General features: G+C 65.7%; 58 protein-coding genes and 2 tRNA genes (2 of these 60 cut by a window edge). 40 read left to right on the top strand and 20 right to left on the bottom strand.

The features are described from left to right. Window positions 1–1,226: the 5' portion of a serine hydrolase domain-containing protein gene (locus L8K25_RS12180; protein WP_242139232.1), read on the bottom strand. Its footprint begins 10 nt before the window's first position; the window shows 1,226 of its 1,236 coding nt (coding positions 1–1,226); the start codon lies at window positions 1,224–1,226; its stop codon lies beyond the left edge, outside the window. Between the two features lie 140 nt (window positions 1,227–1,366). Here L8K25_RS12180 and L8K25_RS12175 point away from each other — a divergent pair, with 140 nt between their 5' ends. The 3 genes from L8K25_RS12175 to L8K25_RS12165 all read left to right on the top strand — a co-directional run bounded on the left by L8K25_RS12175 (window position 1,367) and on the right by L8K25_RS12165 (window position 6,548). Next, complete coding sequence (locus L8K25_RS12175) at window positions 1,367–3,112, top strand: class I adenylate-forming enzyme family protein (protein ID WP_242139283.1); 1,746 nt, start codon at window positions 1,367–1,369, stop codon at window positions 3,110–3,112. A gap of 48 nt (window positions 3,113–3,160) precedes the next feature. After that, complete coding sequence (locus L8K25_RS12170; protein ID WP_242139225.1) at window positions 3,161–4,909, top strand: chloride channel protein; 1,749 nt, start codon at window positions 3,161–3,163, stop codon at window positions 4,907–4,909. 331 nt (window positions 4,910–5,240) lie between these two features. Further along, window positions 5,241–6,548: a DUF2079 domain-containing protein gene (locus L8K25_RS12165; RefSeq protein WP_242139223.1), complete on the top strand. Its 1,308-nt coding sequence runs from the start codon at window positions 5,241–5,243 to the stop codon at window positions 6,546–6,548. On the opposite strand, the gene L8K25_RS12160 is transcribed toward L8K25_RS12165, so the two are convergent. The 3 genes from L8K25_RS12160 to L8K25_RS12150 all read right to left on the bottom strand — a co-directional run bounded on the left by L8K25_RS12160 (window position 6,545) and on the right by L8K25_RS12150 (window position 9,379). Continuing rightward, entirely contained in the window at window positions 6,545–7,477 is a 933-nt protein-coding gene (locus tag L8K25_RS12160) for a glycosyltransferase family 2 protein (protein WP_242139221.1), read from the bottom strand. The genes L8K25_RS12165 and L8K25_RS12160 overlap by 4 nt on opposite strands. 181 nt (window positions 7,478–7,658) lie before the next feature. Next, complete coding sequence (locus L8K25_RS12155; protein ID WP_242139219.1) at window positions 7,659–7,853, bottom strand: hypothetical protein; 195 nt, start codon at window positions 7,851–7,853, stop codon at window positions 7,659–7,661. A gap of 134 nt (window positions 7,854–7,987) precedes the next feature. Next, a complete protein-coding gene (locus tag L8K25_RS12150; RefSeq protein ID WP_242139218.1) occupies window positions 7,988–9,379 on the bottom strand; it encodes a carbohydrate porin in 1,392 nt (463 codons plus the stop codon). 209 nt (window positions 9,380–9,588) lie between these two features. On the opposite strand from L8K25_RS12150, the gene L8K25_RS12145 reads away from it, so the two are divergent. The 3 genes from L8K25_RS12145 (at window position 9,589) to L8K25_RS12135 (ending at window position 11,092) form a co-directional block, all read left to right on the top strand. Beyond that, a complete protein-coding gene (locus L8K25_RS12145) occupies window positions 9,589–10,839 on the top strand; it encodes an AI-2E family transporter (protein WP_242139216.1) in 1,251 nt (416 codons plus the stop codon). 23 nt (window positions 10,840–10,862) lie between these two features. After that, window positions 10,863–10,939: transfer RNA gene (locus L8K25_RS12140), tRNA-Asp, on the top strand. Window positions 10,940–11,015: 76 nt separating this feature from the next. After that, window positions 11,016–11,092, top strand: a tRNA-Asp gene (locus L8K25_RS12135). A 37-nt stretch (window positions 11,093–11,129) separates the two neighbouring features. On the opposite strand, the gene L8K25_RS12130 is transcribed toward L8K25_RS12135, so the two are convergent. The 4 genes from L8K25_RS12130 to L8K25_RS12115 form a co-directional block, all read right to left on the bottom strand. Beyond that, window positions 11,130–11,342, bottom strand: coding sequence for a DUF2842 domain-containing protein (locus L8K25_RS12130; protein ID WP_242139211.1), 213 nt, complete (start codon window positions 11,340–11,342; stop codon window positions 11,130–11,132). Continuing rightward, the gene (locus tag L8K25_RS12125; protein ID WP_242139209.1) at window positions 11,339–11,911 is read right to left on the bottom strand and encodes a 5-formyltetrahydrofolate cyclo-ligase; all 573 of its coding nucleotides are present in this window, start codon (window positions 11,909–11,911) and stop codon (window positions 11,339–11,341) included. Before L8K25_RS12125 ends, L8K25_RS12130 begins: the two co-directional genes overlap by 4 nt. 448 nt (window positions 11,912–12,359) lie before the next feature. Next, window positions 12,360–12,659: a cell division protein ZapA gene (locus L8K25_RS12120; protein ID WP_242139191.1), complete on the bottom strand. Its 300-nt coding sequence runs from the start codon at window positions 12,657–12,659 to the stop codon at window positions 12,360–12,362. Continuing rightward, window positions 12,659–13,006, bottom strand: coding sequence for a hypothetical protein (locus L8K25_RS12115; protein WP_242139186.1), 348 nt, complete (start codon window positions 13,004–13,006; stop codon window positions 12,659–12,661). The genes L8K25_RS12120 and L8K25_RS12115 overlap by 1 nt, the downstream gene beginning before the upstream one ends. A 168-nt stretch (window positions 13,007–13,174) precedes the next feature. Here L8K25_RS12115 and gap point away from each other — a divergent pair, with 168 nt between their 5' ends. From gap to L8K25_RS12100, 3 genes are all read left to right on the top strand, one after another. Then, complete coding sequence (gene gap / locus L8K25_RS12110) at window positions 13,175–14,185, top strand: type I glyceraldehyde-3-phosphate dehydrogenase (RefSeq protein ID WP_242139184.1); 1,011 nt, start codon at window positions 13,175–13,177, stop codon at window positions 14,183–14,185. A 143-nt stretch (window positions 14,186–14,328) separates the two neighbouring features. Further along, a complete protein-coding gene (locus tag L8K25_RS12105) occupies window positions 14,329–14,739 on the top strand; it encodes an MOSC domain-containing protein (protein ID WP_242139282.1) in 411 nt (136 codons plus the stop codon). An 8-nt stretch (window positions 14,740–14,747) separates the two neighbouring features. Next, window positions 14,748–15,953 (top strand): phosphoglycerate kinase, encoded by a 1,206-nt coding sequence (locus L8K25_RS12100; RefSeq protein ID WP_242139172.1) that lies wholly within the window; start codon window positions 14,748–14,750, stop codon window positions 15,951–15,953. Between the two features lie 24 nt (window positions 15,954–15,977). Here L8K25_RS12100 and L8K25_RS12095 read toward each other — a convergent pair whose 3' ends face one another. Both L8K25_RS12095 and L8K25_RS12090 read right to left on the bottom strand, forming a co-directional pair. After that, a complete protein-coding gene (locus L8K25_RS12095) occupies window positions 15,978–16,445 on the bottom strand; it encodes a TlpA disulfide reductase family protein (protein WP_242139171.1) in 468 nt (155 codons plus the stop codon). Between the two features lie 91 nt (window positions 16,446–16,536). Then, a complete protein-coding gene (locus tag L8K25_RS12090; RefSeq protein ID WP_242139168.1) occupies window positions 16,537–17,733 on the bottom strand; it encodes an MFS transporter in 1,197 nt (398 codons plus the stop codon). A 137-nt stretch (window positions 17,734–17,870) separates the two neighbouring features. On the opposite strand from L8K25_RS12090, the gene L8K25_RS12085 reads away from it, so the two are divergent. From L8K25_RS12085 to L8K25_RS12065, 5 genes are read left to right on the top strand one after another with little or no spacing between them, the layout of a single operon-like run. Then, on the top strand, window positions 17,871–18,779 hold the full coding sequence (locus tag L8K25_RS12085; RefSeq protein WP_242139159.1) for a class I fructose-bisphosphate aldolase: 909 nt from the start codon (window positions 17,871–17,873) through the stop codon (window positions 18,777–18,779). A 40-nt stretch (window positions 18,780–18,819) separates the two neighbouring features. Then, on the top strand, window positions 18,820–19,269 hold the full coding sequence (locus L8K25_RS12080) for a hypothetical protein (RefSeq protein ID WP_242139158.1): 450 nt from the start codon (window positions 18,820–18,822) through the stop codon (window positions 19,267–19,269). Beyond that, window positions 19,259–19,942: a thiamine phosphate synthase gene (gene thiE, locus L8K25_RS12075; protein WP_242139151.1), complete on the top strand. Its 684-nt coding sequence runs from the start codon at window positions 19,259–19,261 to the stop codon at window positions 19,940–19,942. The genes L8K25_RS12080 and thiE overlap by 11 nt, the downstream gene beginning before the upstream one ends. Window positions 19,943–19,974: 32 nt before the next feature. Beyond that, window positions 19,975–20,166, top strand: coding sequence for a stability determinant (locus tag L8K25_RS12070; RefSeq protein ID WP_242139144.1), 192 nt, complete (start codon window positions 19,975–19,977; stop codon window positions 20,164–20,166). Beyond that, complete coding sequence (locus tag L8K25_RS12065; protein WP_242139142.1) at window positions 20,144–20,416, top strand: type II toxin-antitoxin system RelE/ParE family toxin; 273 nt, start codon at window positions 20,144–20,146, stop codon at window positions 20,414–20,416. Before L8K25_RS12070 ends, L8K25_RS12065 begins: the two co-directional genes overlap by 23 nt. 44 nt (window positions 20,417–20,460) lie before the next feature. On the opposite strand, the gene L8K25_RS12060 is transcribed toward L8K25_RS12065, so the two are convergent. After that, window positions 20,461–21,060: a DUF882 domain-containing protein gene (locus L8K25_RS12060; protein WP_242139140.1), complete on the bottom strand. Its 600-nt coding sequence runs from the start codon at window positions 21,058–21,060 to the stop codon at window positions 20,461–20,463. Window positions 21,061–21,140: 80 nt separating this feature from the next. Here L8K25_RS12060 and L8K25_RS12055 point away from each other — a divergent pair, with 80 nt between their 5' ends. From L8K25_RS12055 to L8K25_RS11945, 23 genes are all read left to right on the top strand, one after another. Beyond that, window positions 21,141–22,115 (top strand): L,D-transpeptidase family protein, encoded by a 975-nt coding sequence (locus tag L8K25_RS12055; protein ID WP_242139281.1) that lies wholly within the window; start codon window positions 21,141–21,143, stop codon window positions 22,113–22,115. A gap of 14 nt (window positions 22,116–22,129) precedes the next feature. After that, window positions 22,130–22,756 (top strand): M23 family metallopeptidase, encoded by a 627-nt coding sequence (locus tag L8K25_RS12050; RefSeq protein ID WP_242139138.1) that lies wholly within the window; start codon window positions 22,130–22,132, stop codon window positions 22,754–22,756. A 65-nt stretch (window positions 22,757–22,821) separates the two neighbouring features. Next, entirely contained in the window at window positions 22,822–23,385 is a 564-nt protein-coding gene (gene efp / locus L8K25_RS12045; protein WP_010216636.1) for an elongation factor P, read from the top strand. A gap of 147 nt (window positions 23,386–23,532) precedes the next feature. After that, the gene (locus tag L8K25_RS12040; RefSeq protein WP_242139137.1) at window positions 23,533–24,345 is read left to right on the top strand and encodes an inositol monophosphatase family protein; all 813 of its coding nucleotides are present in this window, start codon (window positions 23,533–23,535) and stop codon (window positions 24,343–24,345) included. 261 nt (window positions 24,346–24,606) lie between these two features. Then, window positions 24,607–24,981 (top strand): NADH-quinone oxidoreductase subunit A, encoded by a 375-nt coding sequence (gene ndhC / locus L8K25_RS12035; protein ID WP_010163508.1) that lies wholly within the window; start codon window positions 24,607–24,609, stop codon window positions 24,979–24,981. Then, a complete protein-coding gene (locus L8K25_RS12030) occupies window positions 24,972–25,526 on the top strand; it encodes an NADH-quinone oxidoreductase subunit B (protein WP_010216641.1) in 555 nt (184 codons plus the stop codon). The genes ndhC and L8K25_RS12030 overlap by 10 nt, the downstream gene beginning before the upstream one ends. Next, window positions 25,523–26,368 (top strand): NADH-quinone oxidoreductase subunit C, encoded by an 846-nt coding sequence (locus tag L8K25_RS12025; protein WP_242139135.1) that lies wholly within the window; start codon window positions 25,523–25,525, stop codon window positions 26,366–26,368. Before L8K25_RS12030 ends, L8K25_RS12025 begins: the two co-directional genes overlap by 4 nt. Then, window positions 26,365–27,600 (top strand): NADH-quinone oxidoreductase subunit D, encoded by a 1,236-nt coding sequence (locus L8K25_RS12020; protein ID WP_242139134.1) that lies wholly within the window; start codon window positions 26,365–26,367, stop codon window positions 27,598–27,600. The genes L8K25_RS12025 and L8K25_RS12020 overlap by 4 nt, the downstream gene beginning before the upstream one ends. Beyond that, a complete protein-coding gene (locus L8K25_RS12015) occupies window positions 27,600–28,268 on the top strand; it encodes an NAD(P)H-dependent oxidoreductase subunit E (RefSeq protein WP_242139133.1) in 669 nt (222 codons plus the stop codon). Before L8K25_RS12020 ends, L8K25_RS12015 begins: the two co-directional genes overlap by 1 nt. Next, the gene (gene nuoF / locus L8K25_RS12010; protein ID WP_010216648.1) at window positions 28,268–29,572 is read left to right on the top strand and encodes an NADH-quinone oxidoreductase subunit NuoF; all 1,305 of its coding nucleotides are present in this window, start codon (window positions 28,268–28,270) and stop codon (window positions 29,570–29,572) included. Before L8K25_RS12015 ends, nuoF begins: the two co-directional genes overlap by 1 nt. Next, window positions 29,569–29,799 (top strand): hypothetical protein, encoded by a 231-nt coding sequence (locus L8K25_RS12005; RefSeq protein ID WP_242139132.1) that lies wholly within the window; start codon window positions 29,569–29,571, stop codon window positions 29,797–29,799. Before nuoF ends, L8K25_RS12005 begins: the two co-directional genes overlap by 4 nt. Continuing rightward, entirely contained in the window at window positions 29,799–31,799 is a 2,001-nt protein-coding gene (gene nuoG / locus L8K25_RS12000) for an NADH-quinone oxidoreductase subunit NuoG (protein WP_242139131.1), read from the top strand. The genes L8K25_RS12005 and nuoG overlap by 1 nt, the downstream gene beginning before the upstream one ends. Window positions 31,800–31,938: 139 nt before the next feature. After that, window positions 31,939–33,108, top strand: coding sequence for an NADH-quinone oxidoreductase subunit NuoH (gene nuoH, locus L8K25_RS11995; protein WP_242139130.1), 1,170 nt, complete (start codon window positions 31,939–31,941; stop codon window positions 33,106–33,108). Continuing rightward, the gene (gene nuoI / locus L8K25_RS11990) at window positions 33,105–33,590 is read left to right on the top strand and encodes an NADH-quinone oxidoreductase subunit NuoI (RefSeq protein ID WP_242139129.1); all 486 of its coding nucleotides are present in this window, start codon (window positions 33,105–33,107) and stop codon (window positions 33,588–33,590) included. Before nuoH ends, nuoI begins: the two co-directional genes overlap by 4 nt. 34 nt (window positions 33,591–33,624) lie before the next feature. After that, complete coding sequence (locus L8K25_RS11985) at window positions 33,625–34,236, top strand: NADH-quinone oxidoreductase subunit J (protein ID WP_131528513.1); 612 nt, start codon at window positions 33,625–33,627, stop codon at window positions 34,234–34,236. Continuing rightward, on the top strand, window positions 34,233–34,541 hold the full coding sequence (gene nuoK / locus L8K25_RS11980; protein ID WP_010163525.1) for an NADH-quinone oxidoreductase subunit NuoK: 309 nt from the start codon (window positions 34,233–34,235) through the stop codon (window positions 34,539–34,541). The genes L8K25_RS11985 and nuoK overlap by 4 nt, the downstream gene beginning before the upstream one ends. A 5-nt stretch (window positions 34,542–34,546) precedes the next feature. Next, on the top strand, window positions 34,547–36,733 hold the full coding sequence (gene nuoL, locus L8K25_RS11975; RefSeq protein ID WP_242139128.1) for an NADH-quinone oxidoreductase subunit L: 2,187 nt from the start codon (window positions 34,547–34,549) through the stop codon (window positions 36,731–36,733). Next, entirely contained in the window at window positions 36,730–38,259 is a 1,530-nt protein-coding gene (locus L8K25_RS11970; protein WP_242139127.1) for an NADH-quinone oxidoreductase subunit M, read from the top strand. The genes nuoL and L8K25_RS11970 overlap by 4 nt, the downstream gene beginning before the upstream one ends. Then, window positions 38,256–39,710, top strand: coding sequence for an NADH-quinone oxidoreductase subunit NuoN (nuoN, locus tag L8K25_RS11965; protein ID WP_242139126.1), 1,455 nt, complete (start codon window positions 38,256–38,258; stop codon window positions 39,708–39,710). The genes L8K25_RS11970 and nuoN overlap by 4 nt, the downstream gene beginning before the upstream one ends. Window positions 39,711–39,757: 47 nt before the next feature. Then, window positions 39,758–40,564, top strand: coding sequence for a biotin--[acetyl-CoA-carboxylase] ligase (locus L8K25_RS11960; RefSeq protein ID WP_242139125.1), 807 nt, complete (start codon window positions 39,758–39,760; stop codon window positions 40,562–40,564). 17 nt (window positions 40,565–40,581) lie between these two features. Continuing rightward, on the top strand, window positions 40,582–41,364 hold the full coding sequence (locus L8K25_RS11955; protein ID WP_242139124.1) for a type III pantothenate kinase: 783 nt from the start codon (window positions 40,582–40,584) through the stop codon (window positions 41,362–41,364). Between the two features lie 193 nt (window positions 41,365–41,557). Next, a complete protein-coding gene (locus tag L8K25_RS11950) occupies window positions 41,558–43,135 on the top strand; it encodes a ribonuclease J (RefSeq protein ID WP_242139280.1) in 1,578 nt (525 codons plus the stop codon). A gap of 31 nt (window positions 43,136–43,166) precedes the next feature. Beyond that, on the top strand, window positions 43,167–43,445 hold the full coding sequence (locus L8K25_RS11945) for a DUF1467 family protein (protein WP_131528475.1): 279 nt from the start codon (window positions 43,167–43,169) through the stop codon (window positions 43,443–43,445). Window positions 43,446–43,778: 333 nt separating this feature from the next. On the opposite strand, the gene purL is transcribed toward L8K25_RS11945, so the two are convergent. The 6 genes from purL to aroQ form a co-directional block, all read right to left on the bottom strand. Next, the gene (gene purL / locus L8K25_RS11940) at window positions 43,779–46,019 is read right to left on the bottom strand and encodes a phosphoribosylformylglycinamidine synthase subunit PurL (RefSeq protein WP_242139123.1); all 2,241 of its coding nucleotides are present in this window, start codon (window positions 46,017–46,019) and stop codon (window positions 43,779–43,781) included. Window positions 46,020–46,066: 47 nt separating this feature from the next. Continuing rightward, on the bottom strand, window positions 46,067–47,305 hold the full coding sequence (locus L8K25_RS11935) for an MFS transporter (protein WP_242139122.1): 1,239 nt from the start codon (window positions 47,303–47,305) through the stop codon (window positions 46,067–46,069). A gap of 4 nt (window positions 47,306–47,309) precedes the next feature. Next, window positions 47,310–48,263: an alpha/beta hydrolase gene (locus L8K25_RS11930; protein ID WP_242139121.1), complete on the bottom strand. Its 954-nt coding sequence runs from the start codon at window positions 48,261–48,263 to the stop codon at window positions 47,310–47,312. A gap of 309 nt (window positions 48,264–48,572) precedes the next feature. Beyond that, the gene (gene accC, locus L8K25_RS11925; protein WP_242139120.1) at window positions 48,573–49,925 is read right to left on the bottom strand and encodes an acetyl-CoA carboxylase biotin carboxylase subunit; all 1,353 of its coding nucleotides are present in this window, start codon (window positions 49,923–49,925) and stop codon (window positions 48,573–48,575) included. Between the two features lie 2 nt (window positions 49,926–49,927). Next, window positions 49,928–50,407 (bottom strand): acetyl-CoA carboxylase biotin carboxyl carrier protein, encoded by a 480-nt coding sequence (accB, locus tag L8K25_RS11920; RefSeq protein WP_242139119.1) that lies wholly within the window; start codon window positions 50,405–50,407, stop codon window positions 49,928–49,930. 39 nt (window positions 50,408–50,446) lie between these two features. After that, window positions 50,447–50,881, bottom strand: coding sequence for a type II 3-dehydroquinate dehydratase (gene aroQ, locus L8K25_RS11915; protein WP_242139118.1), 435 nt, complete (start codon window positions 50,879–50,881; stop codon window positions 50,447–50,449). A gap of 134 nt (window positions 50,882–51,015) precedes the next feature. Between aroQ and thiS the strand changes: the two genes are divergently transcribed. After that, window positions 51,016–52,020 carry a sulfur carrier protein ThiS gene (gene thiS / locus L8K25_RS11905; RefSeq protein WP_347272074.1) on the top strand — a complete coding sequence of 335 codons (1,005 nt, stop codon included), beginning with the start codon at window positions 51,016–51,018 and terminating at the stop codon, window positions 52,018–52,020. A 195-nt stretch (window positions 52,021–52,215) separates the two neighbouring features. Here thiS and truA read toward each other — a convergent pair whose 3' ends face one another. Continuing rightward, the gene (gene truA, locus L8K25_RS11900) at window positions 52,216–52,956 is read right to left on the bottom strand and encodes a tRNA pseudouridine(38-40) synthase TruA (RefSeq protein WP_242139117.1); all 741 of its coding nucleotides are present in this window, start codon (window positions 52,954–52,956) and stop codon (window positions 52,216–52,218) included. Next, window positions 52,953–53,939, bottom strand: a complete 987-nt coding sequence (fmt, locus tag L8K25_RS11895; RefSeq protein WP_242139116.1) for a methionyl-tRNA formyltransferase — start codon at window positions 53,937–53,939, stop codon at window positions 52,953–52,955. Before fmt ends, truA begins: the two co-directional genes overlap by 4 nt. A 117-nt stretch (window positions 53,940–54,056) precedes the next feature. Here fmt and recR point away from each other — a divergent pair, with 117 nt between their 5' ends. Both recR and def read left to right on the top strand, forming a co-directional pair. Further along, the gene (gene recR, locus L8K25_RS11890; RefSeq protein WP_242139278.1) at window positions 54,057–54,653 is read left to right on the top strand and encodes a recombination mediator RecR; all 597 of its coding nucleotides are present in this window, start codon (window positions 54,057–54,059) and stop codon (window positions 54,651–54,653) included. Window positions 54,654–54,797: 144 nt separating this feature from the next. After that, window positions 54,798–55,328 (top strand): peptide deformylase, encoded by a 531-nt coding sequence (def, locus tag L8K25_RS11885; protein WP_242139115.1) that lies wholly within the window; start codon window positions 54,798–54,800, stop codon window positions 55,326–55,328. A 112-nt stretch (window positions 55,329–55,440) separates the two neighbouring features. Here def and L8K25_RS11880 read toward each other — a convergent pair whose 3' ends face one another. Continuing rightward, window positions 55,441–55,624 carry the end of a formate--tetrahydrofolate ligase gene (locus tag L8K25_RS11880; RefSeq protein WP_242139114.1) on the bottom strand. 1,481 nt of this gene lie beyond the right edge of the window, so only the last 184 of its 1,665 coding nucleotides appear in the window; its start codon lies off the right edge, out of view; the stop codon is at window positions 55,441–55,443.

Genomic DNA, 55,624 nt, shown 5'->3' with positions numbered 1-55,624 from the left:
GCACTGTAAATCAACGTCTTCAACTCACGACGGATCGGGTAGAGGCTGGACGGCGACACCTGCGTCATGAACACCATGTGCAATTGTTCGACCGGATCGATGAAAAAGGCGGTGGAGAACATCCCACCCCAATAATATTCGCCGACCGAGCCCGGGATCATCGAGCGCGCAACGTCGATATTGACCGCGAAGCCGAGCCCGAACCCCGTCCCCGCATTCGCCGCCTCGCTGAACAGGGACCTGGACATTCTCGACAGGTCGGACCCGCCGGGCAAATGGTTGAGCGTCATCAGGTCGATCGTCTTGCGCGCGAGGATGCGTTCGCCGTCGAGCTCGCCGCCGCCCAGCAGCATGCAGCAGAAGCGATGATAATCGAGCGCGGTCGAGACCAGCCCGCCGCCGCCCGAGACCAGCTTGGGCGCCCGGCTCCACGCGCTTGCGGCACCGCGGTCGTAAAGAATGCGGCCCTTGCCGGGGACGAAGGTGTAGCAGTCGGTGAGGCGATCGATCTTGTCTTCGGGGACGTGGAAGAAAGTGTCGTCCATCCCGAGCGGCGCGAAGATGCGGTCGCGGAAGAATTGTTCGAGCGGCATCCCCGAAACGCGCTGCACGACCGCGCCGAGCACGTCGGTCGCGACCGAGTAGTTCCACGCGTCGCCCGGCGAGAATTCGAGCGGCAGCTTGGCGAGCGCGGCGACGAAGCCGTCGAGGTCATGGTTGCCGTGCCAGCTCTCCAGCCGGAGTTCGCGGTGCGCGGCGTCGACGTTGGTGCGGTTCTGGAAGCCGTAGGTGAGGCCCGCGGTGTGGCGGAGCAGGTCGATCATCCGCATCGGCTCGTCGGTCGGCCGGGTCTGGAACGGCACGCCGCCACCGCCGCCGGCATAGACGCCGACGCCCTTAAACTCGGGGAGGACGTGATGAACCGGCGTGTCGAGCGCGACGCGGCCTTCCTCGACCAGCATCATGAACGCAACCGACGTGACCGGCTTGGTCATGCTCGCGATCCGGAACAGCGAGCGCGCATCGATCGGCGCGGCTTCGCCCTCGCGCGCCGGGCCGAGCGAGGAAAAATGCGCGATTTCGCCGCCTTGCGCGATCAGGATCTGCGCGTGCGGGAGCCTGCCGGTGTCGAGGTAACGCTCCTGCAGAAACGCATCGACCGCTGCGAGGCGGCGTGTGTCGAATCGACCGGCGGCGGACGTAGCGAACTTCATCTCGGCTTCCATACCCCCCATTCGAAACGCTTGCCACCCTATTGCCTTGAGCGGCGCGCAAATCAACACTAACCTGTGCGAAACAGGATCACGCGGCAAACCCGACCTTCAACTTCGGGTCTGCGCGCCGTCAGGAGAGAGTCGTCTTGGATATGCAACCGCTTGTCGCGCTCGACCCGGCCTGGCCCCGGATGACGCTCGCCGATGCCACCGCCGCGCTGACCGCGGCGGGTACGAAGTTCGAGATGGAGACGGTCGAGGTCGAGGGTGTCCCGACTCGCGTGTGGAAACATGCGCCGCCGTCGCTCGGCTGGCTCGCCGCGGCGTCGCGCGCGCATGGGGCGCGGGTGTTCACGGTCTATGAGGACGAGCGCGTAACCTATGATGCCAATGCGCGCGCGGTGGCGGCGCTGGCGCAGGCGTTGCTCACGCGCGGGGTGGCGAAGGGCGACCGGATCGGGCTGGCGATGCGCAATCTGCCGGAGTGGCCGGTGATCTTCTTCGCCGCCGCCAGCGTGGGGGCGATCGTCGTGCCGCTCAACGCGTGGTGGACCGCCGGGGAGCTGGCGTATGGCATCACCGACTCGGGGTGCCGGATGCTGTTCGTCGACGACGAGCGCTATCGGCGGCTGGTGGAGCATGGGGTGGCGTTCCCCGCGGTGGAGACGACGGTCGTCGCACGTGCCTCCGCGCCGCTGGCTGGGAATGCCGAGCGGCTGGAGGATCTGATCGGCACGCCGCACGATTACGCCACGCTTCCCGAGCCAATGTGGCCGGAGGTGCCAGTCGCCCCGGATGATCCCGCAACGATCTTCTACACCAGCGGCACCACCGGCGCGCCCAAGGGGGCGCTCGGGTCGCATCGAAACCTGACGACCAACATCCTGTCGGCGGCCTATTCCTCCGCGCGCGCGAGCTTGCGGCGTGGCGAGACCCCGCCCGAGCCGACGCCAAAGACGCTGCTGATGGTGATCCCGTTGTTCCACGTCACCGCCTGCTCGGCGACGATGATGGGGTCGATCGCGGCGGGGAACACGCTCGTCTTCATGCGCAAATGGGACACCGTCCGCGCGATGGAGCTGATCGAGACCGAGCGCGTCCACATGACCGGGGGCGTGCCGACGATCGCGTGGCAGATCCTCGAACATCCCGATCGCGCGCGCTACGATCTGTCTTCGCTCGAGGCGATCGCCTATGGCGGCGCGCCGTCCGCGCCCGAGCTGGTGCGGCGGATCTACACCGAATTCGGAGCGCTGCCCGGCAACGGCTGGGGAATGACCGAGACGATGGCGACCGTCACCAGCCATGCGGGGGAGGATTACCTCAACCGCCCGACCAGCGCGGGGCCGCCGGTCGCGGTCGCGGACCTGCGTATCATGGACGAAGCGGGCGAGCAGGAACTCCCCATCGGCGAAGTCGGCGAATTGTGGGCGCGCGGGGCGATGATCGTGAAGGGCTATTGGAACAAGCCCGATGCGACCGCGGAAACGTTCGTGAACGGCTGGGTCCGCACCGGCGATCTCGCGCGGGTGGACGAGGAGGGGTTCGTCTATATCGTCGACCGCGCCAAGGACATGATCATCCGCGGCGGCGAGAACATCTATTCGTCCGAGGTCGAGAACGTCCTCTACGCGCACCCCGCGGTCACCGATTGCGCGCTGATCGGCGTGCCGCACCGGACGCTCGGCGAAGAACCCGTCGCGGTCGTCCACCTCGCGGCGGGCAAGACCGCGACCGAGGCGGAGCTCAAGCAATGGGTCAAGGACCGGCTGGCGATCTTCAAGACGCCGGTGGCGATCCGCTTCGTGCCCGAGACGCTGCCGCGCAACGCCAATGGCAAGATCCTCAAGAAGGACCTGAAGGCGCTGTTCGCGGATCGGTGCGAAGCCGCGGCCTGACCCTGCGGAAGGGGTAGGCGCGCGGCGGTCGGCGCAGTATCGGGCGGCATGTCCTTGCGTCGACGTCTGTTCTTCCCCCTGGCGTGGCTGCGCCGCCAGATCCGCGCGAGCGAGTTCGCGCTGATCGTGCTCGCCGTGGTGATCGGCGCAGCGTCCGGCTTGTGTACGGTCGTCCTCGGCGCGTTGGCGCGGACCCTGCAGCACTGGATGTTCGCCCTGCCGCGCGGCCAGCGGCTCAGCGCGGTCGCGTCGCTCGGTTGGGCGCCGTTGGCGATGCTGCCGGTCGGCGGCGCGGTGCTGTCGATCTTTTCCTGGGGCGTGCGCAGCAAGCGACGGCGGATGGTCGACGCGGTCGAGGCGAACGCGCTGCACGGCGGACGCATGTCGGTGCCGGACAGCCTCGTCGTGTCGGGACAGACCGTCATCTCGAACGGCTTCGGCGCGTCGGTCGGGCTCGAGGCGGCCTATGCACAAATGGGTGGCGTGATCGCATCGGTCACCGGCGCGGCATTGCAACTGCGGCGCAGCGACCTGCGCAATCTGGTCGGGGCGGGGGCGGGGGCGTCGATCGCGGCCGCATTCGGCGCGCCGCTCACCGGCGCCTTCTACGCGTTCGAGATCGTGATCGGCGCCTACACCCCCTCGGCGATCGCCCCGATCGCGGCGGCGGCGATTGCGGCGGTGTTCGTGTCGCAGCTGTTCGGCGCCCAGCCCTACATCATCGACTCGCTTTCGGGATTGCCCGCGGAATCGCACCATTACCTGTTGTACGCCGGGCTTGGCGGGGTCTGCGCACTGTTCGGCATCGCGTTGATGCGCCTGGTCGCACTGGTCGAGCAGGGATCGCGGATGGCCCCGGTGCCGGACTGGGCACGCCCGATGCTCGGCGGGGCGTTGCTGATGCCGATCGCCTTCTGGTCGCCGCAAGTGCTGTCGGCGGGACATGGCGCGCTCCACATGGATATTGCGGTGGGGGCGTCGCTCGGCTTCGTCGCGCTGGTGTTCCTGGCCAAGGCGTCGGCGTCGATCGTCTCGCTCGGGTTCGGCTATCGCGGCGGCCTGTTTTTCGCCTCGTTGTTCCTGGGAACGCTGGTCGGGCATCTGTTCGCCGGCGTCCTGGAGATAATCGCGGGCTATCCGGTGGTCGATCCGCACAATGCCGCGATGGTGGGCATGGCCGCGCTCGCCGTGGCGGTGGTTGGCGGGCCAATGACGATGGCGATGCTCGTGCTGGAAGCGACACAGGATTTCGCGCTGACCGGCGCGGTGCTCGCGGCGGCCCTGGTGTCGTCGACGATCGTACGCGAGACGTTCGGCTACTCGTTCTCGACCTGGCGGCTCCACCTGCGCGGCGAGACGATCAAGAGCGCGCGCGACATCGGCTGGATCCGCGCGCTCACGGTCGACAAGATGATGCGGCGCGAGACCCGCGCGACCGACTGCGAGATCAGCATCGGGGAATTCCGCCAGCGTTTTCCGCTCGGGTCGGCCAGCCGTGTCGTCTTGGTAAATGCCGCGCACCATTATGCCGGGATCGTCCAGACACCGGCGGCCTATGCCGACGGGCTCGATCCAGCCGTCGGCGTGGGGTCTATCGCGATCAATGCGGATGCCGCGCTCGCGGTCGATATGGATATCGTCACCGTGATGAAGCGCTTCGACGCGAGCGGCGCGGACGAACTCGCGGTGCTCGATTCGGATCGGCACGTGGTCGGGATCCTGTCGGAGTCCTACGTGCGGCGCCGCTATGCCGAAGAGCTCGAAAAGGCGCAGAACGATTTGTTCGGGGAGCGGTGAGCGGGGCTTGGCCGGGCAAGCCTGGCGGTACGCGGATGGCGGACCCCGTGTGCCGCGAGCGAAGGAATGCGCCCTTTTGACGATGGCCCGAGCGCCGATTTCTCAGCGTTTTTCTATTGCGTTCAATCCTGTCGACGGCTTTATTCGGATTGTTGCGGCGCAACACGTTTTGTAAGCACACGACCGTCGGGGCCAGACTGAGCGATCCTCGGGAAACCGGCTGAGCGAATACGGGTTACGGGGTTTGATTTCCACGGCGGCTGCCGGCGGGAATTTTGAAAGTCGCGCGGTGTTCGGCGCGGCTCCCGGGCGAGAGCACAGGAAGCGTATCATGTCCTTGTTTGCAGGCTTACGGAAAATTCACAGCAATGTGATCGTGCTGGCGCTGTTGATTGTCGGCGCGCTCGAGCGCGCGGCATGGCTCATTTTGCGTCCCGAAGCGCGATGGGCGTCGGGCGAGGCGCTGAACGTCGCGGCATCGGTCGCGCGGGACGGGACGATCGGCGACGTCTTCGCGCGCGGGAGCGGACTGACCGCGCACTTCACCCCGATCCTGCCGTTCGTGGCCGGCTATATCTATCGGGTCTTCGGGCTCCATTCGCCGACCGCCGAGTTCCTGCTGGCGACCATGTCGATCAGCATGGTGTTGGGCTCCGGATATCTGCTGTTCCTGTGCCTCGAAAGGCTCGGTACCCCGAAGCCCTGGCGGTTGGCGGCGCTCGCGATCTTCTGCCTCATTCCCCTCTTTCCCGATCTGGAGACGACCAGTTTCCGGATCTGGGAAGGCGCGCTGGCCGCGTTGCTGGGCGCGTGGGTGCTGCTGCGTGTCCTGAACGCCGAGCTCGCGGAGGATCGCACGCTTCGCACCTGGGGCATTACCTGCGCGATTGCATCGATCCTGTTCTTCCTCAATCCTGCGCTCGGCGTCGCTGGGTTCGCCATGCTCGGGATCTGGCTGATCCGCCAATGCCCGCTGCGCGCGTGGCTTCCGTTCGTCGTCAGCGCGGTCGTGATCCTGGTGGCCGTGCTGACGCCTTGGACGGTCCGCAACTACGAGGCGTTCGGACGATTCATCCCGCTGCGGAGCAACATGGGGCTCGAACTCGCCCTCGCAAACCACCCCGCTGCGGTCAGCGGCGACAATCAGGTCGACGTGTTCCGCAATCGGCTGCGGGAAATCCATCCGCAGGAAAGCCAGGCTGCATTCGACCGAATGCAGGCGATGGGCGGGGAGCGGGTCTATGCCGATCGTCTCGGCGATGAAGCGAAGCAGTGGATCCGGGCCCATCCGGCCCAGTTCGCAACATTGTCGCTACGCCACGTCGTGCAGTTCTACTTTCCGCCGGCATGGCAGTGGGACATTTATGGCGGGCTCAACCGCGCCATCGTGGTGAAGCTGGCGCTGGTCTGGACGCTGGCGGCGCTGGGCCTCATCGCCGCGCTGGCCAGCCTCGTCCTCTGGCGCGGCCGGTATCTGTACCCGGCGATGCTCGTGCTCGTCACGGCACTGCCCTATGCGATGGTGCAGCCGGTCTTGCGGTATCACTACCTGATCCACGGCATCACGCTGTTCCTCGGCATCGAACTCATTCGACGCTGCGTCGCAGCCGTGATGCCGGGACGGCAGCGCGCGGGTTAACCGCGCGCGCCAGGTGCCGGATAGGCGAGATAGGCCAGCCGCCGTACTTCGAGGCGGCCCCGCACGACCGTATCCAGGATCAGCCCGGTAAAGCCGTTGAGCGCCGCGAGGATCACCAGGCCCGAGATCAGGATGAAGGTCGGGAAGCGCGGGACCAGCCCGGTCTCGAAATAGGTGACCGCCAGGGGCACCGCGAGGATCGCGGCGAGCAGCAGGAAGACCGCGCCGATCGCGCCGAAGAACAACACCGGCCGCTCGATCCGGTACAGCGCCAGGATCGTGCGGAGGATGCGCCAGCCGTCGCGATACGTCGACAGCTTGGAGGTGGACCCCTCCGGGCGGGCGTAATACGGCGTTTCGATCTCGGCCACCGGCATCTTGAGTTCGAGCGCATGGACGCTGATCTCGGTCTCGATCTCGAACCCGGCGGACAGGGACGGGAAGCTCTTGGTAAAGCGGCGCGAGAACACGCGATAACCGGACAGGATATCGGTGAACGACCGGCCGAACAGCTTCGCCAGCATGCCAGTAAGCAACGCGTTGCCGAAGCGATGCCCACGGCGATATGATTCCTGCACCTCGCTGATGCGCGATCCGACGATCATGTCGAGCTGTTCGTCCACCAGCCGCGCGACCAGCGCGGGCGCGGACGCTGCGTCATAGGTCGCATCGCCGTCCGCCATGACATAAATGTCGGCATCGATGTCGGCGAACATCCGGCGGACCACCGCACCCTTGCCCTGGATCCGCTCGCGACGGACGACGGCTCCGGCGGCGCGGGCAACCTCGACCGTGCGGTCGCTGCTGTTGTTGTCGTAGACATAGATGATCGCACCCGGCAGCGCGGCGCGAAATCCGGCGACGGTCTGCGCGATCGCAGCTTCTTCGTTATAGCATGGCAACAATACGGCAATCGACGGCGCGGTCATCACGAACTCCCTAAACTCGGCCTGGACGTCCCCGCGTCAGGGATTTCCGACTCGGCCGATAGCTCGTGCGACGCGCCGATGCCACCGCTGAGACGCAGTTTTGCGGCCGATGCGGCAACTATTCGGCATGGTGCGCGCGCCGCGCCATATCGGGTATGGCGCGTACGCCACGTCGTGACGGTCAGCGGTGGTCGGCGCCGTCGGGCGCGATCGCTTCCTCCAGTTCACTGGAACGGCGCTTCAACCGGATCGCCTCGTCGATCAGCTCGGCTGCATGCTCGGTATCGCGTTCCCGGACGGCGAAGGTGACACAATTCATCGCCTCGCGGTGCAAGCGGGTTGCTCGGGACGTGGAACGGTCGATTTTCTGGGGCATGGGTCTTCAAATCGGTCATCGGGAAAGTGCTGAAAAAAGCGTTCGTCGTTCAATAGGTTCCCGTAGATTTGCTGGATCGGGCCAGGATGGTCGCCCGATCCGCCAGGGCACGCCGCGGGCCCCCGTGCCGCACCTCAGATCTGTCCATGGAGCCGCAGGCCGAGCACGGCGACGGGGCCGCGATCCCGGTTGTAGGCGGGATGATCGATCGCCTGGACGTCCGCGCTCAGATGGATCGCCTTGCGGACCGCGAGATCGTAATAGAGTTCGACGATGTCTTCGCTGCCGTAACGGGCAAGACCGCCGTCGCCGACCAGAATGCCGAGGCCGCCGGCCGCGAGATACCGCTGGCGGGCCTGCGACGCGGCGTTGACGACCAGCGCCACGCCGACACGGTCGTTGACCCGCCCCCAGCGTCCCCCGGCCAGCGAAACGCCGCCCGAGACACTGCGATCGACGTCGGTGAATTCGAATGCTTCGTAGCGGCCATCGGCGAACCCCGCGCGCGCGAACACGCCGAGCATGGGCGTTATCGCCTGTTCCAGGTTGAGGCTCAACCCGGCGCGCGTCGCGAAGCGCCGGACCAGCGCGGGATCGGCGGGGAGGCCGGTCGCCATGGACAGGGCGACCGCATCGTCGAGCCGTGCCGTCAGGCCGTGATTGGCGAAGGCGGTCAGTTTGATCTTGCCCGGCTGGCCGCCGAGCTGATGGCGTTCCTCGATCTCGCCGACCAGTTCGTATTGGCGAAAGCCGGTGCCGATCCTTTCGCTGTTGGGCACGGTCGACAGATTGAGCAGCCCGGCGCGAACCGCGAACCGCCCGCGATACAGTTCGGCCGTGCCGCCCGTGGTGTAGCCCCATGCATCGGCGGCGTAATCGAACGCGCCCGCCTCGATCACCGTCCAGTTGAGAAAGTCGCCGCGCGGGTCGTGCGCGTAGCTGTTGGTGTCGAAGACATCGCCGACGCTGATCTTGCCGAACGTCAGGACGAGCCGGTCGGTGCGCCGATCCCCGCCGAGCTGGTTGAGATCGGCGGCGACATGCTCGGACGCGCCGCCGAGGCCGATCGTCTGCCGCAGGAACAGCCGCTGCAAACGGAAATAGGGAGCCTGCTTCCCGACCTTATAGGCCTCGCCGCTCGGGAAGCCGGCCGCGCCGAGCGTATTGGCGAGGCCGAACCCCTGGTCGATCTCGGGATTGATCCACAGTTCGGCGCCTTTCCACGGACGGGCGCCGGCGTAGACGGTAAAATCCGTCGTTTCGCGCGCGTCCCCGCCGGAGCGCAAGCTGTTGGAGCCGTCGGCGGCGGCACGAAAGGCGGGCTGCGCCTGCCCGACGAAGGTGAATTGCGCGTGCAGGGCAAAACGTTCGGGGGCCGCGCTGTCGTCGGGCGTCGCGGGCTTGGGCGCGACCGGCGTCGATCCGGCGGGCGCGGAGGATCCGGCCTGCGCGAGCAGGGGTGTCGCGACAATGCCGAGCGCCATCGGTGCGACACGACACAGCAGCCGCAAGCTCGGGAGGATCATGACGCACTTCCTGCTTTTCTACGGGCACCGCGAACGGTCCGGCGGCGAAACGCTACCGGCCACCGAGTCGTCACCGCCCCGTAGAGGAGGGGCCGTAGCCGGTCAAAGCCGCCCGGCGGTCTCGCGCCCCGGCGCAGAGCAATGCGGTCGTCCGGACCGGCGCGTGCAGCGCGATTGCGGAACGGGCGAATGACGCTAGGGTCGCGATCATGGCAGAACGAGACGATATCCCATCAGGCGCCTTCGGGCCAGCAGGTGCCTTCGGGCTGGCCCCTCCGGGCGGCGAGCCGGAGGACGAGGCGCGGATCGCGCTGCGGCGCGACCGGCTGCTGGCGGCCCTGACCCTCACGGCGGGCGTGGGGCTGGCATTGGCGACACCGTTCGCGCTCAAGGCGGGGGCGGAGTTCTTCCTGCCGACCACCGCCGCGCTGGTGATCGCGATTTCACTGGTGCCGGTGCTCGAATGGCTCGAGCGACGGCGGGTGCCCTCTGCGCTCGCGGCGCTGACGTGCGTGTTGCTGTTTTTGGTCGCGGCAAACGTCGCGCTGGCCGCGATCATCGTGCCGGCGACCGAATTCTTCCGCCGGCTGCCCGAGCGGATCGACCGGATCCAGATGAACATCGCGCCACTGATCGACCTGTATTCGAGCTTCGAGAAATATCTCAACCGCACGGTCCAGCACCTCGCCGCCGCCGGCCCGGTCAAGACCCCGCAGACCGCCGCCGTGGCCCCGCCGAGCTCGATCCTCGAGCTTGCCGCGTCCTCGGCCCCGTCGGTGATCATCCAGGTGTTCTTCGGCGTGCTGGTCGTGTTCTTCTTCCTGTCGGGCTGGACCCGGCTGCGGCAGCGCACCATCACCAGCCGCTCGAGCTTCGGTGGGGCGATGGCGACGGCGCGGGTGATCCAGAACGTGGTCGACGACACGTCGGCCTATCTGGGGACGATCACGATCATCAACCTGACCCTCGGCGTGGCGATCGCGGGCGTGCTGTACGTGATGGGGATGCCCTATCCGCTGATGTGGGGCGGGATCGTCGCGTTGCTCAACTACGTCCCCTATTTCGGCCCGATCGCGGCGGCGGGGCTGCTCGCGCTGGGCGGGCTGATGACGTTCCACGACGTCTGGGTCGCGCTGCTGCCCGCCTTCATCATGATCGGCTGCCATCTGGTCGAGGCGAATGCGATCACCCCGCTGATCGTCGGGCACCGGCTGACCATCAACCCGATCCTCATTCTCGTCTCGATCAGTTTCTGGTCGTGGGTGTGGGGAACGGCGGGCACGTTGCTCGCGGTGCCGTTGCTGATCATCCTGCAGACGGTCGTGCGTGCCGCGGGCAAGCCCGATATCGCCGGTTTCCTGTTCGAACACGGCACGTTGACGAAGCACGGCCAGCCAAATTTCACGGCATCGTCTTCGGATGCAGAAACGGTTGTTGACAGGGTAGGGGGTGTCGCTTAGGAGCCGCGCCTCACGCTTCTCAAGCGGGTGTAGCTCAGTTGGTTAGAGCGCCGGCCTGTCACGCCGGAGGTCGCGGGTTCGAGCCCCGTCACTCGCGCCATTCTCCCGATTTTCGGTGCGGAATGGCTCGGGAAATGTCATGATCCGGTTTCTCGGGCGCGTCGGGTCCGATCTACGCGGGTGTAGCTCAGTTGGTTAGAGCGCCGGCCTGTCACGCCGGAGGTCGCGGGTTCGAGCCCCGTCACTCGCGCCATTCCCTACCGGGAATGGCGCCATGGGCCGAGGCCCGTTCAGCCCCAGCGGCCGGTTTCCATCCACGCCAGCATCCTGCGCAGCGGCAGCACCCAAATCCACGCGATTCCCGCGACCAGATAATAGAGCGCCTGCAAGAGCGGGTGCCATTTCCCGACCACGCCCGACAGGCTTGCAGCGAGCACGCACCAGATCGTGACGAGCGCCAGGATCGCGAGCATGCCCACGGGTTTGCGCCAGCTCGGGGTCATTCTGCTCGGTCCATCGGTCGGGCGATCCATCCACGTTCGGTAATGATCGCGTGGAGCGGCATGTCCCACGCGTCGGTCGGGACGGTGTCGACCTGTTGCACGCTCCAGGCAACCCCGATCCGCCGGGCGTCGGGATAAGCGTCGAATGCGCGGTCGTAATAGCCGGCGCCCTGGCCGAGCCGGTCGAGCTTCGCATCGAACGCGAGCAGCGGGGTGAGGATGATGTCGGGGGTCAGGACCGGGGAGCCGGCGTGCGGCTGGCTGAGGCCGAACGGGCCGGGGTGGAGGTCGTCCACCGGATCCCAGGCGAGGAAGCGCATCGGCTCGGCGCGCGTCGTGACGTGCGGGAGCGCGATTCGACAGCCTGCCGCCAGCGCCGCGCGGGCGAGCGGGGCGGGGTCTGCCTCGCTGCCCATGGGGATGTAAGCGGTGACGGTGAGGCCGGGCTTCAGGAGCGCCAGAAAGGGGGCAGGCGGGGTGAGTTCGGGGGCGGCGGCGGCGTGGAACGCGTCGCGGGTGGCGCGGATGCGCGCGCGGAGCGCGGGTTTGTCGATTGCGGGGGGCGTCATCTGCTCGGTGATAGGCCGAAGCCGCGGCGGGCGTCGATAGCCACGCGCGCACTCCTCTGCGCCCCGTCACCCTGAACGTGTTTCAGGGGCCACCATGGTGCGCGCTCTCCAGCCGCAGGAATGGCGGCACGGTGGATCCTGAAACGAGTTCAGGATGACGGCTGTGGGGGGATGTGGCGCTAACTCAGCAAGGGCGTCGTCGCGGCGAGCGTTTAGTGGCTCGCGCCTCTATCACGACGCGAACAAACGCAACTCCAATAAGCGGGTGGCGGGACCGCCGTGGCCGTGTGCCGGGTTATCCTCTGACGCACGGTACGTCAGGTGGGGATCATGTGCGTCGGGCCAGGGCCCGGGCAGGGACAACCCCCTTGGATGAAGAATAGCCTCAGGGATAATAAAGGCTCGTACCGGGCAGTGCCCGCCGCCGTCCGATATAGGCGCTTGCGGCTTATTGCTCAAGGCGCTCGGCGAGCATTTCGAGCTGTTCCGCGATGAGCCCGAGCAACACCTCGTCGTGGGAGACGGCGGGGGCGGCGGCGGGGCGGCGCTTGGCCTCGTCGAGGCTGTCCGCGAGCATCAGCGCGACGAACAGCATCGTCCGCTCGCCGCTAAGTCCGCCCGAGGCTTTCTCGGCCGTCGGATAGTTGGCGGCGAGCATCGCGCCGAGACGGCGCAGATGGTCCTCCTGCCCGTCGGGGCAAGCGACGGTGTGGCGGCGCGTGCCGAACGTGAGCGTGACTTCGGCCATCAGGCGTCCCCCCGCTCGGCGGCATCGCTCGGAGCCTCGGCCGTATCGGCGGCGTCGGCGGCGGCGAGGACCGTGTCGAGCGTCGCGATCGCCTGGGTCATCCGGTCGCGCAACACGTCGTGGCGCTGTTCCAGCGTGGTCAGGGCGTCGGCGCGACGGCGCGTTGCGACATCGATTCGCGTGAGCGCATCCTCGATCCGGTCGATCATGCGCTTGTGCGCGTCTTCGGGCGAGAGCACGTCCGGTGCCGCCGGCGTCGTCGCCCCTGCGGCCGAAGGCGCGGGGGGTTGGAGGGGACGATCAGGCGATACTGCTGGGGGTGCCGGGTTGGCGATGGGGTCTGCCATCGTCGCGAGATAGCATGGGACTGGCTTGCGACAAGGCGCATTTGTGACGTCTTTGCGTCATGCCGGGCGGTTGACGCGCTGGCTTGCGCCCCGCAAAGACGCGCTCGTCCCATAGGAGTCGGCGCTGGCCCATGCCGCGCCGAGCATGAGCTTGAGGAGCGCAGCACGATGACGGTCAAGGTAGCGATCAACGGTTTCGGGCGGATCGGTCGCCTTGTCGCGCGCGCCATTCTCGAACGCGCCGACTGCGGGCTCGAACTCGTCACGATCAACGACCTCGCCGATGCCAAGTCGAACGCGTGGCTGTTCAGCCGCGACTCGGTCCACGGCAAATATCCGGGCGACGTCTCGGCCGAGGGCAACGACCTGGTCGTTGACGGCAAGCGCATCCGCGTCACCGCCGAGCGTGACCCCGCCAATCTGCCGCACGCCGAGCAGGGCATCGACATCGTGCTCGAGTGCACCGGCTTCTTCACCGACCGCGAGAGCTGCCAGAAGCATCTCGACGCGGGTGCCAAGAAGGTGCTGATTTCGGCACCCGGCAAGGGCGTCGACCTGACCGTCGTGTACGGCGTCAACCATGACAAGCTGACCGCCGACCACACGATCGTGTCGAACGCGTCGTGCACCACCAACTGTCTCGCGCCCGTCGCCAAGGTTCTCAACGACGCGATCGGGATCGAGCGCGGACTGATGACCACGATCCACGCCTATACCAACGACCAGAAGATCCTCGACCAGATCCACCCCGATCTGCGCCGCGCCCGCGCTGCCGCAATGTCGATGATCCCGACCACGACGGGTGCCGCGCGTGCGGTCGGCGAAGTGCTGCCCGAGCTCAAGGGCAAGCTGGACGGCTCGGCGGTGCGCGTTCCCGTTCCGGACGGCAGCCTGATCGACCTGACCTTCATGCCGTCGCGCGAGACAACCAAGGAGGAGGTCAATGCTATTCTGAAGGCAGCTGCGGAAAGCGGTCCGCTCAAGGGCGTGCTGGTCTTCTCGGACGAGCCGCTGGTGTCGATCGATATCGTGCATACCCCCGCCTCATCGACGATCGACAGCCTCGAGACGGCGGTGATGGACGGCAAGCTGGTCCGCGTCGTCAGCTGGTACGATAATGAGTGGGGCTTCTCGAACCGCATGGTCGATACCGCGGGGGCGATGGGCAAGTTCCTCTGATGGCGACTGCCGTCACCCCGGCGCAGGCCGGGGCCGCTGCGTCTTTGGGCACGGTGCCCGACAACGAGACGGCCCCGGCCTTCGCCGGGGTGACGGGTGGCGTTCTGGCGGGGATCGCCCGCCACGGCCGGCCCAAAGGCCCGATGGAGACCGTCGACCACGTCGACGTGACGCTGGAAGGCGGGATCCACGGCGATTTCCGCGGGACGATCAAGCCCGGTGGAAAGGGGCGGCGCCAGGTGACGCTGCTCGAGCGCAGTGACTGGGACGCCGCGATGGCGGAGGTGGGGCATAGCCTGCCCTGGTATGAACGGCGCGCCAATTTACTGGTCGAGGGACTCGATCTGCCGCAGGTGCCGGGAACGCGGTTGCGGATCGGCGATACGGTCGAAGTGATGATCACGCGCGAAACCGATCCGTGCGAGCGGATGGAAGCGCTCGCGGCGGGCCTGCGTGCAGCAATGACGCCAGACTGGCGCGGCGGCGCATGTTCGCGCGTTCTGGTCGGCGGGACGATCCGCGTCGGCGACACGATTTTGGTTCTCGAGGAGTGACGGACGACATGACACGGGCCTTCAAGACGCTGGACGATATCGGCGCAGAGATCGGCGACGTGCGCGGCAAGCGCGTGCTGGTCCGCGAGGATCTCAACGTGCCGATGCAGCACGGCGCGGTCAGCGACGACACGCGGCTGCGCGCGACGCTGCCGACCGTCACCGAGCTGGCCGACAAGGGCGCGATCGTCCTCATCCTAGCGCATTTCGGGCGGCCCAAGGGCACGCCTTCCGCCGAGCTGTCGCTCAAGCAACTGGTCGAGCCTTATGCCAACGTGCTCGGGCGGCCGGTCCAATATGTCGACTGGGAAGGCGATGCGGCGGCGGTTGCCGCGCTTGCACCCGGCGATGTCGCGATCCTTGAAAATACGCGCTTCTTCGGCGGCGAGCAGAAGAACGATCCAGCGGTGGTCGATCGGTTCGCAGCGCTCGGCGACCTGTACGTCAACGACGCCTTCTCCGCCGCGCACCGCGCGCATGCCTCGACCGAGGGTCTGGCGCACAAGCTGCCCGCTTTCGCTGGCCGCGCGATGGAGGCCGAACTCGATGCGCTCGACAAGGCGCTCGGCAACCCCGAGCATCCGGTTGCTGCGGTCGTCGGCGGGGCGAAGGTTTCGACCAAGCTCGACGTGCTCAAGCATCTCGTGACCAAGGTCGATCACCTCATCATTGGCGGCGGGATGGCGAACACCTTCCTCGCGGCGCGCGGCGTGAACGTCGGCAAGTCGCTGTGCGAGCATGAGCTGACCGGCACCGCGGACGAGATCTTCGCCGCGGCCGACAGTGCGAACTGCACGATCCATCTGCCCTATGACGTGGTCGTCGCGAAGGAATTCCGCGCCAACCCGCCGATCCGCACGGTCAACGTGCATGAGGTCGCGGCGGACGAGATGATCCTCGACATCGGGCCGGCAGCGACCGAGGCGCTGGCGGACGTACTCAAGAATTGCCGGACGCTGGTGTGGAACGGCCCGCTCGGCGCGTTCGAGACGCCGCCGTTCGATACCGCGACGGTCGCGCTTGCCAAGACCGCTGCGGCACTGACCAAGAGCGGATCGCTCGTCTCGGTCGCAGGCGGCGGAGATACCGTCGCCGCGCTCAACCAGGCGGGCGTGGCGGACGATTTCACCTTCGTCTCGACCGCGGGCGGCGCGTTCCTGGAATGGATGGAAGGCAAGGATCTCCCCGGCGTGGCGGCGCTCTCGCGGGGGTGATACCCGGTGCGCCGTCGCGCGGGATCATCCGAGCGGCGGCGCAGCTTCCTTCAACAGCGGAACCAGTTCGGCGTTGAGCGCATCCAGCCCGAAGGCACTTGCCTTGGCATAGCGGACATGCCCCGATCGATCGATGATGAAGTTGGTCGGCACCGCGCCCAGCGTATCATACGGCCCCTTGATCCCGCGCGCCGGCGTGATGTGTAGCTGGGCGAACAGTTTCCTCAGCTGGAACGCCGGCACGGAGTCTTCCGTGGCGATGGCATAGACCTTCAGGCCGTGCACCTTCTGCAATTCGTAATAGGCGTCGAGCAGCGGGAGTTCGGCCTTGCACGGGCCACACCACGTCGCCCAGAAGTTGAGCACGACGACCTGTCCGCGCAGCTGTTCCGAGGATACCTTGCTTCCGTCGATCAGGGTAACGACGAAAGGCGGCGCCAGGTCGCCCACTTTCGGCTGCTTTGCCCCGAGCAGCAGCACTGCAGCCCCCATCAGGGCAATGCCCCGTACGCTTTTTCTCAAACCCTGCATATCAATGCCCCCATCGATCCGGGCGGCAAGGTGCTGGAGTTTTGCGCTTTCGTCAATCGGACGGCCGTTGTCCCGCCGTACGGTCGAATAGCGCGAACAGCAGCAACGCCATCCCGCCGATCCCGGCCCCGAACATGCTGGTGAGCGCCCATCCCCCTGCCGCGATGCTGGCACTGCCGATGACCGAGCCCATCGCGCCGAACAGGAAGACGATAGTCATGTACGCAGCGTTGATTCGCCCGCCCGCCGCCGGGTCCAGGCCGAAGATCACGCGCTGTCCCGAGATCTGGTTGAGCTGGACCGCCGCGTCGATCAGCACCGCGCCGACCGCGAAGGCGATCACGCTCCCCGCCGCGACGACCATGTCCGACGCGACAAACGCCACCGTGAGCAGCAGCAGGGCGAACAGCGTCGTCGCCCGCGCGCGCCCCTTGTCGGCGAAATGCCCGGCGATCGGTGCCGCCAGCGCGCCGCCCGCGCCAGCGAGCGCGAACAATGCCACGCCGTTCGCGCCCAGCCCGAAGCGCTGCGTCAGCACGATCGGCGCGGCGGTCCAGAACATGTTGAAGGCGATGAACAGCAGCGCCTGATACGCCGCGCGCAGCCGCAGGACCGGATAGCGCCGCAGCAGGTCGAGCGATGATGCCAGCAACGCGCCGTAGCGCAGCGTGCTGTCCGGCCGGCGCGCGGGCAGCATCAGCAGCAGCGCCACCCCGACCAGCGCGGTCACGCCGGCGGAGACGAAGAACATCGCGCGCCACCCCGCGAGCCCGGCGACGAAACTCGCAACCGGCCGCGCGAGCATGATCCCGGTGAGCAACCCGCTCATCACCAGCCCGATCGTGCGGCCCTGACGTTCCTGGCTGCTGAGCTTGGCGGCAAGCGGCACCAGCACTTGCGCGCCGACCGAACAGACGCCGGTCACCAGGGCGGCGGCCAGAAATGTGATCGGCCCTTCCGCCAGCGCGATGCCGAGGCATCCGAGCACCGCGCCGACCGTGGCGACGAGGATCAGCCGCTTGTTCTCTACCAGGTCCGACAGCGGCACGATGAACGCCAGGCCGAGCCCATAGCCGAGCTGGGTCAATGTCACGATCGCCCCCGCCAGCCCCGCGGACAGGCCGATGTCGGGCCCGATCGTCTCGATCAGCGTCTGGGCATAATAGAGGTTGGCGACCATCGCGCCGCACGCGACCGCCATCAGCAGCGTGGCCGCGGGGGAAAGATCATGATGGTCGGGATGGCTCATCCGACCCGAAAGCCTCGCCGTCGCGGAAAAAGCAAGTGCGCGCCGTGCAATCGGTCCTGCGGGGGGAATGGCGCGTTGCAGTCGCGGGTGTGGCTGACTATCACGCCCGCAAAGCCCAGAAGAAGAGGATCCAGACCATGACGCCTGCCGTCAAAGCCATTCTCGACAAGTACGAATCCGACAGCCCCGCGACCAAGGCCAACCTCGGCCGGATCCTGATGCACGGCCATCTCGGTGGCACCGGCAAGCTCGTCATCCTGCCGGTCGACCAGGGGTTCGAACATGGCCCGGCACGCAGTTTCGCGATCAACCCGCCGGCGTACGACCCGCATTACCACTATCAGCTTGCGATCGACGCGGGGCTCTCGGCCTATGCCGCTCCGCTCGGCATGCTGGAAGCGGGCGCGATGACCTTCGCCGGGCAGATCCCGACGATCCTCAAGGTCAACAGCTCGAACAGTTGGGCGCAGGGCGCGAACCAGGCGGTGACGGGGTCGGTCGAGGATGCGGTGCGGCTCGGCTGCGCGGCGATCGGCTTCACCATCTATCCGGGGTCGGACGACCTGTTCGACATGATCGGGCAGATCCGCGAAATGTCGGCGGAGGCCAAGTCGGTCGGGATCGCGACCGTGATCTGGTCCTATCCGCGCGGCGGGATGCTCCCCAAGTCGGGCGAGCTCGCGCTCGATGTCGGGGCTTATGCCGCGCACATGGCGGCGCTGCTGGGCGCGCACATCATCAAGGTGAAGCTGCCGAGCGACCATATCGAGCAGAAGGAAGCCAAGCCGATGTACGAGGGCACCGACTGGTCGAACCAAGCGGACCGCGTGAAACACGTCGTCCAAGCGAGCTTTGCCGGGCGCCGGATCGTCGTCTTCTCGGGCGGCGCGTCCAAGGGGTCGGACGCGATCTATCAGGACGCGCGCGACATTCTCGCGGGCGGCGGCAATGGCTCGATCATCGGCCGCAACACCTTCCAGCGCCCGCGTGACGAAGCGCTCGAGATGCTCGGCAAGATCATCGCAATCTACAAGGGCGAAGCGTAAGGACACGCAGGCGTTCGCCTATCACCGGAGCCTTGGCCCGATGATAGGCGTGCTGCTGGGGATCGCCATCGTCGAGATGCTGGTGGTGCATCTCGTGGTGGTCGCGCTGCTCGGCTGGGTTGCGGCGATCGTCGTCGGGCTGCTTGATCTGTCGGTGGTGATCAGCCTGGCGATGCTGCTGAAGTCGTTCCGGCGGTATCCGGTGACGATCGCGGACGGCGTTCTGACGATGCGGGCGGGCAGCCTCAAGTCGATCGCCGTCCCGATCGCGGCCATCGCCGGTCTCCGTGCGACCTGGAACGCGGCCGCCCTCCAGCAGAAGGACATGGTCAACCTCGCGCTGGCAAGCTGGCCGAGCGTCGTGGTCGACCTTTCCGAGCCCGTTCTGAGCCGCCGCGGCAAGCCGATCCGTGCGATCGCGCACAAGCTTGACGATCCCGCGGCTTTCCATGCCGCGATCACGGCGCTATCGGCTGCGCATGGACATTGAAGACCCCCTCGGCCCGCTCGACCCCGATTTCGGTGCGCAGTTCCAGCGTGATTATCGCCGGCCGCCGTGCCAGCTGTATCTCGTCTCGCCGCTCGACGTCACCGGCGGCTTTGCCGACCGGCTGAAACGCGCACTCGACGCCGGCCCCGTCGCGGCGTTCCAGTTCCGCGTCAAGGACATCGACCAGCATGCCGCGGCCGCGCTCGCCGAGCCGTTGCAGCGGATCTGCGCCGATGCGGACGTCGCCTTCATCGTCAACGACAGCATCGCGCTCGCCAAGCGGCTCGGCGCGGATGGCGTCCATCTCGGGCAGGACGATGGCGATCCGCAGGAGGCGCGCAGCGAGCTGGGCGCGGCGGCGCAGATCGGGATCAGCTGCCACGCCAGCCGCCATCTGGCGATGGAAGCGGGGGAAGGGGGCGCGGATTACGTCGCGTTCGGCGCGTTTTATCCCACGACCACCAAGGTCGCGGAGCATGTCGCCGACCCCGTGTTGCTGAGCTGGTGGTCGACCGTGTTCGAACTGCCCTGCGTCGCGATCGGCGGGATCACGCCGGCCAATGCGCCACCGCTGGTACAGGCGGGGGCGGATTTCCTTGCCGTCTCGCACGGCGTCTGGGGCGGGGACGAAGCAGCAGCGGTAAAGGCGTTTGCCGAGGTGCTCAAGCGGTAGAGGCGGAGCGCAGTTCATGCTATGAGCGGAGCATGGCGAAACTCTCTCCCATCGAGTCCGTATTCGACACTACGGAGGACGCCGCAGCGTACGATACTTGGTTCCGAGCGCGGGTGCAGGCGGCACTGGATTCCCCTCACCCGAAGCTCCCTCACGATCAGGTGCGGGCAGAAATGCGCGCGTTGATCGAAGCGAAGACACGTGCGGCTTCTCTGGGAGACTAAGGCGCGCAACGAACTCCGCGCAATCCTCGACTATATCGGCGACCGGAACGTTAGCGCAGCCGCCCGGATGGAGGACGCCATTTTCGGTACGGTGGAAATGGTTTTACGTAATCCGTTCATGTACCGGCCCGGCCGCGTGCGCGGCACCCGTGAAGCAGTGGCACACCCCAACTATGTTATCGTGTATAAGGCGGACGACGACACGGTGACGATACTCGCAGTTCTGCACGCCCGACAGCGATACCCGTGACAGGCGTAATTCGCAGTGAAGGGGTTGACCCGCTCACTCCATAGCTACCAGTGCCGCACGCGCCCAGTATCGACATGCACGAACCCGTCGCGCGGATAATAGCCGACGCCACCTCCGCCCAAGGCAAGCGCCGCGCCGCGCAACCGGTCGAGCGACACGCCGGGCACCACGATATCGGTCGCCTTGCCGAGCATGTGCTGGCTCTGGCTCGCGACGCCGCTATGCGAGCCGCCGCGGGCGCGGAGCTTCGCATTAGTCTGTGGCGAGCGATAGCCGCAGATCAGGTCGATCTTGCGGTTGCCGCCAAGCTCCAGCTTCTGTCGGAGCGACACGAGCAGCGCCAGCAGGCGGCGGTCCATGCCGATTGTATCGCCCGTGCGCCAGTCGCGCAGGCCATGGTTGAGCTCGGCCAGCCCGGCCGGAACGAACCGTCCAGACCGCGCGAACACCGCATCGACGCTTTCGTTGGTATGGACGTTGCGGATCGCAAGGCGCCATTCCACGCCCACCGCCATTGCGGGCAGGGGGAGCGCCAGCGCCGCGCCGCCCGCGATCGCGCCGCCGATCAGTGCGCGGCGTGAGAGCGGCGCGCTGCATTTCGAAGTCGTAACGGACCCAACGTCCCGGTCTGTCGTTATCTGCATGCAATTGCATGTAGGAGACTGAAACCGTGCTCAAAACCTTTGCCAGCGTCGCTTGTCTGGCCTTGGCCCCGGTTGGTCTCATGGCGGCGGGCGCGGCGGGAACCAACGCGCCGCTGCCAACGCCCGCGGCACAAACCAAGCTGGATCTGTCGGTCCTGCATGCGCAGGTGATCCTCGACCATCTCGGTTTCTCGCCCGGCGTGCTGGACGGGCGCGAGGGCAAATCGCTGGTCGCGGCGATCACCGGGTTCCAGGAGGTTCAGGACTTGCCCAAGACCGGCAAGCTCGATCCGGCAACGCTCCGTGCGCTGTATCCGCATCGCACCTGGCGACCGACCCAGAAGATCACGCTGACCAACGAGATCCTCGCCGGCCCGTTCACCAACCCGTTCCCCAAGGACCCGGCGCTCCAGTCGAAGTTGCCCGCGCTCGGCTACAAGTCGGTGATGGAGAAGATGGGCGAGATGTTCCACACCACGCCTGCGGTGCTGATCGAGCTCAACAGCCCGGATACCAAGCTGACCGCCGGGACGCAGATCGTCGTCCCGAACGCGATTACGACCGAGCGGGCCTATGATCCGAAGCTCCCGGAGAATTGGCGCAAGACGCTGAGCGACCTCAACATCGACTCGACCCAGCCGCAGGGCGCGAAGATCGTCGTGTCCAAGTCGAAGGAGGTCCTGCGTGTGCTCGACAAGGACGGCAAGCTCGTCGCGCAGTTCATGGCGACGATGGGCAGCACGCACGATCCGCTGCCGATCGGAACGTGGAAGGTGCTCGGGCCGAGCTACAATCCTGAATTCCATTACAACCCGTCGCTGTTCTGGGATGCCAAGAAGGGATCGAAGCAGGCGCTGCTTCCGCCGGGCCCCAATGGGCCGGTCGGCGTGGTCTGGCTCGACCTGTCCAAGCCGCATTACGGGATCCACGGAACGCCGTCCCCCGAGACGATCGGTCGCGCGGAGAGCCATGGCTGTATCCGCCTGACCAACTGGGATGCCGCCCGCCTAGCCATGATGATCAAGGCCGGTACGCCGGCGGTGTTCCAGAGCTGATCCGGGGGCGGGGGATGAAGAAGCTTGGTGTGATCCTCGTCGTGCTGCTGCTCGGGGTCGTGGGGCTCTGGGTAGCAGCGCTGGTGTTCCTTCCCGACGCGCCGGGCGGCACGCGGGATGGACCGATCGCGCGGCTCCGTCTCGCCGTACGCGGGCAGCCTCAGCCGGTCGACATCGGCGCGGGGCGGGGCGGCTCGGTCGTGCTGGCCGTTCCGGTTGCTGGCGTACGCCGGGGCGAAATTTGCGAATCGTGGGGCGATCCACGACAGAATGGCGAGCGCGAGCATCACGGCACCGACGTGATGGCGGCGGCAAGCACGCCGGTGATCGCTGCGGCACCGGGCATCGTGGAGAAGCTATGGAACAGCGCGGCGGGTGGCACGACGGTCTACGTCCGTTCGCCATCCCGGACCTGGACGCATTATTATGCGCATCTGGCGGGCTATGCGTCCGGCCTGCACGAGGGCCAGCCGGTCACGACCGGGCAGTTGCTCGGCTATGTCGGAGACACGGGTAACGCGGGGGCAGGGAATTACCACCTGCATTTCGGGCTCACCCGCACCGATCCAGCCCAGCATTGGTATGAGGGGACCGACGTCGATCCGTTCCCCTATCTTGCGGGCAAGCCGCTGCCCGGCTAAGGCCTCGCGCCACGGTGCCTCGCAAACGGGGCGTCGCTTGGCTCTTTCCAACGCAGGCTCACCCCATGAAGATCAACGCGGTCGAAATCCGTCCCGGCAACATTCTCGAATATGAAGGCGGCATCTGGCGTGCGGTGAAGATCCAGCACACTCAGCCCGGCAAGGGCGGTGCCTACATGCAGGTCGAGCTCAAGAACCTGATCGACGGCCGCAAGAACAACGTCCGCTTCCGCTCGGCCGAGAGCCTCGAGAAGGTGCGGCTCGACACCGTCGACTTCCAGTTCCTGTTCCGTGAGGGCGACACGCTGACCTTCATGGACAAGATCAATTACGAACAGATCACGCTCGACGCGGACATCCTCGGCGATGCGGCGGCGTTCCTGCAGGACGGCATGGATGTCGTGATGGAATTGTGGGAGGAGCGCCCGATCTCGGTGCAGCTCCCCGACACGATCGAGGCGCTGATCGTCGAGGCGGATGCGGTGGTGAAGGGGCAGACCGCCTCGTCGAGCTACAAGCCCGCGATCCTCGAGAATGGCGTCCGCGTGATGGTCCCGCCGCACATCGGCGCGGGGACGCGGATCGTCGTCGACGTCTACGAACAGACCTATGTGAAGCGCGCGGAGTGACGCTTCTCCCTCTCCCCGCTTGCGGGGAGAGGGCCGGGGAGAGGGGCAATAACGCGGACGTTCGTTTCTGCACTGCCCCTCTCCCGCGCTTCGCTTCGCTCGCTTGCCCTCTCCCCTGAAGGGGAGAGGGAGAAAGAAAGTAAGATTATGCCCTCCCATTCCGGTCTGATGACCGTCATCGATCGCGCCGCCCGCAAGGCCGGTCCGCGCCTGCGCCGCGATTTCAACGAAGTTCAGCAGCTGCAGGTCAGCCGCAAGGGCCCGGCCGACTTCGTGACGATCGCCGACCAGCGCGCCGAGCAGACGCTGTACGAGGAACTGTCGCGCGCACGCCCCGACTGGGGCTTCCTGATGGAAGAGCGCGGCGAAGTCGCGGGTGATCCCAACAAGCCGCGCTTCATCGTCGATCCGCTCGATGGCACGACCAACTTCCTCCACGGCATCCCGCACTTCGCGATCTCGATCGCGGTCGAGGAACCGATGCCCAACGGCAAGCGCGAGATCACCTCTGCGATGGTCTATCAGCCGATCACCGACGAAGCGTTCTGGGCCGAGAAGGGCCGGGGCGCGTGGGTGCAGGAGCAGCGGCTGCGCGTTTCGGCACGGCGCGACCTTGCCGACTCGCTGATCGCGACGGGGATTCCGTTCCTCGGCCATGGCAATTTCGCCGAATGGTCGCGCATCTTCGGGGCGATCGCGCCCGAGGTCGCCGGGATCCGGCGGATGGGGTCTGCGGCGCTCGATCTCGCCTGGGTCGCGGCGGGGCGGTACGATGGCTATTGGGAGTCGGGTCTCAAGCCGTGGGACGTCTCGGCGGGTCTGTTGCTGGTCAAGGAAGCAGGCGGGTTCGTCACCGACTTCCGCGGCGGTGAGAAGATGATGGAACGCAGCGAGTTCCTCGCCGCCAACGACGGGTTGCAGACGCGACTCCATAAATTGCTGGCGGGCGCGCTGCGCTGAGGGGCGGGGGCAATACCCCGACTCCGTCATCCTCGCGAAGGCGGGGATCCATACTGGCTGGCCCCGGTCGCGCTTGCTGCCGTTGCGTCAATGGATTCCCGCCTTCGCGGGAATGACGGATGGGTGTGGGGTACAGGGGTTCTGCTGGGAACAACCTCCTTCGAACGCCTGTTGCGATTCATTCTCACGCCCGCAACCCTTGCCCCTAAAAGCCCATGGTCCTAAAGCCCTCGGCATCCCTTCGCACATGCGAGAACACCCTTGGTTGACCTGTCACAATATCTCCCGATCCTGCTGTTCCTCGGCGTCGCGCTCGTGCTGTCCAGCGTGTTCGTGTTCCTGCCGATGCTCGTCGCGCGCCTGACCGGTGCGCACAAGCCGACCGCGGAAAAGCTCTCCGAATATGAGTGCGGCTTCCCCGCGTTCGAGGATCCGCGCAGTCAGTTCGACGTGCGCTTCTACCTCGTCGCGATCCTGTTCATCATCTTCGATCTCGAGGCAGCGTTCCTATACCCATGGGCGGTCAGCGTGTTCCAGCTCGGCTGGGTCGCGTGGGGATCGATGATGTTGTTTATCGCCGAACTCGCGCTCGGCCTTGTTTATGCGTGGAAGAAGGGAGCTCTCGAATGGGAGTAGAACTGACGCACCCGACCACTGGCCTGCCGGGCCAGGATCTGGTTCAACCCGATGCCGCGTTCTTCAACGACCTGAACGGCGAGCTTGGCGACAAGGGTTTCCTCGTCACTTCGACCGAGGACCTGTTTCATTGGGCGCGCACCGGTTCGCTGTGGTGGATGACCTTCGGGCTCGCGTGCTGCGCGGTCGAGATGATCCACGTCAACATGCCGCGCTATGATCTCGAGCGTTTTGGCGCCGCGCCGCGCGCGTCACCGCGCCAGTCGGACGTGATGATCGTCGCGGGCACGCTGTGCAACAAGATGGCTCCGGCGCTCCGCAAGGTCTACGACCAGATGTCCGAGCCGAAGTACGTCATATCGATGGGCTCGTGCGCCAATGGTGGCGGCTATTATCATTACAGCTATTCGGTCGTGCGTGGCTGTGACCGGATCGTGCCCGTGGACATCTACGTCCCCGGCTGCCCGCCGACTGCGGAAGCATTGCTGTACGGGATCATGCAGCTCCAGCGGAAGATCCGTCGCGTCGGGACGATTGAACGATGAGGGCGCCGGCTCCAGCCTATCGCGCCAATGACGGCGTGATCGACGCGGCGACGGCTGCGCTCGGTGGTCGTCTGCTGCACTCCCTCGACGCGGTCGGCGAAGTCGCGCTGCATGTCGATCGTTCCTCGCTGGTCGAGACGATGGTCGCGTTGCGCGATACGCCGGGCCTCGAATATCAGCAGCTGATGGAAATCGCGGGCGTCGATTATCCCGATCGCGGGATCGACCGGTTCGAGGTCGTCTATTGCCTGCTCTCGCTGACCCGCAACCACCGCATCCGCGTCCACGTCCAGACCGACGACGAAAAGCCGGTCCCGTCGGTAACGGGGATCTGGCCGGTCGCGGGCTGGCTCGAGCGCGAAGTGTACGACATGTACGGCGTGCTGTTCTCGGGCAATTCGGACCTTCGGCGTATCCTGACCGACTACGGCTTCCGTGGTCATCCGCAGCGCAAGGACTTCCCGCTGACCGGCTATGTCGAGCTGCGCTATTCCGAAGAAGCCAAGCGCGTGGTCTATGAGCCCGTCGCGCTGGCGCAGGACTTCCGGACGTTCGACTTCATGAGCCCGTGGGAAGGCGCCGAATACGTCCTCCCGGGCGACGAGAAGGCGAAGGTGCCGGAAGCCAAGGGTGCGCCGACGCCGCTCAAGGCGGACGAGATCGTCAAGGCCGATGCGGCGAAGTCGCCGACCCAGGTGCCGAGCGATCCAAAGGTCACCGAGAACACCGGCCAGTCCGGCGCGGGCAAGCCCGGTGCCGGTGCGGGCGAAAAGCCAGCCAATCCGTCGGTCATGCCCAGCAAGGGCAGCGGCGGCGGGACTGGCGGAGGACAGAACCAGTGAGCGAGTATCTCGACCAGCTCGAACATCGTACCGACGGTGAAAAGCCGGAAGTGGGCGATGTCGAAATCCAGAACTACACGATCAACTTCGGTCCGCAGCATCCGGCCGCACACGGCGTGTTGCGCCTGGTGATGGAGCTCGACGGCGAGATCGTCGAGCGTGTCGATCCGCACGTCGGGCTGCTTCACCGCGGCACCGAGAAGCTGATCGAGTATAAGACCTACATGCAGGCGCTGCCGTATTTCGACCGGCTCGACTACTGCTCGCCGCTGTGCATGGAGCATAGTTATGTGCTCGCGGTCGAGAAGCTGCTCGATCTCGAAGTGCCGATCCGCGCGCAGTACCTCCGCGTGCTGTTCGCCGAGCTGACGCGCATTTCGAACCACATGCTCAACCTCGGGTCGCATGTCATGGACGTCGGCGCGATGACGCCGAACCTGTGGCTGTTCGAAATCCGCGAAGATTGCATGAACTTCTTCGAGCGCGTCTCGGGCGCGCGGATGCACAGCGCCTACTTCCGTCCGGGCGGCGTCCATCAGGATGCGCCGCTCAAGCTGCTGACCGACATCGCCGACTGGCTCGACACGCGGCTGCCGCGGCTGTTCGAGGATGCGATCTCGCTCGTCGCGGACAACCGCATCTTCAAGCAGCGTAACGTCGATATCGCGACGGTCAGCCGTGAGGATGCGATCAAGTGGGGCTTCTCCGGCCCGATGATCCGGGGTTCGGGCATCGCCTGGGATCTGCGCAAGTCGCAACCGTATGACGTGTACGACCGGATGGAGTTCGACGTACCGGTCGGTACGCGTGGCGATTGCTATGACCGGTTCATGGTGCGCGTCGAGGAAGTCCGCCAGTCCGCGAAGATCATGAAGCAGTGCCTGCGCGACATGCCCGAAGGGCCGATCGCGTCGCTCGACCGCAAAGTCGTGCCGCCCAAGCGCGCCGAGATGAAGCGGTCGATGGAAGCGTTGATTCATCACTTCAAGCTGTACACCGAGGGCTTCCATGTGCCCGCGGGCGACGTCTATGTCGCGACCGAAAGCCCCAAGGGCGAGTTCGGCGTGTATCTGGTCGCCGATGGCACGAACAAGCCGTACCGCTGCAAGATCCGGCCCACGGCCTTCTCGCATCTGCAGGCGATGGACTTCATGTCGAAGGGCCACATGCTCGCGGATACGACCGCGATCCTGGGCGCGATGGATATCGTTTTTGGTGAATGTGACCGATAATGGCTGAAGCCCCAAAGATCCCTGACGAAGCCGAGACCCGCGCCCGCTGGGGTGTGTTCGCGTGGAACGACGATAACCAGAAGAAGGCGAACGAGATCCTCGGTCGCTATCCCAAGGGTCGCGAGCAATCCGCGTCGATCCCGTTCCTCGATCTGGCGCAGCGTCAGGTCGGCGAACAGACCCAGACGCAGGGCTGGTTGCCGGTTCCGGTGATCGAGTTCGTCGCGCGCCAGATCGGCGTGCCGTACATGCGCGTGTACGAGGTCGCGACCTTTTACACGATGTTCAACATGGCACCGGTCGGCCGCTTTCACGTCCAGGTCTGCGGCACGACGCCGTGCCTGCTCGGCGGCAGCGACGACGTTCTGGCGGCATGCAAGAACAAGGGGCTGATCAAGGGCCGCACGACCCCGGACGGCATGTTCACTTTGACCGAAGTCGAGTGCCTTGGCGCGTGCGCCAACGCGCCGATGGTCCAGATCAACGACGACAATTTCGAAGATCTCGATTACGACAAGACCAGCGCATTGCTCGAGGCGCTTGCCAATGGCACGCCGGTCACGCCGGGATCGCAGACCGGGCGGCGCGATAGCTGCCCCGCGGGCGGTCCGACGTCGCTCAAGGAAATGGTCGACGAAAACCACGATTACCGGACGGAGTGGGCCTGATGCTTGCCGACAAGGATCGCATCTTTACCAACGTCTACGGCTTCCAGCCGTGGAACCTCGAGGCCGCGATCAAGCGTGGCGATTGGGACGACACCAAGGGCCTGATGGCACGCGGGCAGGATGCTTTGATCGACGCGGTCAAGGCATCGGGCTTGCGCGGCCGTGGCGGCGCTGGTTTCCCGACCGGCACCAAATGGTCGTTCATGCCCAAGGAACCAAAGCCGGACCGCCCGAACTTCCTCGTCATCAACGCCGATGAATCTGAGCCGGGGTCGTGCAAGGACCGCGAGATCATCCGCCACGATCCGCACAAGCTGATCGAAGGCGCGCTGATCGCGGGTTATGCGATGCGCGCGCGCGCCGCCTACATCTACATCCGTGGTGAATATATCCGCGAGGCCGAAGTCCTCTTCGCCGCGGTCGCAGAGGCGTATGACAAGGGCCTGATCGGCAAGAACGCCAGCGGCTCGGGCTATGACTTTGACGTCTTCGTCCATCGTGGCGCGGGCGCGTACATTTGCGGCGAAGAGACCGCGATGCTCGAGAGCCTCGAGGGCAAGAAGGGCCAGCCACGGCTCAAGCCGCCGTTCCCGGCGGGGGCAGGGCTCTATGGCTGCCCGACGACGGTCAACAACGTCGAGTCGATCGCGGTCGTGCCGACGATCCTGCGGCGCTCGCCCGAGTGGTTCGCGAGCTTCGGCGCCGAGGGCAATCGCGGCACCAAGCTGTTCCAGATCAGCGGGCATGTGAACAAGCCGTGCGTGGTCGAGGAGGCGATGAGCATCACCTTCCGCGAACTGATCGAAACGCATTGCGGCGGGATCCGCGGCGGGTGGGACAATCTGCTCGCGGTCATCCCGGGCGGGTCTTCGGTGCCGCTGGTACCGGCTGCCGAGATCATGGACTGCCCGATGGACTTTGACGGCCTCAAGAAGGTCGGTTCGGGTCTGGGCACCGCGGCGATCATCGTCATGGACAAGTCGACCGACATCGTTCGCGCGATCAGCCGTCTCTCCTACTTCTACAAGCATGAGAGCTGCGGCCAGTGCACGCCGTGCCGCGAAGGCACCGGCTGGATGTGGCGCGTGATGGAGCGGATGCGCACCGGCGATGCGGATATTTCCGAGATCGATACGCTGTATCAGGTGACCAAGCAGGTCGAAGGTCACACGATCTGTGCGCTCGGCGATGCGGCGGCCTGGCCGATCCAGGGCCTGATCAAGCACTTCCGCCCCGAGATGGAGCGGCGGATCACCGAGAAGCGTGGTGGCGGGTTGAGCCCGATGATGGAGGCGGCGGAGTGACGTTGGAGCAGGGCGACCTCATCCTCGAAATCCTGAAGCGCTTGCAGAGTGATATGACCTCTGTGAAGCGGGATATGGCGTCGTTTGCGGTTCGCTTGTCTGCGTTGGAAGATTACACGCGCGGATTGACCACGTCCGTTTTCGGAATGCAGGCTGATATCAGCGCGATCAATCACCGGCTTGACCGTATCGAGCGCCGTCTCGATCTCACTGAAGAGACCGAATAATGCCCTTAGTCAAAGTCGATGGTGTCGAAGTCGAGGTCCCCGCTGGTGCCACCGTGCTCCAGGCGTGCGAGATCGCCGGCAAGGAAATCCCGCGCTTCTGCTATCACGAGCGTCTGAGCATCGCGGGCAATTGCCGCATGTGCCTGGTCGAAGTGAAGCCCGGACCGCCGAAGCCGCAGGCATCGTGCGCGCTGCCGGCCGCGGACAAGCAGGAGATTTTCACCAACTCGCCGATGGTCAAGAACGCACGTGAAGGGGTGATGGAGTTTCTCCTGATCAACCATCCGCTCGATTGCCCGATCTGCGACCAGGGTGGCGAATGCGACCTGCAGGACCAGAGCCTCGCTTATGGGCGCGGCCAGTCGCGCTATGACGAGAACAAGCGCGCGGTTACCGAGAAGTACATGGGGCCGATCGTCAAGACGGTGATGACGCGGTGCATCCAGTGCACGCGCTGCATCCGTTTTGCCGAGGAAGTCGCCGGGGTCGAGGAAATCGGCGCGATCGGTCGCGGCGAGGACATGCAGATCGTGTCCTATCTCGAACATGCCGTGACGAGCGAATTGTCGGGCAACGTCGTCGATCTCTGCCCGGTCGGTGCGCTGACCTCCAAGCCGTACGCTTTCGAAGCGCGTCCGTGGGAGCTTCGCAAGACGCTGACGATCGACGTGATGGACGCGGTCGGCACCAACATCCGGCTCGACAGCCGTGGTCGGCAGGTGCTCCGCGCAGTGCCGCGGATCAACGAGGACGTGAACGAGGAATGGGCGAGCGACAAGACGCGCCACGCGGTTGACGGCCTGGTCCGTCGTCGCCTCGACAAGCCGTATATCCGGAAGGGCGGCCGCCTGACCGAAGCGTCGTGGGATGCTGCGTTCCTCGCGATCTCGCAGGTCGATGCCGGGTCGAGCATCGCCGCAGTCGCTGGCGATCTGGTCGATTGCGAAACGATGTATGCCGCCAAGGCGTTGCTCGGCAGCATGGGGTCGACCCTGCTCGAGGGTCGCCAGACCGGCATGGATTATGACACGACCAATCTCGCCGCGGTCAATTTTAACACGACGATCGCGGGCACCGAACAGGCCGACGTGATCCTGATCGTGGGCAGCAACGTGCGCTGGGAAGCGCCGCTGGTGAACACGCGGATTCGCAAGGCGATCAAACGCGGCGCGAAGGTGTTCGCGATCGGTCCGGAAACCGAGCTGACCTATAAGGTCGAATGGCTCGGCGAGGATCTCGGCGTGCTCGGCAACCTGCCCGAGGCTGTGACCGAGGCGTTCGCCAAGGCCGAGCGTCCGATGATGATCGTCGGCGGGGCGGCGCTCAAGTCGCTGGGCGCGGCGCTCGCGCTGGTGTCGCCGCTGGGTCTGGTCAAGGACGGCTGGAACGGCTTTAACGTGCTCCACATGGCGGCGAGCCGCATGGGCGGGTTGATGCTCGGTTATGCACAGAAGGGCGGCATCGCGGATGTCGTCGCGGCCAAGCCGAAGCTCGCCTTCTTTCTGGGTGCGGACGAGGTCGATTACGGCGCGTTCGAAGGCACGCTCAAGGTTTATATCGGGCATCATGGCGACAAGGGCGCGGCTGCTGCCGACGTCGTTCTCCCGGGGGCGAGCTATGCCGAAAAGTCGGGCACGTATGTCAACCTCGAGGGTCGCGTTCAGCGGGGCGAGCGTGCGGTGTTCCCGCCGGGCGATGCGCGCGAGGACTGGACGATCCTGCGCGCACTGTCGGGCATGATGGGCAAGACGCTGCCGTTCGACACGATCGAGGAATTGCGCGCGAACATGGCGACCGATACGCCTGCGCTCGCGACGCTCGGACTTGCGACGTTCGACTGGGCACCGCCTGCGCTTAACGCAGCGGCCTCGGGCACGCTGACCGGCTATCCGATCAAGGACTTCTACCTGACCAACGCGATCTGCCGGGCAAGCCCGACGATGCAGCGCTGCTCGGCGGAACTGGTCCACGGGCAGGAATTCGCGGAGGCGGCGGAATGACCTTCGCTTCTTCGCTTCTTTCTTCCCCGGCGCAGGCCGGGGCCCAGTCGCGAGCGGCCGTTTGGCTGAACGCGGCGCGCGGTAACGACAACCTTCCCGACTGGGCCCCGGCCTGCGCCGGGGAAGGGGAACTGGCAGCATGACCTCCTTCTTCACTTACCGTTTCGGGATGCCCTTTGGCTGGGCGTGGTTCCTCGCCACGTTGATGGACATCCTGCTGATCGCGCTGCCAGTCATGCTCGCGGTCGCGATGCTGATCTACGCCGATCGCAAGATCTGGGCGTCGATGGCGCTGCGGCGTGGTCCCAACGTGGTCGGTCCCTTCGGCCTGCTCCAGTCGTTCGCGGACGGCCTGAAGGTGTTCCTGCAGGAAACGATTATCCCGTCAGCGGCGAACAAGACGCTGTTCATCATCGCGCCGATCATCACTTTCACGGTCGCATTGATCGTCTGGGCGGTGGTTCCGTTCGATGCGCGCGCCGCGCTTTCCGACATCAACGTCGGGTTGCTCTACGTTCTCGCCGCTTCGTCGATCGGCGTCTACGGCGTGATCCTCGCGGGCTGGTCGTCCAACTCGAAATATCCGTTCTTCTCCGCGATCCGCGCCGCGGCGCAGATGGTCAGCTATGAAGTCGCAATCGGCTTCGTGCTCATCTCGATCGTGCTGTGGAGCGGCAGCTTCAATCTGACCAACATCGTCGAGGCGCAGAAGAGCGTGATGGGGACGCCGGTCAACGGTTTCTTCCTCAACCCGTTGCTGTTCCCGATGGCGGTGGTGTTCTTCATCTCGTCGCTTGCGGAAACGCAGCGCGCGCCGTTCGATCTGGCCGAGGCGGAGAGCGAGCTCGTCGCCGGATACCAGACCGAATATTCGTCGATGTCGTTCGCGCTCTACTGGCTCGGCGAATATGCCAACGTAATCCTGATGTGCGCGCTCAACGCGACGCTGTTCTGGGGCGGGTATCTGCCGCCGTTCGATTGGGCACCGCTTTATGTCGTGCCGGGTATCATCTGGCTGTTCATCAAGATCCTGCTGTTCTTCTTCGTGTTCAGCTGGGTCAAGGCGACGGTGCCGCGCTACCGTTATGACCAGCTGATGCGGCTGGGCTGGAAGATCTTCCTGCCGCTGTCGCTGTTCTGGGTGTTCCTCGTGTCCGGTGTCCTGATGGTCACCCGCGTCGGCACCGAGTGCGCGCCCGAGAACCGGGTCTATACCAAGCAATATCTCTACGACGACGGTCGTCCGCGCTATCCCACCGATGGCGTGTGCCAGGCTGCTCCCGTGAACCAGTTGGAGAAGCGCTCGTGAGCGTCGCCCAGATCATCAAGTCCTATACGCTTTGGGAATTCCTCAAGGCGCACGCGCTGACCCTGAAGTATTTCTTCAAGGCCAAGGCGACGATCAACTATCCGTTCGAGAAGAACCCGATCAGCCCGCGCTTCCGTGGCGAGCATGTGCTGCGGCGCTATCCCAACGGCGAGGAACGCTGCATCGCGTGCAAGCTGTGCGAAGCGGTGTGCCCCGCGCAGGCGATCACGATCGAGGCGGAACCGCGTGACGACGGCTCGCGCCGCACGACGCGCTACGACATCGACATGACCAAGTGCATCTTCTGTGGCCTGTGCCAGGAAGCATGCCCGGTCGACGCGGTCGTCGAGGGTCCGAACTTCGAATATGCGACGGAAACGCGCGAAGAGCTGATCTACGACAAGGCCAAGCTGCTGGCGAATGGCGATCGTTGGGAAAGCGCGATCGCCGCGAACCTTGCCGCCGACGCGCCTTACCGTTAAGCGCCGCACCGACTCTGAGGGGCCCCAGAAAACCGTGATCCAGGCACTCGCCTTTTATCTTTTCGCAGCGATCGTGATCGTGTCAGCCGCGCTGACCATCACCTCGCGCAACCCGGTGCATGCCGTGTTGTGGCTGATTCTGGCCTTCTTCAACGCAGCGGGCCTGATGGTCCTCGTCGGTGCCGAGTTCATCGCGATGCTGCTCGTCATCGTGTACGTGGGCGCCGTCGCCGTGCTGTTCCTGTTCGTCGTGATGATGCTCAACATCGATTTCGCCGAATTGCGCGCCGGCTTCGCGCGCTACGCCGCGATCGGCGCGGTGTTCGCGGTCGGGCTGGCGGCCGAGATCATGCTCGCCTTCGGGGCGTGGAGCGCGGGGACGATCGAACTCGCCCGCCGAGGTGCGCCGATGCCCGAGACGACGTCGAACATCCAGGCGCTCGGCATGGTACTCTACACGCGCTATCTCTTCGTGTTCGAAGGCGCCGGGCTGGTCCTGCTCGTCGCGATGATCGGCGCGATCGTGCTGACGCATCGGGATCGCACGGGGTCGCGCAAGCAGAACATTTCGCGGCAGAACGCGCGCCGTCCGCAGGACGCGACGCGCAATACGCAGCCGACGGTCGGCGCAGGGGTGGAGCTATGACGATCGGTTTGGGCCATTATCTCGTCGTGGGCGCGATCCTGTTCGCGCTTGGCGTGCTCGGCATCATCGCCAACCGCAAGAACCTCATCGTCATGCTGATGGCGGTCGAGCTGATCCTGCTCGCGGTGAACCTCAATTTCGTCGCCTTCTCGGGCTATCTCCACGATCTCGTCGGCCAAGTGTTCGCGATGTTCGTGCTGACGGTCGCGGCGGGTGAGGCGGCCATCGGGCTTGCCATCCTCGTCATCTATTTCCGTAGCCGCGGGACGATCTCGGTCGACGACGCCAACCGGATGCAGGGGTAAGTTACGTGCATTCGATTCTTCTCATCGTCTTCCTGCCGCTGCTCGCGTCGCTGATCGCAGGGTTCGCGAACAAGGGCTTCGGCTCCGCGCTTCCCAAGATCGTGACGACCGGCGCGCTGTTCGCGTCGTGCGCGCTTAGCTGGCCGATCTTCCTCCATTACCTCGGTGGTGGCGAAGCGACGGTCGTGCCGGTGCTCGACTGGATTCATTCCGGCGACATGGTGATCGACTGGTCGCTGCGCGTCGACGCGCTGACCGCGGTCATGCTCGTCGTCATCACCAGCGTCTCGGCGCTCGTCCATCTGTATAGCTGGGGCTATATGGAGGAGGACCCCGACCAGCCGCGCTTCTTCGCGTATCTGTCGCTGTTCACCTTCGCGATGCTGATGCTGGTGACTGCGGACAACCTCGTCCAGATGTTCTTCGGCTGGGAAGGCGTGGGTCTCGCATCCTACCTCCTGATCGGTTTCTGGTTCCGCAAGCCCAGCGCCAACGCCGCCGCGATCAAGGCGTTCGTCGTCAACCGCGTCGGCGATCTCGGCTTCATGCTCGGCATCTTCGGCACCTATCTCGTCTTCCACACCGTCTCGATCCCCGAGATCCTTCGGCTCGCGCCGGGGATGATGGGCTCGACGATCGGCTTCTGGGGCTACCGCGTCGATACGATGACGCTGCTGTGCCTGTTGCTGTTCGTCGGTGCGATGGGCAAGTCGGCGCAGCTCGGGCTTCACACCTGGTTGCCGGACGCGATGGAAGGCCCGACCCCGGTGTCGGCGCTGATCCACGCGGCGACGATGGTCACCGCGGGCGTGTTCATGGTGTGCCGCCTGTCGCCGATGTTCGAGACGTCGCCGTTCGCGCTGACGGTCGTGATGACGGTGGGTGCAGCGACCTGCCTGTTCGCCGCGACGGTCGGGCTGGTGCAGACCGACATCAAGCGCGTCATTGCGTATTCGACCTGCTCGCAGCTCGGGTACATGTTCTTTGCCGCCGGGTGTGGGGCGTATGGCGCCGCGATGTTCCACCTGTTCACGCACGCCTTCTTCAAGGCGCTGCTGTTCTTGGGTGCGGGTTCGGTGATCCATTCGATGCATCACGAGCAGGACATGCGCTATTATGGCGGGCTGCGGAAAAGCATTCCGATCACCTTCTGGGGGATGATGATGGGTACGCTGGCGATCACCGGCGTCGGGATCCCCGCGGTGTTCGGCAACCCGCTTGCGATCGGGTTCGCAGGTTTCCACTCGAAGGACGCGATCATCGAGGCGGCCTGGGCTTCGGGCAACCACGGCGCATCGATCGTCGGGATCATCGTCGCGCTGCTGACGAGCTTCTACTCGTGGCGGCTGATGTTCCTCACCTTCTGGGGCAAGCCGCGCTGGGAGCAGTCCGAGCATATCCAGCATGCGCTGCATGATGCACATGGCCACGGCCATGACGCGGTCCACGCTGGCCATGACGATCACGGCACCACCGCTGCGCATGCGCATCACGGGGAAGCCGCAGAGGAAGGGCAGGGCAGTGAGCCCGATACGCACGGTGCGCATCATCATGGTGCGGGGGGTCACGCGATCCCGCTGCATCCGGTGTTCACGACCAAGGGCGACGGCACGGGTGGCTATCATCCGCACGAAAGCCCGTTCCCGATCCTGGTCCCGTTGATCATCCTGTCGATCGGGGCGATTGCGGCGGGGTTCGTGTTCCACCGCTTCTTCATCGATCCGAGCGCTGGCGAAGCCTATTGGCACGGCAGCATCGCCTTCCGCGAGAAGCTGATGGAGTCGATGGAGGAGATCCCGTTGCTGGTGAAGCTCTCGGCGACGATCGCGATGCTGACCGGTCTGGTCGGGGCGTACGTCTTCTACATCCGCGCGCCGGGTGTGTCGCAGAAGCTCGCCGAGACCTACGCGCCGATCTACGACTTCCTGCTCCACAAATGGTATTTCGATGAATTGTACGATTTGCTGTTCGTCAAGCCGGCGTTCGCCATCGGCCGCTTCTTCTGGCACCGCGGCGATGAGAAGACGATCGATCGCTTCGGGCCGAACGGCTCGGCCTGGATCGTCGAGCGTAGCTCGCGCGTCGCTGGCCGGATCCAGTCGGGATATGTCTACACTTACGCGTTCGTCATGCTGCTCGGTCTCACCGGAGCCGTGACCTGGGCGATCAACATCTGGGCGACGAGCAAGTGAGCGGCATTCCCATCCTTTCGATCATGCTCGCGATCCCTGCGATCGCGGCCGTGGCCTGTCTCTTCTCCTCCGCGCAAGGCGCACGCTGGATCGCGCTGATCGCGACGCTAATCGATCTCGTCCTCGGGATCGGTCTGTGGACCAGCTACGATATCGGCGGGGCGCAGTGGCAGTTCGTCGAGGACGCCGGCAACCTCGGCATCTTCAGCTGGAAGCTCGGCCTCGATGGCTTCGCATTGCTGCTGGTGATGCTCAGCGTGTTCCTGATGCCGGTGTGCATCGGGGCGAGCTGGGTCGCGGTGACCAACCGCGTCCAGGAATATATGGCGGCGTTCCTGTTCACCGAAGTGCTGATGATCGGCACCTTCGCGGCACAGGACCTGTTCCTGTTCTACATCTTCTTCGAAGCCGGCCTGATCCCGATGTATCTGATCATTGGCATCTGGGGTGGCGTGAACCGCATCTATGCCTCGTACAAATTCTTCCTCTACACGCTGCTCGGCTCGGTGCTGATGCTGGTGGCGATGCTGTGGATGGCGAATTTCGCAGGGACGAGCGACATTCCGACGCTGCTGCGGACCGACTTTCCGGTGAAGGCGCAGACCCTCCTGTGGCTGGCGTTCTTCGCGTCGTTCGCAGTCAAGATGCCGATGTGGCCGTTCCACACCTGGCTTCCCGACGCGCACGTCCAGGCCCCGACCGCTGGCTCGGTGATCCTTGCGGGTGTTCTGCTCAAGCTTGGCGGATACGGTTTCCTGCGTTTCTCGCTGCCGATGTTTCCTGAAGCGTCGGCGCAGCTGACGTGGCTGGTGCTCGGTCTGTCGGCGATCGCAGTGATCTACACCTCGCTCGTGGCGCTCGTGCAGTCGGACATGAAGAAGCTGATCGCTTATTCCTCGGTCGCGCATATGGCGATCGTGACGATTGGCCTGTTCGCGTTCAACCGGCAGGGGATCGAGGGCGCGATGATCGTCATGCTGTCGCATGGCCTCGTCTCGGCAGCGTTGTTCCTGTGCGTCGGCGTGATCTACGATCGACTCCATACCCGCGAAATCTCGCGTTACGGTGGTCTGGCGATCAACATGCCGCGCTACGCCTTGCTGTTCCTGTTCTTCACGATGGCATCGATCGGGCTTCCGGGCACGAGCGGGTTCGTCGGCGAATTCCTCAGCCTGGCAGGGACGTACCGCGTCTCGACCGTCATCACGCTGCTCTGCACCACCGGGATCATCCTCGGGGCTGCCTATATGCTCTACTTGTACCGCCGTGTCGTATTCGGCGATCTGACCAAGGACGATGTGCGCGCAATGCCCGACCTTTCGCTGCGTGAAATTGCGCTGTTGGCCCCAATTGCAGCGGTAGCGCTGTGGATGGGCGTGTATCCCGAGAGCTTCCTCGCGCCGATGCGCAAGGATGTCGCAACGCTGGAAGCACGCATTTCGCGCGCGACCCCGGCGGGTGACTCGCTCCCGACCGCGGGCAAGGCCATGGCACTGCCCGCGACGCATGCGGAGGCACGGCCATGAACATGTCGCTGTTGATGGTGCTCCCCGAGGAAATCCTCGCGCTTGGGGCAATCGCGCTGATGCTGGTGTCGGCCTGGGGTGGCCAGGCATCGACTCGGCTGGTGTCGATCGTCGCGGTTGCCGTGCTGGTTGGCGCGACGATCGCACTGACCGGGCCTGCGTCTTATGGTGGCGCGGCGTTTGGCGGGCTGGTTCGGGCGGATGCGTTCGGCGCGTTCGCCAAGGTCCTGATCTTCGGTGCGTCCGCCGTCGCGATCCTGATCGCCCCGCGTTTCTTCGCAGCTGGCCGTGGCGACGATCTCCGCCCGGAATATCCGGTGCTGATCCTGCTGTCCGCGGCGGGCATGAGCATGATGGTGTCGGCGGGTGACTTGCTGACGCTCTATGTCGGTCTCGAGCTCCAGAGCCTTGCGGCCTATGTGCTCGCGAGCTTCATGCGCCGTGACCGTCGCTCGGCGGAAGCCGGCCTCAAGTATTTCGTGCTCGGCGCGCTGGCGAGCGGGATCCTGCTGTACGGCATCTCGCTGGTGTACGGCTTCAGCGGCACGACGATGTTCTCATCGATCGCGACCGCTTATGGTGCTGGCCGTTCGCTCGGGCTGACCTTCGGCCTCGTGTTCGTCTTCGCTGGCCTTGCGTTCAAGATGAGTGTCGTTCCGTTCCACATGTGGACCCCGGACGTGTACGAAGGCGCGCCGACCCCGGTGACGACCTTCTTCGCCTCCGCTCCCAAGGTGGCGGCGGTCGCGCTGTCGGTCCGCGTCGCGGTCGAGGCGATGGGCCCGGCGACCGACCAGTGGCGTCAGATCGTGATCTTCGCAGCACTCGCGTCGATCATCTTCGGTGCGGTCGCGGCGATCGGGCAGAGCAACATCAAGCGGCTGCTGGCCTATTCGTCGATCAACAACGTCGGCTTCGTGCTGATCGGTCTCGCGGCCGGTACGCAGGCGGGTGTCGCGGCGGTGCTGTTCTACCTGACCGTCTATGTCGTGATGACGCTGGGCAGCTTCCTGATCGTCCTTCAGATGAAGGACGCCGCCGGGCAGCCGGTCGAGAGCATCACCGCTCTCGCTGGCCTGTCGCGGACGCGGCCTGGCCTGGCGCTGGCGATGGCGATCTTCATGTTCTCGCTCGCAGGTATTCCGCCGATGCTCGGCTTCAACGCCAAGGTCGCGGTGTTCCAGGCGGCGATCGTTGCCGGGCTGTACCCGCTGGCGGTGGTCGGCTTCGTCGCTTCGGTGATCGGTGCCTTCTATTACCTGCGTGTCGTCAAGGTGATGTACATCGATGCGCCTGCTGACACGGTCGATGGCGCGCCGCTTGCGGTTCGCACCGATCCGGTCGAGGGCGGGCTGATCGCGGTAATGGCCGCGGCGATTTCGCCGCTTGGCTGGCTGGGGCTTGCGAGCCTCGGTGGTGCGACGATGGTTGCGGCGAAGGCGCTGTTCTGAGCGAGCGGGTTCGTACCGTCGCGGAGACGGGGTCTACCAATGCCGACATGCTCGCGCTGGCGCGCAGCGAGATCCCCGAGGGGATCTGGCTGCGCGCCGAGCGGCAAACTGGCGGGCGCGGGCGGCAGGGGCGGCTCTGGGTTTCGCCAGTCGGGAATTTCTACGGGTCTAGCGTTGTGCGGGTGCGGGGCGGGGATCCTGCTGCTGCTACGCTTGCGCTGGTGGCTGCGGTTGCGCTGGAAGAGGTGGTCCGGGCCTATCTTCCATCACCTGTACCCTTCCCCGGCGAAGGCCGGGGCCCAGTCGCGCAGGCCGAGGTAACGGACCGAAGCGATCGATCTTCCAACGTTCCGCTCTTGGGCCCCGGCCTTCGCCGGGGAAGCGGAAGCGAGAGGGGAAGCGGAAGCGGCAATAGGGAAGGCGTGGTCCTGAAATGGCCCAACGACCTCCTCATCGATGGCGCTAAAATTTCCGGCATCCTGCTCGAACGCACCGGTGATGCGATCGTCGTCGGGATCGGCGTCAACCTCGCACACTACCCCACCGACACCGACCGCCGCGCCACCAGCCTCGCTGCCCACGGCGCAACCCCCGATCCGGCGGACTTCGCCGAAACGCTCGCCGACACCTTCGCCCGCTGGCTGAGCATCTGGCGCGGGCAGGGCCTCGCTCCCGTCCGCACCCGCTGGCTGGAGCGCGCGCACCCGATCGGCACCGCGCTGACCGCGCGGCTGCCTGATGGCAGTGCGACCGATGGCCTGTTCAACGGGCTCGACAGTGACGGCGCGCTCATCCTGCGCTTGGCGGATGGCACCGCGCGTGTCATTCACGCGGGCGACGTGTTCCTCCTCTGAAGGGCTTCTTTCCAGCCATGCTGCTCGCCATCGACGCCGGGAACACCAACATCGTCTTCGCCTTGCTCGAAGGCACCACGATCAAGGCACGCTGGCGCATCGCCACCGATCCGCGCCGTACGGCGGACGAATATGCGGTGTGGCTCAGCCAGTTGCTCAATCTCGAAGGCTATGACCGCAAGCAGGTGACGGGTGTCATCATCGCGACCGTCGTCCCGCGCGCACTCCACAACCTCCAGACGCTCGCGCGCAAATATTTCGACAGCGAGCCTTTGATCGCCGGCCAGGCCCCGGTCGAATGGGGCATGCACCTCGACGTGCTCGAGCCCAAGAGCGTCGGTGCGGACCGCGCCGTCACGATGATCGCGGCACATGCGCGGCATTCGGGCGACCTGATCGTGATCGACTTCGGCACCGCCGCGACGTTCGACGTCGTGGATTATACCGGGGCGTATAAGGGCGGGATCATCGCGCCCGGCATCAACCTGTCGCTCGACGCGCTCGTCACCGCCGCCGCCAAGCTGCCGCGGATCGCGATCGAGGCGCCCAGCGACACCAGTGTCATCGGGCGCGATACGGTCACGCAAATGCACATCGGCATCTACTGGGGCTATGTCGCGATGATCGAGGGGCTGGTCGCGCGGATGAAGGCGGAAGTCGGTCGCCCGTGCACGGTCGTCGCGACCGGCGGGCTGGCGGTGCTGTTCGAGCAGCATACCGACGCTTTCGACGCGATCGAACCCGATCTCACCATTCAGGGGCTGGCGATTTTGTGGGAACGCGCCCATATGCAGGCCTAGAGTCCATGCGTGCGTGCGCCGACCCCGGTGCCCCGCTTCCCCGATCTCTACGATATTCATCGCGCCTCACCAGCGCACCCTCCCTGCGCCGCTGGCAAAGCTGGCGGCGTTTATTTGAAAGAACAAAGACTTAGTGACTACCCCAAAGAAAGAACTCTTGTTCCTGGCCCTCGGTGGGTCGGGCGAGATTGGCATGAACGTCAATCTGTACGGCTGCAACGGCAAGTGGCTGATGGTCGATTGCGGCATCACCTTCGCCGATCCGCAATATCCGGGCATCGACGTGATCCTGCCCGACCTGCAATTCATCGAGGAACGCCTCGACGATCTGATCGGGATCGTGCTGACGCATGGTCATGAAGATCATATCGGCGCGCTGCCCTATCTCGCCGAGGACCTCGGCGTGCCGCTGTATGCGACGCCGTTTACCGCCGGCCTGATCCGCGGCAAGCTCGAGGAAGAAGGCAACGCCAGCCGCGTCAAGCTCCGCGTGATCCAGCCCGACGCGCCGTTCGACCTCGGGCCGTTCGGCATCACCTTCGTGCCGATGTCGCATTCGATCCCAGAAGCGAGCGCACTGCTGATCGATACGCCGTACGGCCGTATCTTCCACACCGGTGACTGGAAGCTCGATGCGCGGCCGGTCATCGGCAGCCCCGCCACCCCCGACCAGCTCGCGGCGATCGGCAAGGACGGCGTGCTCGCGCTGGTGTGCGATTCGACCAACGTGTTCAACAACGACGCGTCGGGCTCCGAGAGCGACGTGCTGGCGGGCCTGATGGACGTGATCGGCAAGGCCAAGGGTCGTGTGCTGGTGACGTCGTTCGCATCCAACGCGGCGCGTCTGCATACGCTGGGCAAGGTCGCGATCGAGACCGGGCGGAAATTGTCGGTCCAGGGGCGGTCGCTCGACCGCATCCTCAAGGTCGCGCGTGCGACGGGGTATCTGAAGGACTTCCCGGACACGATCGATGCCGAAGCCGCGATGCGTCTGCCGCGCGACAAGGTGCTGGTCATCGCGACCGGCGGGCAGGGCGAGGACCGCGCGGCGCTCGCGCGTGTGGCGAACGGCCAGCATCCGATCTCGCTCGATCAGGGCGATACGGTGGTCTTCTCGTCGAAGCAGATCCCGGGCAATGAAGTCGCGATCGGGCGGATTCAGAACCAGCTCGCGGCCAAGGGCGTGATCATGATCACCGACCGTCAGGCGCATGTGCACGTGTCGGGCCATCCGGGTCGCCCCGAGCTGCTCCAGATGTACAAGTGGATGAAGCCCGAGGTGCTGATGCCGGTGCATGGCGAAATGCGCCATCTGATGGAGCAGGCGCGCTTTGCCTTGTCCGAGGGTGTCCCGCGCGCGGTGGTGCAGACCAACGGCGACATCATCCGCCTCGCGCCGGGCAACCCGACCAAGATCGGCAATGCCGCTGTGGGTCGTCTCGTGCTCGATGGCGACGTGATCCTGCCGGGCGATGGCTCGACGATCAACGAGCGCCGCAAGCTCGGCCTGTTCGGGCAGATTTCGGTCGCGGTTGCGGTCGGGCAGCGCGGGATGATCGGCCAGCCGCAGGTCCGTATCCAGGGCATTCCGGTCGAGGAAGACCGCGAGCCGTTCCTCGACGAGACGATTGGCGCGGTGATCGCGGCGGTCAAGCAGGGCGGGCGTGACCGCGACAAGATGCGCGAGCAGATCCGTCTGGCGACCCGCAAGGTCGCGACGCGCTGGACCGGCAAGAAGCCGATCGTCGATGTGTTGTTGATCGAGGCCTGACTTCAGGCGCTGGGATGGGAAGGAGAACGACATGCGGTGGACTTCGGCGCTGGCGATCTACTTCCTGTTCTGGGCGTTTTCGGTGTTCTTCGTCCTGCCGTTCGGGGTCAAGACGGCGGACGAGGCAGGCGTAGAGCGCGTGCCGGGCCAGGCCGACAGCGCGCCGCATGAGTTTCGCGCGGGGCGGATTGCCTTGCGCGTCACGATCGTGGCGACCGTGTTGTGGGGGCTTTATATGCTGAACTTCACGTACGGCTGGCTGACGCCGAAGATGCTGGATTTCTGGGGGGCGTGGAAGGACGTCGAGTAAGGGGGGCTGGACCCTCTTTCAGGCGCTTCCACCACCTTTCACTTCCCCGGCGAAGGCCGGGGGCCAGTAGCCACACAGGCGTTGCTGCCGCCTGCACTCCGTTACCTTGACCTTCGCTACTGGGCCCCGGCCTTCGCCGGGGAAGTAGGCAGGGTGCATGGGCCGGAAATAGCGCGCCACCTCCACCACCGTCGACTTCCCCGGCGAAGGCCGGGGCCCAAGAGTGACGCAGGCGTTGCTGCCGGATGCGCTTCGTTACCTCGACCATCCCTTCTGGGCCCCGGCCTTCGCCGGGGAAGTAGGCGGGGTGGAGGGCCGGGATGCGCCCCCCCCTTAGTTCTCGACCGGCGCGACGTCCCCCATCAGCTTGGGGAAGAACCCCTCGTGCGCTGCCCGCAACGCGTCCAGCGTGACGACATGATCGTCGTCGGGAAGCTCGAAGATCAGCCGGTTGGCGATCGTCCGCCCGATCCGCTCGATCTCGACACCCGCCGCATCCGCCGCCATCAGCGTCTCGAGCAGCAAGTGATCCGCGACGGTTGCGACGTACAGCCCCTGATCTTCGCCGAACAACGCGCACGCCACGCCGCACGGCAGCGGCGCGTGCATCATCGCGCCGACATTCCCCGCGAGCGCCATCTCGGCGATCGTCACCGCGATCCCGCCGTCGGACACGTCATGCACCGCGGTCAGCGCGCCGGTCGCGATATGCGCGCGGACGAACTCGCTGTTGCGGCGCTCGGCTTCAAGATCGACCGGGGGCGGGGCGCCTTCCTCACGGCCATGGACTTCGCGCAACCACAGCGACTGGCCGAGATGCCCCGAGCGTTCGCCGATCAGCACGATCACGTCGCCAGTGCCCTTGAACGCGATCGTCGCGGACTTGGACCAATCGGCAAGCAACCCGATCGCGCCGATCGCCGGTGTCGGCAGGATCGCCGATCCGCCACCGGTCGCCTTGCTTTCGTTATAGAGCGAGACGTTGCCCGACACGATCGGGAAGTCGAGCGCGCGGCAGGCGTCGCCCATGCCGTCGAGACAGCCGACGAACTGCGCCATGATTTCGGGGCGCTGCGGGTTGGCGAAGTTGAGGCAGTTGGTGACAGCAAGCGGGGTCGCACCTACCGCGGAGAGGTTGCGATAACACTCTGCAATCGCCTGCTTGCCGCCTTCATAGGGGTCGGCATAGCAATAGCGCGGGGTGCAATCGGTGCTCATCGCGAGCCCCTTCTGCGTGCCGTGGACGCGGACGACCGCGGCGTCGCCACCCGGGCGTTGGATCGTGTCCGCGCCGACCTGCGTGTCATATTGCTCCCAGATCCAGCGGCGCGAGGCGACGTCGGGGGAGGCCATCAGCGTCAGCAAGTCGGCGGCGACGTTCGGCGTCTGCGGGATCTCGCCGAGCGGCGCGACCTTGGCCCAGGCCTGATACTCTTCCTTCGTCGCAGCCGGACGGTCGTACAAAGGTGCCTCGTCGGCGAGCGGGGCGAGCGGGATGTCGCACACCGTTTCGCCGTTGAATTTCAGCACCATGTGGCCGGTGTCGGTCACCTGGCCGATGACCGCGAAATCGAGCTCCCACTTGCGGAAAATCGCTTCGGCGAAATCCTCGCGGCCGGGCTTGAGCACCATGAGCATCCGCTCCTGGCTTTCGCTCAGCATCATCTCATAGGGCGTCATGCCGGTTTCGCGCTGCGGCACCGCATTCATGTTGAGCTCGATCCCGACCCCGCCCTTCGACGCCATCTCGACCGCGGAGGAGGTGAGGCCAGCCGCGCCCATGTCCTGGATCGCGACGATCGCGTCGGACGCCATCAGCTCGAGGCACGCCTCGATCAGCAGCTTCTCGGTGAAGGGATCGCCGACCTGGACGGTAGGGCGCTTCGATTCCGAATCCTCGCCGAAATCGGCGGACGCCATCGTCGCGCCGTGGATCCCGTCGCGGCCGGTCTTGGAGCCGACATAGACGATCGAATTGCCGATCCCGGAGGCGGCCGAATAGAAGATCTTGTCGGTCTCGGCGACGCCGACCGTCATCGCGTTGACGAGGATGTTGCCGTCATAGGCGGGGTGGAAGTTAACCTCGCCGCCGACCGTGGGCACCCCGACGCAATTGCCGTAGCCGCCGATCCCGTGGACCACGCCCGAGATCAGGTGACGCATCTTGGGATGATCGGGCCGCCCGAAACGCAGCGCGTTGAGGTTGGCGACCGGGCGCGCACCCATCGTGAAGACGTCGCGCAGGATCCCGCCGACGCCGGTCGCGGCCCCCTGATAGGGTTCGATGTAGGAGGGGTGGTTGTGGCTCTCCATCTTGAAGATCGCCGCCTGGCCGTCGCCGATATCGACGACGCCGGCATTCTCGCCGGGGCCGCAGATCACCTGCGGGCCGGTGGTCGGGAGCTTCTTGAGATGGATACGCGAGGATTTGTACGAGCAATGCTCGGACCACATCACCGAAAAGATGCCGAGCTCGGTCAGATTGGGCTCGCGACCCAGCGCGTGCAGCACGCGCTCATATTCTTCAGGGGACAGCCCGTGCTGGGCGACGACTTCCGGCGTGATCTGGCTCATGCTCCGGGGCTTTAGCGGCCCGATCCGGTCGCGTCACCCCGGATGTGTCACGCGAGCGCCTCGGACTTCGCCTCCGCGACGAAATCGACATCGCGGCGCTCCGGACCGAAGGCGGTCCAGCCGATCAGCACGACGACCGTGACCCCTGCGACCAGCGCCATCGCCAGCCCGTAATTGCCGTGGTTCGCCTGTGCGATCCCCGCCTGGAGCGGGCCGTTGCGCGAGGCGATGAGGTTGCCGAGTTGATAGGCGAACCCCGGGAACATGCAGCGCACCGCGGCGGGCGACAGTTCGTTGAGGTGGACCGGCACGACGCCCCAAGCGCCCTGCACCGCGATCTGCATAAGGAACGCGCCGAGCCCGAGCAACAGTGGCGTCGCCGTGAACGCCCACAAGGGGATGACCGGTAGCGCCAGTACCGCGGCGACGATGATCGCGCGCTTGCGCCCGATCCGTTCCGACCAGATCCCGAACCCGATCCCGCCGATGATCGCGCCGATGTTCATCACCGCGGCGAGCAGTCCGATCGTATGCGTGTCGAACTTGTGCTGCTCGCGCAGGAAGGTCGGGTAGAGATCCTGCGTGCCATGGCTGAGAAAGTTGAAAGCGGTCATCAACACAACGAGATAGAGCGCCATTTTCCAATGCCGGGCGAGCTCGGCGAAGGGGTTGCTGCGCGCCTTCTTGGCGCGTTCCGCGAACACCGGGCTTTCCTCGACGTGCATCCGGATGAGGAAGACGAGGATCGCCGGCGCGACGCCGACCATGAACATGCCGCGCCACCCGATCAGGTCGAACAGCAGGAAATAGACGAGGCTGGCGATGAAATAGCCCGACGGATAGCCCGACTGGAGCAGCCCCGAGACGGGGCCTCGCAGCTTGGGCGGGATCGATTCCATCACGAGGCTTGCGCCGATGCCCCATTCGCCGCCCATCGCGAAGCCGAATGCCGCGCGGATGACGAACAGCGCGAACAGCGACGGTGCGAAGCCGGACGCGATCGAGAAGACGGAAAACAGCAGGATGACGATCATCAGCACCGGTCGCCGCCCGAACCGGTCCGCGAGCAGCCCGAAGAAAAACGCGCCGAACGGCCGCGCAACGAGGGTAAAGAAGATCGCCTCGGTCACGGTCTTCACGTCGGTGCCGAACTCATGCGCGATCGCGCTGACCATGAAGACCATCAGGAAGAAATCGAACGCATCGAGCGTCCAGCCGAGATAGCTCGCCCAGATCGCACTGCGCTGGGAGGGCGTGAGGGTCTTCAGGTCGTCCAGCACTGCCATGTCGCTATCCCCTTGGCGCCGAGAGGAAATGCAGGACATCGTTCGCACTTCGGTCGGCCGCTTCCTCCATAACCAGATGGCCGGTGTGGGGATAGACAATCAGGCGGCTTCCCGGGATGTGCGCGTGCAGCCACGTTGCGGACGAGACCGGGATCAGCGTGTCGTCGGCGCCCCACAGAAGGAGGACCGGCATCGTCAGGCGATGGAGCTGCGCGGCCGTCGCAACCACCGGCGGACCCGCAAAGCGATCGATCGTCGCCAGGCGATTGCCGGGATAGCGCAGCAATTCCCAATAGCGGTCGATCATCGCGGCGTCCGCCAGCCGCGGGTCGTGGAACACGCCGGGCAGGCTGCCGGCGATCAGGCTGCGCGGGGTGACGACGGCGGCAATCTCGCGCAGCACAGGCAGGCGCGCGATGCGAAAGGCGAGCGGCGGCTTGCCATTGCCCGGTTCGGGCTGGCCAACCGAGTCGATCAGCACCAGCGCGCGGACATGATCGGGGTGGGCGAGCGCATAGGCCCACGCGACCCCGCCGCCCATCGAATTGCCCGCCAGCACGACATGGTCGACGCCGAGCCTTGCACGAATGCGGTCGACCACGTCGACATAGGCGGCGGTGGAGTAATCGCGCGTCGGGCTGGCGCCGGTCAGGCCGTGGCCCGGCAGGTCCATCCGGATGATGCGAAAGCGCGTACCCAGCCGCTGCGCCCATGGCTCCCACGTATGCAGCGACGCGTTCGACCCGTGAACGAGGATCATCGCGGGGGCGTCGCGCGGGCCGGTGTCGCGCAGATGGACTGTCAGGCCGTTACCGAGGTCGACGAACTGCGACGGCGCCGCACCGTATTTGGCGCGCATGGCGACGGGGTCGGTATCGGGGGTGCGGAAATAAAGGAACGCGATGACCAGCAGCGCGAGCAGGGCGAGCAGGATATAGCCGAGAATGCGCCAGCCCATGCGTTCCCCCCCTTCCTGTCCGCCCTGTGGGCGGGCGGTTTCGGGGGAAGGTTGCCGGTTTCTTCTGCGCTGGCAAGCGTTGGTGCGTGGGTGTGTGGGGATGCGCCGTCGCACCCTCGCGCCGTGATCCCGGGCTTGGCCACGGATCTACCGCGGTTCGCTTCCGCAAAAGGGTGATGACGCTCGACGGTGGGCCTCGGCGCGAGGCCGGGTGACGCTATCGCCAATGTTTTCCCGCGAAGGCGGGAATCCAGAATTACAGAACGCAGCGACCGTAACCCTGGACTCCGGCCTTCGCCGGAGAACAGGTCAGGTTGGCTCGCGCGCGAGCCATTCCTCGAGCCACTTGATCGTATAGTCACCCGCCTGGAACTCGGGATCCTCGATCAGCGCCTGATGGAGAGGGATCGTCGTCGTCGGCCCGTCGATCACGAACTCCTCAAGCGCCCGCCGCAACCGGCGGATCGCGCCCGCACGCGTCGTGCCGTAGACGATCAGCTTGGCGATCATCGAATCGTAATAAGGCGGCACGCGGTATCCCGCATACAGCCCGCTATCGACGCGGACGTTCATGCCCCCCGGTGCGTGGAACTGCTTGATCAGCCCAGGCGACGGCGCGAAGGTGCGCGGGTCCTCGGCGTTGATCCGGCATTCGATCGCATGACCGCGGAACTGGACGTCTTCCTGCCGCAGCGTCAGGCCGTGGCCCTCGGCGATGCGGATCTGTTCGCGCACCAGATCAAGCCCGGTGATCGCCTCGGTCACGGGATGCTCGACCTGGAGCCGGGTGTTCATTTCGATGAAATAGAACTCCCCGTTTTCCCACAGGAATTCGATCGTCCCCGCACCGCGATAGCCCATGTCGGCCATCGCCTTGGCGCAGATCCCGCCCATCCGTGCGCGATCCTCTTCGCCGAGCACGGGCGAGGGGGCCTCTTCGAGCACTTTCTGGTGGCGGCGCTGGAGCGAGCAGTCGCGCTCGCCCAGGTGAATCGCATTGCCCTCGCCGTCGCCGAACACCTGGAATTCGATGTGGCGCGGGTTGCCGAGGTACTTTTCGAGATAGACCGTCGCATCGCCGAACGCGGCCTTCGCCTCGCTGCCGGCCTGCTGCATCAGCGTCTCGAGCTGATCCTCGGAGGTGCAGACCTTCATCCCGCGACCACCGCCGCCCGATGCCGCCTTGATGATGACGGGATAGCCAGCTGCCGCCGCGATCTCCTTGGCTTCCGCCAGATCGCTGATCGGCCCGGCTGAACCGGGCACCAGCGGAAGGCCGAGCGCGCCTGCGGTGCGCTTGGCCTCGATCTTGTCGCCCATCGTGCGGATATGCTCGGGCTTTGGCCCGACGAAGATGATGTCGTGCGCTTCGACGATCTCGGCGAACTTGGCGTTTTCGCTCAGGAAGCCATAGCCCGGGTGGATCGCATCCGCGCCCGAGATCTCGGCCGCCGAGATGATGTTCGGGATGTTGAGATAGCTTTCGGTCGCCGACGGCGGGCCGATGCAGATCGCCTGGTCGGCGAGCCGCACGTGCATCGCGTCCGCATCCGCGGTCGAATGGACCGCGACCGTCTGGATGCCCATTTCGTGGCAGGCGCGGTGGATGCGGAGCGCGATCTCGCCGCGGTTGGCGATCAACAGCTTCTTGATGTCGGCCATGATTATTCGACGACCACCAGCGGCTGGTCGAACTCAACCGGCTGCCCGCTCGTTACCAGCACCGCCGAGACACGGCCTGCGCTCGGCGCGAGGATCGGGTTCATCACCTTCATCGCCTCGACGATCAGCAGCGTATCCCCCGCCGCAACCGTGTCGCCGACGCTGACGAACGGCTTTGCCTCGGGGTTGGGTGACAGATAGGCGGTACCGACCATCGGTGACTTGACCGCGTTGAGCGCCGACGGCGGCGGCGCGACGATTTCCGCCGATGGCGCGCTGTTCGGCACGGCCAGCGACGGCGCTGGCGCATACTGCATCGGCGCCGGCGCGGCAGCAGCCGCGGCCTTGCGCGCGATGCGAATCTTGCGCCCGCCGTCCTCGACCTCGATTTCGGTCAGCGACGTGTCGTCGAGCAATTGTGCGAGCTGACGCACCAGATCGACATCGATCCGCATGGCGTCTGCAGTGGTATCTTCGGGCATATGTCCCCTATGCTCCCTGTTTTTCGAGGGTGCGTCCTGTCAGAGTCGTGCCGCCGCTTCAAGCGCCAGCAGATACGATAACGCGCCGAACCCGCTGATCGTGCCCTTTACGGCAGGCGAGATACGGCTGACGTGGCGAAAGGCTTCGCGCGCGTGCGGGTTGGAAAGGTGCACCTCGATCACCGGCGTGCGCACCGCCTTGATCGCATCCAGCACCGCGACCGACGTATGCGTGAAGGCAGCGGCGTTGAGGATCACCGCCTTGGCGGGCAGCGCCTGCGCCTCGTGGATCCAGTCGACCAGATGGCCTTCGTGATTGGATTGCCGCAAGTCGATGGCGAACCCCAGTTCGCGCGCGCGATCCTCGAGCTGCCCGGCGATGTCATCGAGCGTGTCCGCGCCGTAGATTTCGGGCTCGCGGGTGCCCAGCAGGTTGAGATTGGGGCCGTTGAGGACGAAAATCGTTTCGGGCATCGGGTGGAGGCTTTCGGTTGCGGGCGTGGCGCCACGCTTATATCGCGCTATCACTCCCTCTTACCCGGTCGCGGCGCGGGAAGTCGAGCCACGACCATGGGAAGCGCGGGTGCGAACACGGAAGGTCAATGATTGTGCACAGCGATGGAACCGTCAGCATCCAGGTCAATGGTGAGCATCGCCGGGTCCGCGCGGGGCTGAGCCTGGCCGATCTCGCCGCCGACCTGGGCCTCATGCCCGAAAAGGTCGCGGTCGAACGCAACCTCGCTGTCGTGCCGCGCTCGACGCTGGGTGACGTCATGGTCGAGGACGGCGACGAGCTCGAGATCGTCCATTTCGTCGGCGGGGGGGATCATGCGCCCGCCCTCACGGCCGATACCTGGACCGTTGCGGGGCGCACGTTCCGCTCGCGGCTGATCGTCGGCACCGGCAAGTACAAGGACTTCGCGCAGAACGCCGCCGCGCTCGAGGCATCGGGTGCGGAGATTGTCACCGTCGCGGTGCGGCGGGTGAACGTCAGCGATCCGAACGCGCCGATGCTGACCGACTTCATCGATCCGAAGAAGGTCACCTATCTGCCCAATACCGCGGGCTGTTTCGACGCCGACTCGGCGATCCGCACGCTGCGCCTCGCGCGCGAGGCGGGCGGCTGGGACCTCGTGAAGCTCGAGGTGCTCGGCGAGGCGCGGACGCTGTATCCCGACATGGTCGAGACGCTCCGCGCGACCGAGGTTCTCGCGAACGAGGGGTTCCTCCCGATGGTCTACTGCGTCGACGATCCGATCGCAGCGAAGCGGCTGGAGAATGCAGGCGCGGTCGCGATCATGCCGCTTGGCGCACCGATCGGGTCGGGGCTCGGGATCCAGAACCGCGTGACGATCCGCCTGATCGTCGAGGGGGCGAGCGTGCCGGTGCTGGTCGACGCGGGCGTGGGCTCGGCGTCCGACGCAGCGGTTGCGATGGAGCTCGGCTGCGACGGGGTGTTGATGAACACCGCGATTGCCGAAGCCAAGGATCCGGTGATGATGGCGGCGGCGATGAAGGCTGGGGTCGAGGCGGGGCGGCTGTCGTACCTCGCGGGGCGGATGGGGATGCGGCGCTACGCCGATCCGTCGAGCCCGCTGGCGGGGTTGATCTGATCTGAGGGGCGGGGCCGCCGCCCCCCCACACACGGCGTCATGCTGAACCTGTTTCAGCATCCACCGCGCAACCGGCTCAGCCCGTCATTGCGGCGCGGTGGACCCTGAAACAAGTTCAGGATGACGCCGTTGCAAAGTGATTAGCCCCAGCAACTTATGCGGATGTTGCGGCACAGTGTGCGAACCATGCCGCGGCTACGGATAGTCCGCCCGCAAGAAATACAGCCCATCAGGCGGCGCATTGAACCCCAATGCGGTCCGGTCGCGTGCCTCTAGCGCGGTCGTGATGTCGGCCGCCGTCCATTTCCCCTCGCCGACCAGCGCGAGGCACCCGACCATCGAGCGCACCTGGTGATGCAGGAACGACCGCGCCGAGGCGAACACGCTGATCCGCTCGCCGTCGGCGACGACGTCGAGCCGGTCGAGCGTGCGCAAGGGGCTGTCCGCCTGGCAGTGCGCCGAGCGGAAGGTGGTGAAGTCGTGCCGCCCGACCAGTCGCGCCGCGCCGTCCGCCATCGCCGCGACATCGAGCGCCGCAGGGATTCGCCACGCGAGGCCCCGTTCGAACGTCAGCGGCGCGCGACGGGTGACGATGCGGAACTCGTAATGCCGCCCGATGCACGAAAAGCGTGCATGCCAGTCGTCCGGCACGATTTCGCACCCGGTGATCGCGACCGGATCGGGCCGTAGCTTGGCGTTGAGCGCCTCCTGCAACCGGAACGGGGCGATGTCGCGTACGATGTCGATATGCGCGCGCATCGCGATCCCGTGGACTCCCGCGTCGGTCCGCCCGGCGGCGTGGACCGCGACCGTCTCGCCGGTGATCGCGTGCGCCGCGCGCTCGATCGCAGCCTGGACGGTCGGGCCATGGTGTTGCCGCTGCCAACCCATGAATGGGCGCCCGTCATATTCGACCGTCAGCGCGAACCGCGTCAAAGCCGGGTTCCGGCGGGGATCGCGAAGCCGCGGAGCAGTTCGGGCGCGGTCATGACGCCACGTCCCGCGCGCTGGAGCAGCGTCGGCCGGATCGCCCCTTGCGCGCAGGCGATGGTAAGGTCGGCGTCCAGCACAAGCCCGTCCAGCGCATCGGCCCCGCCTTCGTCACCCCGGCGCAGGCCGGGGCCGTCCGGTTCTCCGGGCGCGCGATCAACTTGGCGGTCCCGGCCTTCGCCGGGATGACGGAGGACGTCGGCAGCAAGGACGCGCACGCGTTCCCCCGCGACCTCGAACCACGCCCCCGGCGGATTGAACGCGCGGATCTGCCGCTCGACCGCCACGGCATCCTGCGCGAAATCGAGCCGGGTTTCGGCCTTGTCGATCTTGGCGGCATACGTGACGCCATCCTCGGGCTGCACGACCGGCGCACAACCAGCGAGATCCGCCAGCGTGGCGATCATCAGCCGTGCGCCCATCGCGCTCAGTTCGTCGGTCAGCGTGCCTGCGGTCTTTGCGTCGATCGGTGTTTCGTCGCGTAAGAGCACGGGGCCGGTATCTAGCCCGGCCTCCATCTGCATGATGCAGACACCGGTGACCGCATCCCCGGCGAGGATCGCGCGCTGGATCGGCGCTGCGCCGCGCCAGCGGGGCAGGAGCGAGGCGTGGACATTCAGGCAGCCCCGCGCTGGCGCATCGAGGATCGCGCGCGGAAGGATCAGCCCATAGGCCGCGACCACAGCAATGTCCGCGGCGAACGCAGCGAATTCAGCCTGCGCTTCTGGATCGCGCAGCGTGACCGGGGTACGGACCGGGATCCCGAGCACCTCGGCGCGTGCGTGGACCGGCGTTGGCGTCAACGCCTTGCCGCGCCCGGCGCGGCGCGGTGGCTGGCTGTACGACGCGACGACGTCATGCCCCGCATCGACCAGCGCCTGCAGGACGGGGACAGAGAAGTCGGGCGTGCCCATGAAGATGATCCGCATGATGCGGCTCTTGCGATTGCGGGACGCCAAACACAAGCGCCGGCATCCCTCCCGCGCCTTGCAGTCGACGATCTGCGCCGGGGTGACGAACGCACAATGGCCCCCTATCTGTTCTGGATGGCGTCTCCCGAAATCGAAGCCCTTACGCAGGCGCTCAGCAAGCTCCCCGGGCTCGGACCGCGATCGGCGCGACGGGCGGTGCTGCATCTTCTCAAAAGGCGCGAGGCAGCGCTGGGGCCGTTGCTCAATGCTCTGATGGCTGTCGATGAAAACCTCGCAACCTGTTCAGTTTGCGGGAATGTTGACACCACCAACCCCTGCGGCGTCTGTGCCGACCAGCGGCGCGATGCGCGCGCCTTGTGTGTGGTCGAGGAGGTTGCGGACTTGTGGGCGCTAGATCGCTCGCGCCTGTTCCCGGGGCGTTTTCATGTCCTTGGCGGGCGGCTGTCCGCGCTCGAAGGAGTTCGCCCCGAAGACCTCGCGATCGATTCGCTGGTGCGGCGGATCGCGGATGGCGGGATCGACGAGGTGGTGCTTGCGATGAACGCGACGCTCGAAGGGCAGACCACCGCGCATTACATCGCCGAGCGGATCGAACGCTTCCCGGTGCGCATCACGCAGCTGGCACATGGTTTGCCGGTCGGCGGCGAGCTGGACTATCTCGACGAAGGAACGCTGGCGCAGGCGTTGCGGGCGCGGCGACCTGTTGCCTAGGAGGCGAAACCTCTTTCAACCTGTTCTGATCTTTGTGTCTTTGTGGCTTTGTGCGAAAAAGACTTTCTCGCACGAAGCCACAAAGCCACGAAGAAGCAAGGCAGCAACCTTGACGCGCCGTGCGCGCTTTCCTAGCTCGCGGGAATGGCAGTCCTCGAAATTCTTGAAGTCCCGCATCCCGGCCTCCGCGCCGTCGCGAAGCCCGTCGCAACCGTCGACGACTCGGTGCGCACGATCGTCTCCGACATGTTCGACACGATGTACGACGCGCGAGGCATCGGCCTCGCCGCGACCCAGGTCGCGATCGAGCAGCGGATCGTCGTGATCGACCTGCAGGAAACCGAAGGCGAGGGCGAGGACGCCAAGCCGGTGCGCAAGCCGCTGGTCTTCATCAACCCGGAATTGCTGTCGGTGAGCGACGAGCTGTCGGTCTACGCCGAGGGCTGCCTGTCGATTCCCGAGCAATATGCCGACGTCGAGCGCCCCGCACGATGCCGCGCGGCGTGGCTCGACGAGCAGGGCGTGCGGCAGGAAGGCGACATGGACGGCCTTCTGGCGACCGCGCTTCAGCATGAAATCGACCATCTCAACGGCGTTTTGTTCATCGACCACATCTCGAAGCTCAAGCGCGACATGCTGATGAAAAAGCTGACCAAGATGCGCAAGGCGGGCTGAAACCAGCCTCCTGCGTGCTCCTGCGCAGGCAGAAGCCCAGGGTTACGAGAGCAGTTCCTCGTTACCCAGGGCGCCTGCTTTCGCAGAAGAACGGTGGCTCATCCCTGCCGCTTCAGAACAACCCCTCGATCTCACCCAGCGCCCCGAACCGAATGCCCTCTGCCGCTGGCACGCGCGGCAGGCCCGGCATCGTCATGATCTCCCCGCAGATCGCCACGACGAACCCGGCACCGGCGCTCAGCCGGACCTCGCGGACCGGCACGACGTGCCCGGTCGGCGCACCGAGCTTGGCGGGA

The organism is Sphingomonas sp. TREG-RG-20F-R18-01 (assembly GCF_022662475.1).
GTDB lineage: Bacteria > Pseudomonadota > Alphaproteobacteria > Sphingomonadales > Sphingomonadaceae > Sphingomonas.
The sequence above is the reverse complement of the archived record's forward strand: the minus strand, read 5'-3'. Positions and strand labels throughout refer to the sequence as shown.

Excerpts from the sequence above, each read along its gene's own strand:
- L8K25_RS12070 (WP_242139144.1), top strand. The coding sequence starts at position 19,975 with ATGGCGAAACTCTCTCCCATCGAGTCCGTATTCGACACTACGGAGGAC.
- L8K25_RS12015 (WP_242139133.1), top strand. The coding sequence starts at position 27,600 with ATGGCTGAAGCCCCAAAGATCCCTGACGAAGCCGAGACCCGCGCCCGC.
- L8K25_RS12040 (WP_242139137.1), top strand. The coding sequence starts at position 23,533 with ATGCCCTCCCATTCCGGTCTGATGACCGTCATCGATCGCGCCGCCCGC.
- L8K25_RS12090 (WP_242139168.1), bottom strand. The coding sequence starts at position 17,733 with ATGAGCCATCCCGACCATCATGATCTTTCCCCCGCGGCCACGCTGCTG.
- L8K25_RS12120 (WP_242139191.1), bottom strand. The coding sequence starts at position 12,659 with ATGGCCGAAGTCACGCTCACGTTCGGCACGCGCCGCCACACCGTCGCT.
- L8K25_RS12145 (WP_242139216.1), top strand. The coding sequence starts at position 9,589 with ATGGCAGAACGAGACGATATCCCATCAGGCGCCTTCGGGCCAGCAGGT.
- L8K25_RS12170 (WP_242139225.1), top strand. The coding sequence starts at position 3,161 with ATGTCCTTGCGTCGACGTCTGTTCTTCCCCCTGGCGTGGCTGCGCCGC.
- L8K25_RS12115 (WP_242139186.1), bottom strand. The coding sequence starts at position 13,006 with ATGGCAGACCCCATCGCCAACCCGGCACCCCCAGCAGTATCGCCTGAT.
- recR (WP_242139278.1), top strand. The coding sequence starts at position 54,057 with ATGGCGTCTCCCGAAATCGAAGCCCTTACGCAGGCGCTCAGCAAGCTC.
- purL (WP_242139123.1), bottom strand. The coding sequence starts at position 46,019 with ATGAGCCAGATCACGCCGGAAGTCGTCGCCCAGCACGGGCTGTCCCCT.
- L8K25_RS12050 (WP_242139138.1), top strand. The coding sequence starts at position 22,130 with ATGAAGAAGCTTGGTGTGATCCTCGTCGTGCTGCTGCTCGGGGTCGTG.
- L8K25_RS12025 (WP_242139135.1), top strand. The coding sequence starts at position 25,523 with ATGAGGGCGCCGGCTCCAGCCTATCGCGCCAATGACGGCGTGATCGAC.
- nuoG (WP_242139131.1), top strand. The coding sequence starts at position 29,799 with ATGCCCTTAGTCAAAGTCGATGGTGTCGAAGTCGAGGTCCCCGCTGGT.
- def (WP_242139115.1), top strand. The coding sequence starts at position 54,798 with ATGGCAGTCCTCGAAATTCTTGAAGTCCCGCATCCCGGCCTCCGCGCC.
- L8K25_RS12130 (WP_242139211.1), bottom strand. The coding sequence starts at position 11,342 with ATGACCCCGAGCTGGCGCAAACCCGTGGGCATGCTCGCGATCCTGGCG.
- L8K25_RS12155 (WP_242139219.1), bottom strand. The coding sequence starts at position 7,853 with ATGCCCCAGAAAATCGACCGTTCCACGTCCCGAGCAACCCGCTTGCAC.
- L8K25_RS11960 (WP_242139125.1), top strand. The coding sequence starts at position 39,758 with ATGCTCGCGCTGGCGCGCAGCGAGATCCCCGAGGGGATCTGGCTGCGC.
- L8K25_RS11945 (WP_131528475.1), top strand. The coding sequence starts at position 43,167 with ATGCGGTGGACTTCGGCGCTGGCGATCTACTTCCTGTTCTGGGCGTTT.
- L8K25_RS12055 (WP_242139281.1), top strand. The coding sequence starts at position 21,141 with ATGGCGGCGGGCGCGGCGGGAACCAACGCGCCGCTGCCAACGCCCGCG.
- L8K25_RS12085 (WP_242139159.1), top strand. The coding sequence starts at position 17,871 with ATGACGCCTGCCGTCAAAGCCATTCTCGACAAGTACGAATCCGACAGC.
- L8K25_RS12060 (WP_242139140.1), bottom strand. The coding sequence starts at position 21,060 with ATGCAGATAACGACAGACCGGGACGTTGGGTCCGTTACGACTTCGAAA.
- L8K25_RS12100 (WP_242139172.1), top strand. The coding sequence starts at position 14,748 with ATGACACGGGCCTTCAAGACGCTGGACGATATCGGCGCAGAGATCGGC.
- gap (WP_242139184.1), top strand. The coding sequence starts at position 13,175 with ATGACGGTCAAGGTAGCGATCAACGGTTTCGGGCGGATCGGTCGCCTT.
- L8K25_RS12095 (WP_242139171.1), bottom strand. The coding sequence starts at position 16,445 with ATGGGGGCTGCAGTGCTGCTGCTCGGGGCAAAGCAGCCGAAAGTGGGC.
- efp (WP_010216636.1), top strand. The coding sequence starts at position 22,822 with ATGAAGATCAACGCGGTCGAAATCCGTCCCGGCAACATTCTCGAATAT.
- L8K25_RS12125 (WP_242139209.1), bottom strand. The coding sequence starts at position 11,911 with ATGACGCCCCCCGCAATCGACAAACCCGCGCTCCGCGCGCGCATCCGC.
- accB (WP_242139119.1), bottom strand. The coding sequence starts at position 50,407 with ATGCCCGAAGATACCACTGCAGACGCCATGCGGATCGATGTCGATCTG.
- accC (WP_242139120.1), bottom strand. The coding sequence starts at position 49,925 with ATGGCCGACATCAAGAAGCTGTTGATCGCCAACCGCGGCGAGATCGCG.
- thiE (WP_242139151.1), top strand. The coding sequence starts at position 19,259 with ATGGACATTGAAGACCCCCTCGGCCCGCTCGACCCCGATTTCGGTGCG.
- L8K25_RS12165 (WP_242139223.1), top strand. The coding sequence starts at position 5,241 with ATGTCCTTGTTTGCAGGCTTACGGAAAATTCACAGCAATGTGATCGTG.
- L8K25_RS12175 (WP_242139283.1), top strand. The coding sequence starts at position 1,367 with ATGCAACCGCTTGTCGCGCTCGACCCGGCCTGGCCCCGGATGACGCTC.
- L8K25_RS12160 (WP_242139221.1), bottom strand. The coding sequence starts at position 7,477 with ATGACCGCGCCGTCGATTGCCGTATTGTTGCCATGCTATAACGAAGAA.
- L8K25_RS11950 (WP_242139280.1), top strand. The coding sequence starts at position 41,558 with ATGAACGTCAATCTGTACGGCTGCAACGGCAAGTGGCTGATGGTCGAT.
- aroQ (WP_242139118.1), bottom strand. The coding sequence starts at position 50,881 with ATGCCCGAAACGATTTTCGTCCTCAACGGCCCCAATCTCAACCTGCTG.
- nuoH (WP_242139130.1), top strand. The coding sequence starts at position 31,939 with ATGACCTCCTTCTTCACTTACCGTTTCGGGATGCCCTTTGGCTGGGCG.
- L8K25_RS12105 (WP_242139282.1), top strand. The coding sequence starts at position 14,329 with ATGGAGACCGTCGACCACGTCGACGTGACGCTGGAAGGCGGGATCCAC.
- L8K25_RS12030 (WP_010216641.1), top strand. The coding sequence starts at position 24,972 with ATGGGAGTAGAACTGACGCACCCGACCACTGGCCTGCCGGGCCAGGAT.
- L8K25_RS12080 (WP_242139158.1), top strand. The coding sequence starts at position 18,820 with ATGATAGGCGTGCTGCTGGGGATCGCCATCGTCGAGATGCTGGTGGTG.
- nuoK (WP_010163525.1), top strand. The coding sequence starts at position 34,233 with ATGACGATCGGTTTGGGCCATTATCTCGTCGTGGGCGCGATCCTGTTC.
- L8K25_RS11955 (WP_242139124.1), top strand. The coding sequence starts at position 40,582 with ATGCTGCTCGCCATCGACGCCGGGAACACCAACATCGTCTTCGCCTTG.
- nuoN (WP_242139126.1), top strand. The coding sequence starts at position 38,256 with ATGAACATGTCGCTGTTGATGGTGCTCCCCGAGGAAATCCTCGCGCTT.
- fmt (WP_242139116.1), bottom strand. The coding sequence starts at position 53,939 with ATGCGGATCATCTTCATGGGCACGCCCGACTTCTCTGTCCCCGTCCTG.
- nuoF (WP_010216648.1), top strand. The coding sequence starts at position 28,268 with ATGCTTGCCGACAAGGATCGCATCTTTACCAACGTCTACGGCTTCCAG.
- L8K25_RS11930 (WP_242139121.1), bottom strand. The coding sequence starts at position 48,263 with ATGGGCTGGCGCATTCTCGGCTATATCCTGCTCGCCCTGCTCGCGCTG.
- L8K25_RS12150 (WP_242139218.1), bottom strand. The coding sequence starts at position 9,379 with ATGATCCTCCCGAGCTTGCGGCTGCTGTGTCGTGTCGCACCGATGGCG.
- L8K25_RS11935 (WP_242139122.1), bottom strand. The coding sequence starts at position 47,305 with ATGGCAGTGCTGGACGACCTGAAGACCCTCACGCCCTCCCAGCGCAGT.